This window comes from Bradyrhizobium sacchari (genome assembly GCF_002068095.1).
GTDB lineage: Bacteria > Pseudomonadota > Alphaproteobacteria > Rhizobiales > Xanthobacteraceae > Bradyrhizobium > Bradyrhizobium sacchari.
Genome location: NZ_LWIG01000015.1, coordinates 6,130 through 63,669, shown reverse-complemented (window position 1 = coordinate 63,669; position 57,540 = coordinate 6,130). Strand labels below are relative to the sequence as shown.

Genomic DNA, 57,540 nt, shown 5'->3' with positions numbered 1-57,540 from the left:
CGGCGCGTGAGGTCGATGCCGACCGCGTAACCAAAAACGCTGTCCAGCGCATTGTTGCGCGACAATTTGCAACCGCCGGCGCCGAGCGCGACCACGAGTTCGATCTCGAACTGAAAATCCTCCGTATCGGCCGGATAGGACATGACAGCTCCGTCTTCAACGAGTGCGTCAGCCGGCTTCTGAAAGAAGAAAGGCGGGTCGCGCTCGTCGCCTTCCTTCATTTCGCGGATATGCTCGACATAATTCCGGCCGACGCAATAGATCCGGCGCACCGGAAAGCGCTGTGACGACCCCGCGATTGGCAGCGAAGCCGCCGCGACGACCGGAACTGGAAGATCCGAAGCATACGCGGACGATGTCATCACGGATCCTAAGCAGCGCTTTTGGCGGCCGGGCCGAAGAGGCCAAGTCGCTGGATTTCACCGGTGTCGAGCACGAAACCAAACGCGGTCCGGATGCAGAGCAGGCCCGCCTCATGCAGCGCCGGACCATCCATGGTCTCGACGCAATCCTTCACGACGATCACGGCATAGTCGCGCACATTGGCTGCAGTCGTCGTCGCGAGCACGCAGGAATTGGTGTTGACCCCCGCGATCAGCAGCGTGTTGACGCCGTGCGCGCGCAGCGTGAAATCGAGATCAGTGCCGAGGAAGCAATCGTAGCGCTTCTTCGTGTCGACAACGAGGTCTCGTTCGCGGTCATAGAGGTCGGGGATGATCGCAACACCCGGCATCCCGGCGATATTGTGCCGCAGCACGTTCTTGCGCGTCGCCTCGGGATCCTCGGCGCGCGTTCGCCAGAACGGATTGGAGGCGATTTCGGCGACATCGCGATACTGCGTGAGCAGGTGAACCACCGGAATATTGGCGCTACGCGCCCAATCGAACAGGCGCTTGTTGGCCGCGATCACCCGCTGGGCAACCTCGGGCGACGTCGGCATTGTCGCGACGTCCATATCGAGATGACCGCGGTGCAAATCGATCGCGATAATCGCAGCCTTGGGTTGGTCGACGCCGAGATTCATGTGCCGCTTCCTTGGCATCCCTGTTGGGCAGGAGACGAACTCGCCTGCTTCCACTCTGCAATACATTTTGGCTATGAGTCAAAGATAATGTATACATTTTCTGCTGGGATTCTGTGCGAAGCACGATCAATCCATATTCAATTCGGCTCAGAAGTGCGCCAATATACGTAAGATCACCTTCGCACGTGACGAGAGGCGCCGCTTGAACGATACTGACGCTTCGCTAGATTGTGTACAAACAAGTCTCGGACCCTTTTCGTATGGCCGCGCTGCCAGCCCCAGAAACGTCATCCTCCACTCGGTTCGAATCCGTGCTCGAGGCAGTTCGTGCTGCCATCCTTGCCGGCGAATTCGAACCGGGCGAACGCCTGCACGAAGTCAAGCTGACGACGCTGCTGGGCGTCTCGCGCACGCCCGTCCGCGCGGCGCTTCAGAAGCTCGCATCGGAGGGACTGCTCGATTACACGCCCAACCGCGGCTACACCCTGCGGGAATTCTCAATCGACGAAGTGATCAGCGCCTATGAAGTGCGTGCCGTGCTGGAGGGCCTTGCGGCGCGACTCAGCGCCGAGCGCGGGCTGAACGTCAGCGAGATGGGTACCTTACAACAGGCGCTCCGGGACGGCGACGATTTGCTTCGCAACGGGCATATCACCGACGAGCACCGATCGGAGTACAGCCGGATCAATGCATGTTTCCACGTCACGATCCATGCGTCTGCCGGCTCAAGGCTCCTCAACGACATGGTGTATCTGTGTCAGCAGGTGCCGGTCTCGTCCCCGCGCAATGTCGTGGCGTTTGAAGAAGGCGACGTTCGCCGCCGGCACGAGGATCATCATCGTATCTTCGAGGCGATCGTCGGACGCGAGCCCTGGCGTGCCGAGATGCTGATGCGAGACCACGTCGCCAGCGTCAAGTCGTCTCTAATACGGTCCCTCCCCTCTCCGGCTGCAGTCCAATCAGCCACGAAGACGGCGCGGCGGCTACGGCGTTAGCATCAGCACGGCGCGATCAGGTTCCGATACATGGGACGGAACGCCAGACCGTTCTCGAGCTATTGCTTTCGCTGGACCAAAAGACACCCGCTCTTCGCCAACGACCGAAACGCGTTTGGCCGAATATTGTCTTAACGACTTTCACGAGATCCACACTCGCCCTTTAGATTCGAATCTTTGGTCACAACAAGGCACATGTTCCCGGCATCAAAAGGGCGACGACGTTTGGGAGGGCAGAATATTATCTTCCTTTCACCGCCTCGCGCGCGACCGAGCGTGGATCAAATTACGACGCATCGCACCTTTCCAATTGGGAAGCGCGACACGAAGAATTTCATGAAGCCCTAATCTCGGCCGAAGCCTCTCGTTTGTTGCTGCGCCTCCGAGCACAATTTTCGCGGCTCGTTCATCGATATCGCATCTTTGCGCTGCTCAATCCGGGCTCCAGTATCGCAATGGCGATCGCGCAGCTGAGCAGGCGGATCGGCTGAATCAGGAGGGCGGCGGCTGCGATCCATTCCATCGCCCCGATGAGTTTGCGAAGGCGATCCGAGTAACCCCACTCCTTGAATTCTTCGCGAATGAATTTTGGAGCTGCGAGGTTCAGGCTGCCTGCCCAGGCCAGAACGACGGCGAGCAGGATGGGTAGGACGTCCGCCGCGCCCATCAATCGGTTGTCCGGGGAAAAGCGGCGATCATGTCGAGTTCGACTCGTGCGCCGGGAGTTGACAGCTGATTGATGCAGATCGTCGTGCTTGCTGGTGTCCATGTGCCAAAATATTCCTTGAGCACAGCCACCATGCCGTCCTGATCGCGAATGTCAGTGAGATATTTCGTCACCTTCACGATGTCGGTCCAGGTCAACCCTTCGTGGTCGAGGATGGTCTTGATCGTCTCCATGGCACGACGGGTCTGATCGATGATCGAGTTGGGATGATCATGCTCCGCGAGTTGGTGCGGATGCTTGTGATAGAGCGGCGACGGCGTTGCGCCCGAGATGAACAGAAGTCCGCAGGGGCTCTCGACGCGGATCGCCGGGGCATAGGGCATGTCGGCCTTCCGCTCCGGAATCGTCTGAATTTCCTTGATGTCCGGGTTCGAGGGCGAGGTCGCGAAAGCAGATCGTCTCGTGGCGGGCGCGCTCATGGGCGTTTCTCTCCATCCTTGTCAATTGCCGATTGGCGCCCGAACCTCTCAGCTGTCGCGCGCCCTTCGGTAACCGCTAGCGCAAATCAGCGGCTTATGCAATCGCTTGCACGACCGAGCTGATTGTAACCGCATATAAAAATCGTTGTCTTGGTGGCAGAATGCCGGGGCGATTGCGCACGCAGCAGCCTATGGTACGCCTTGGGGTAGACAACCGGCGAATTTTTCGCACTTGATTGTGCAAACGTTTGCCTGTAAGGCATCTTCGGGAGCGCGACCACGCTCGGCGCACCGGGACGGAAGATGCTGGCGAACAGGGAAAGTCCCGATGGGGGACCCGAAACCATGGCAGTGAGGCCCGGGCGAGATCAAGGGACCGCGGAGCCGTTGCTGCGCCTGATCGACATCAGCAAATCGTTTCCGGGTGTTCATGCTCTCAGAGGGGTTTCTCTCGAGATTCATGCCGGAGAGGTGCATGTCATTCTCGGGCAGAACGGCGCGGGCAAGTCTTCGCTAATCAAGGTGCTCTGCGGCGCCTATCTCGCCGATGACGGCGTGATCGAACACAAGGGGCGGCGCATCGCGATCCAAGGTCCCGCCGATGCGAATGGGATTGGTGTCGGCGTCATCTTCCAGGAATTTTCGCTCGCGCCGTATCTGGACATCGCGCAGAACATATTTCTGGGCCGCGAGCGCGCCTTTGCGAAAGCCGGCATCATCGACAAGGCGGCGATGCACGCTGCCGCCCGCGACGTGCTGGCGCAGCTCGGTTTGAATTACGACACGTGGACGTTCGCTGCCGATCTCGGCGTCGCACAACAGCAGATGGTGGAGATCGCCAAGGCGCTCTCGCAAAATTCCAGCATCCTAGTGATGGATGAACCGACAGCCGCGATCTCCGAGCGGGAATCCGAGCGGCTGTTCGAGGTGATTGCCCGGCTGAAGCAGCGCGGCGTGGCGATCGTCTACATCTCGCATCGTATGAGGGAGGTGGTCGCGCTGGGTGACCGCATCACCGTGATGCGTGACGGCGCCGTGGTCGCATCTTATCGCCGGGACGAGGTGTCGCCTGACGAAATGGTAGGCGCAATGATCGGACGCTCCCTCGCGGGGCTAAAGCGTCGCGAGGCGCTGGCCGCAGGGGCGCCGGTCCTGACCGTAACCAATCTGCAGACCGCCAAGCTGACCGACATTTCGCTGGAAATCCGTGCCGGCGAAGTTGTGGGGCTGGCGGGCCTCGTCGGCTCGGGCCGCACCGAAGTGGTGCGTGCGATATTCGGCGCGGATCCGCTGCGCACCGGGGTCATAAGGCTGGACGGCGCCGACTTTGCTCAACGGCCAGACCGCAGCACCCGTGCCGGGCTCGCGCTGCTGCCCGAGGATCGCAAGCGCGAAGGCCTCGCGTTACCACTCGCCGTCGGCGAAAACGCTACGGCAGCGGCTCTATGGCGCTTGTTTCGCCGCGGCTGGTTCGCGCCCTCCGTAGCGGAGAAGGTCTGCCGCAATCTGATCACGCGGTTGAACATCGCAACACCAGGACCAGCGCAGTTCGTCCGCAATCTCAGCGGCGGCAATCAGCAGAAGGTCGTGCTCGGCAAATGGCTCGCCGCCGGGTCGCGGCTGTTCATGCTCGACGAGCCGACCCGCGGCGTCGACATCGGCGCCAAGACCGAGATCTACCGGCTGATCGACGATTTGGCGAAGGACGGCGCCGCCGTGTTGGTGATCAGCTCGGAGTTGCCCGAGCTCATTCATCTCTGCGATCGCGCCTACGTCATGCGCGACTACCGGATCGTCGGCCATCTCGGCCGCAACGAGCTCTCAGAGAAGGCTATTCTCGACCTGGCGGTGCATCAATGACTGATCAGATTGTCCATGCCGCATTGACCGCGCCAGCCGCCGCGCTACTGCGCCGGATCCCGGGCGTCACCTTCATCCTCGTCGGCATGATCGTGGTGTTCGCGATCGGCAATCCGCGCTTCCTGTCCGCCGTAAACTTCACCAATATTGGCCTTCAGTCTTCGCTGCTGCTGATGCTGGCGTTGCCGATGACCCTCATCATTCTCACTGCGGGCCTCGACCTCTCGGTCGGTGCGCTGCTCGGCCTATGCGGCGTTGTGATTGCTGAGTTGCTTGTCGCAGGATGGGGGCTACCCGCATCCGTGGCGGCCGCGATGCTGGTCGGGCTCGTCGCCGGCGCCGTGAACGGGGTCCTGGTCGGCTACCTCGGCTTGCCGGCCTTCGTGGTCACGCTCGGGACTATGGGACTGTGCGAGGGACTATCGCTGGTCATCACCAACGGCGATCCGATTGGCGGCTTCACGCCGGCCCTTGAAAATTTTTATCGATCCACGGTGTTCGCGGTGCCGACCCCGGTCCTGGTCGCGGCGCTAGTTTATGGGTTGCTGTCGCTGCTGCTATATCGGACCCGCTTCGGCAATTATGTTTTCGCGATCGGCGGCAACAAGGATGCACTGCATCTCGCCGGCATCAATGCCAACCTCGTCCACACGGGCGTCTACCTCCTCTGCAGCCTCACAGTGGCGCTGTCGGCGCTGCTGCTGCTCGGACGGACCAATTCGGCGCATCCGTCGGTCGCTGTCGGCATGGAGTTTGAAGCCATTGCCGCGGTAGTGCTCGGCGGAACGTCGTTCGAGAAAGGCCAGGGCTGGCTGTTCGGCACAGTTCTCGGCGTGCTGGCGATTTCCGTGCTCCGCAACGGCCTCAACGTTCTCTCGGTGGAACCATCGCTCCAGGTTGTCTGCGTTGGCCTGCTGCTGATCACGGCGCTGCTGATCGATCGCAATCGCAAGCAGGCATCACAGAACGGCGCATGACGACAATGGATAGCCCCGCCCCTGTAATTCGACGGCCGCAGCAACTTGCGCCGGGCACGGTCGCAGTCGTCGTACGGCTCGGTCTGATCGCCTGCATCGCCGTGCTGCTGTCGAGCCTCAGCCCAACCTTCGCCACGACGGACAATTTGCTCAATATCCTGCGCCAGGCCAGCCTGCTCTTCCTGGTGGCCTCCGGGCTGACACTCGTAATCATCGCCGGTGGGCTCGATTTATCGATTGGCGCGAACCTCACGCTTTGCGCCTGCCTCTCGGCTGCGGCGATCAAGGCCACTAGCCAGCCTACCGCAGGCATCGCTGTCGCCCTCGGCTGCGGCGTTCTGGTCGGGCTGACCAATGGCGTCCTAATCAACCGGGTGAAGATTCCGCCGTTCCTTGCGACATTCGGCATGCTTTGGGTGGCTCAGGGCATCGCCTATTGGTTCATGGCCGGCCAGGTCGTCTACGGCTTCTCGCCGGCGTTCCGCTTCTTCGGCAGCGGCTTTTGGCTCGGCGTCCCCGTTCCGATCTGGGTCATGCTGGTTACGGGCGCCTGCGGCGTGATCTTCCTGTCGCGCACGACCATTGGGCGCGAAGTCTATCTGATGGGCGCCAATGAAGCGGCGGCCGTACTGTCGGGCATTCCGGTCGCCCGGCGCAGAACCCTGCTCTATATGGTGAGCGGCCTGATGGCGGGCCTAGCGGCGCTGATCTATGTGGCTCGGCTCAATGCGGCCGAACCCGGCATCGGCGAGCCGCTGTTGCTCCCCGCGATCGCAGCGGTGTTGGTCGGAGGTACGTCCCTGTTCGGCGGTAGCGGCGGACTGTTCAGAACACTGCTCGGCGCGACTATTCTCACTCTGATCGTCAACGCGCTCAATCTGCTCAATGTTAGCGCCACCTGGCACCCGTTTGTGACCGGCGCGATCGTGGTTTTGGCCGTGCTTGCTGATGCCGCTGTTAATCGCGGGGCGCGAAGATGAGGGTTTCGCGTCCGACTATAACGACCCTCCTTGCGCCATTTGACCAGTCCATCGGGAGCTATCATGAAGACCAGACATGTGAAACATCTTAGATTGCTGTCCGCGGCCCTGATCTCTTGCGGGCTTTCCGCCGCGCCGGCGCTTGCGGCCGGCGAGGTCATCGCAGCCTTCACCAAGAACCAGGTCGATCCGCATTTTGAGGGCGTACGCGCCGGCGTCGAGCAAATGGCGAAGAAAATGAATGCGACGATTCGCCAATACGTGCCGACCAAACCCAACAATATCACCGAAGGCATGTCGCAGCTCGAGGATGTCGGCGTCACCAGGCCCAATCTCGTCCTGTTCATGCCGATCGACCCGAAGGCGCAATTGCCGACGATCAAGCGGCTCATCGAATCCGGCACGCCGGTTCTCAACTACAACGACAAGGCTGGCGATGCGCCTTATCTCGCCTTCGTCGGGCAGGACGACTACAAGCTCGGCTACGACATCGCCAAGATGCTGTTCGATCATCTCGGCGGTAAGGGCAATGTCGTGATCCTCGAGGGCATCAAGGGGTCCAACACCGGGGATGAGCGAAAGCGCGGTTTCGATGCGGCGCTGAAGGAGTACCCAAATATCAAGCTGCTGGCGTCCCAGCCTGCCAATTTCCAGCGCCTTCTCGGGCTGCAGGTCATGGAGAACTTGATCCAACAACACAGCGAGATTAACGGCGTAATCGCAGCCGCGGATGCATCGGCACTCGGCGCGGCCGAGGCGTTGAAGGCCGCGGGCCGCGGCAACGTTGCCGTGGTATCAATCAACGGCGTGCCGGAGGCCGTCGAAGCGGTCAAGAACGGCGGCCTGCTGGCGATTGCCGAGTTCAACGGCTTCAAGATCGGCTGCGTGGCGACCGAAATCGGCCTGAAGGCCATTCGCGGCGAGGCAATGCCGAAGCGGGTCGTAATCCCCGGCGCTATCATCACCAAGGCCAACCATTCCGAGTGGCTGGTGCCCTTCCAGCAGCGGACCTGCCCCGCCGCCGCGGACTATGCCGGACATTGACCGAATGCCCGATCGCTTGCGCAGCTCGCAGGAGGTTTGCCCAGCCGAGCTGCGTTTGCTATCTGCATGCAGATGGATCGCGCCGAAGGCGAACGCAAGGACTTTTGGCAATTGACGGGCCCGACGAAAGGTAAGCGTCCGACGCTGAAGGATGTGGCGGCGCATGTCGGCGTTCACTTCTCGACGGTCTCGCGCGCGCTGGACCCGGCAACCGCCCATCGCATCACCGATGAGGTGCGGGCGCGCATTCAGGCCGCCGTCGCCGAGCTCAACTACCGCCATAACGTCGCGGCCGCCACGCTGCGCACGCATTCAAGCAAGACGATCGGCATCATCGTTCCCGACATCACCAACAGCCTGTTCGGCCCCATCATCAAGGGCATCGACAGCATCTCGTCCGAGCATGGCTATGTCGCGCTGATCGGCGACACAGACAACAACCCGGAAAAGGAAGAAAAGCTGATTAGCACTTTCCTCGCGCGTGGTATTGAGGGGCTGATCGTTGCCAGCGCCTTGCGCGAGGACGAGGTGGTCTCGGCCGTCGCTCATGACGGCACGCCGATCGTAACCGTCAACAGCCATGTCGACGACGATTCCGTGTCCTCGGTCAGCTACAACGTGAGACCCAGCATCGGTGCCCTAGTGAAACATCTTGCCGAGCTGGGCCACCGGCGCATCGCATTCATTTCCGGCCCGTCGTCATGGTCGACGGCGGAAGAGCGGCTCGCCGCCTATCGCTACTGGATCGATCGGGTCAAGGCCGTGGTCTCGGACGACCTCATCGTCTACAGCAACGAATATCGCGAGGAGGAGGGAGCGCGTTGCGCGGAGGAGTTGCTGCGCTCTGGTGTTCCCTTCACTGCGGTCATGGCCGCCAACGACCTGCTTGCATTCGGAGCCTTAAACGTCCTGCAGCGCCATGGCCTTGAATGTCCGCGCGATGTTTCGGTGACCGGCTTCAACGATATTCCGATGGCGGAACGGTGGTCGCCGCCGTTGACGACTGTTAAGGTCGATCCGCTGCGGGCCGGCAAGGCCGCCGCCGAAATCCTGTTCGCCGACATTAAGCTCGCGCCGGAGGAGCGTCAGCCGAAGCACGTGCTGCTGCCGGCATCAATGGTGGTTCGTCACTCGACCGCGGCGCCGTCATCCGGCCAGCTGCGCGGGGCGCCGACAAATGGCTAGGCGCGTGCCGCGACGGCTCTGGGTGCGGTCGATTGGCGAACGACCAGTTCCGGTGACAACACGACGTGACGGAGCTCCGACGACCTGCTCTTGATCGTCTCGACCAGCATCCTGGCGGCGATCCGCCCCATCTCCCGATGTTCTATCCGTACCGTCGTGAGTGGCGGCGAGACCACGTCCATCAGCGGCATGTCATTGTGCCCGACCAGCGAGACGTCGCCCGGACAGCGTAGTCGGCGCGCCGCCAACGCATCGAGCACGCCGAGCGCAAGAAGATCGTTGGCGGCGACAACCGCCGTGATATCGCCCGCTGCATCGAGCAGATCCGTCGCCGCCAGCCTCCCAGCCTCGCGACTGTAACCCGCGGCTTCGCGGACCGCTCCGTTCAATCCGCGCCGAGCCATCGCATGCGCAAAACCGTCGCGCCGCTGCGCGCCTGTCGAAGTCGACAAAGGGCCAGCGACATGCGCGATCCGCCGGTGTCCAAGTGCGCCCAGGTGATCGACCGCAAGCCGCATCCCGAGATTGTCGTCCGAGACTACTGAGGATACGCGATCCTGCGCCTCGGATCGATTGACCAGCATCACCGGAAGCCCGCGCTGGATGCAAAAGCCGACCAATTCGTCGTCCTGCGAGACGGTCGCCAGGATCATGCCGTCGACGCGCTGGCTCAACAGCCGCTCGACAAAACCAACCTGTTGAGACGGCGCGTTGCCGGCATTTGCGACGATCGGTGCGTAACCTTCCGCAGAGAGCACCTCGGCGATGCCGCCAAGAATCGGTCCAAACACAGGGTTGGCGATATCAGGCAGCAGCACGCCAATCAGATCGGACCGCCCAAGGCGCAAGTTTGCCGCCAGCCGGTTGGGCTGATAGCCAAGGGCCTCCGCCTGAACCGCGATCCGTCCGGCGACTTCCTTGGCGACGAGATGGCGCTTTTTCGGGTTCAGCGCGCGCGACACGGTCGACGGATGCACGCCGGCAGCGTCCGCTATTTCCTTGATCGTGGGGACGGGCCTACTCACCCAAAGATTCCTGCTGCTTAGCTCACGTGCAGAATAAGCATAGCGATCGGCTTGACTTCATGCAATCGATTGCACTAACTATCTGCAATCGATTGTACGTTTCCGAGCAATCGTCGTGTAGAGAGGAGCAGCCGATGTCGAACGGCATCATAGAGAGGCTCGAGGACGTGACGCCGACCGTGTTGCGGGCAATGGCAGGTACCGGCAATGCGCGACTACGCACGGTGATGGAATCCTTCGTCAGGCACCTCCACGCCTTCGCGCACGAGGTGAAGCTCACCGAGGCAGAATACGATCTGGCGGTCGACTTCCTGAACCGTATCGGTCAGGCCACCAATGACAGCCATAACGAGGGTATCCTGTTCGCGGATGCAGTCGGTTTCTCTACGCTGGTTTGCCTGCTGAACAATGGCAACGCCGGTGCCACGGAGACCGCGGCCGCATTGTTGGGACCGTTCTGGCGGGCCAACTCTCCCCGGACAGAGAACGGTGCGACGATCGTTCGTTCGGCAACGCCCGGCCCCGAGCTCTTCGTCTCCGGCGAGATAGTTGATTCCAGGGGCAAACCGCTCGCTAATGTCGAGGTCGACGTCTGGCAGTCATCGCCGGTCGGCCTCTACGAGAACCAGGACGAGACGCAGACAGACATGAATCTGCGCGGCAAGTTCACGACCGATGCGGCGGGACGATTCTCCTTCCGCTCAGTCAAGCCAGCGGGCTACCCAGTGCCTACAGACGGCCCGACCGGCGACTTACTTCGCGCCCAGAATAGGCATCCATATCGTCCGGCGCACATCCACTTCCTCGGCTTTAAGCCCGGCTACAAGACGCTAATCACCCAGGTCTTCGTCGACGACGACGAGCATCTCGAGAGCGACGTGGTGTTCGGCGTAACGCGCAAGCTGGTCGGCGACTATCGCCGACACGACCACGGGGAGCCGCCGGCACCCGGCGTCAGCGCCCCCTGGTACACGCTGAACTACCGCTTCGCCATGGAAGACGGCGAAGCGATCCGTCCCAAGCCACCGATCAAGTGAGGTAGATCATGACGCAATCCATGACCGGCAAGGTCGCGCTCGTCGTCGGCGGAGCCGGCAGCATCGGCGCCGTGGCCGCCAGGCAGTTTGCCGAGCTCGGGGCGCGCATCGCGATCAGCCATCGCGACAGCGCGGAGGAATCAGCATCCGCAGCGTCAGTGATGCAGTCCCTGCCCGGAGAAGGACATGCCGCCTTCATTGCTGACGTCGCGCGCACCGACACCTTGGTGGCGTTGCGTGGCGAGATCGAGCGACAATTCGGCCGGCTAGACGTACTGGTGAACGCCGCGGGCTTCACCAAGCCGGTGCCGCACGCCGATCTCGACGCGCTGGATGACGATCTGATCGACCGGATGTTTGCGGTCAACTGGCGTGGACAGTTCGCCGCGATTCGCACCTTCGCTCCGATGCTGAAGGCATCCGGCGACGGCCTGATCGTTTCGATCTCGTCGATCGCCGGCAGCAACGGGATCGGTTCCTCGATTGCCTATTGCGCCGCAAAGGCCGGCATTGACGTCATGACGAAATCGCTGGCCCGCGTGCTTGCGCCTGAGGTTCGAGTGCTTGCTGTCGCGCCCGGCGTGGTCGACACCAGCTTCGTTCCCGGCCGCGGCGCGGACTTCAACACGAAGACTGCTAACACGACACCGCTGAAGCGGATTGCGACAGCCGAGGATATCGCCTCGGCGATTCTAGCCTGCGCAACCCAACTCGGCTTTGCCACCGGGACCACCTTCGTGGTCGATGGCGGCCGCTCGCTCTAAAGGAAGTTTCATGCGCCCCCCGCAAGACAAGGTTATTATAACCTGCGCCGTCACCGGCAATCTGACAACGCCGGAGCAGACGCCCCATCTGCCCATTACCCCGGCGCAGATTGCGGAAGCCTGCCTCGGCGCCGCTGATGCCGGCGCCGCCGTCGTCCACATCCACGTTCGCGACCCCTTGACCGGCCGTCCCTCGATGCTGCTCGACCATTACGTCGATGTTGTCGAGCGCATTCGCGCGAGTAATTCCGCCCTGATCCTCAACATCACGACCGGACCGGGCGGACGTTTCGTTCCGTCCCGAGACGATCCGAAGGTCGCAGCCGAGGGGACGACCCTGATGGTGCCAGAGAAGCGGGTAGAGCACATCGCCGTGCTGCGGCCGGATATCTGCACGCTCGATCTCAACACCATGAATTCCGGAAGTGAAGTTGTGATCAACACCCCGGCCAATGTCCGCCGGATGGCGAAAGTGATCGCCGACGCCGGAGTCAAGCCGGAGATCGAGCTGTTCGACTCCGGGGACATCGCGTTGATGAACGACCTGCTCGCCGACGGTACGCTGCAGGGCCCGGTACTGTGCTCGTTCGTGATGGGAGTCCGCTACGGTTTCCAGCCCTCGCCGGAAACCGTGATGTACGCGCGCGACATGCTGCCTGCGGGTGCAGAGTTTACTGCGGTCGGCATCGGCAAGACGGCCTTCACGATGGTGGCGCAGTCCTACCTTGCCGGCGGCCATGTGCGGATAGGCATCGAGGATGCGGTCTATCTATCCCGCGGTAAGCTCGCGATCTCCAACGCGGAGATGGTGACCAAAGCGCGCCGCATCGTCGAGGATCTGGGCGGCACGATCGCGACGACCGATGACGCCAGGCGAATCGTTGGCCTGTCTTCGTCGGCCGTCAGCAAGATCTAGGAGTACGCGATGAGTGCCTTTTTCAAATCCGGAACCGACGCCGCCATCGAGGTGACGTGCGTGCGGCTCAACGCCAAGGTCGCGGACGCGGCGGCGATCATCCCGGTCATCGAGAAACATCCACTCTCGCGGCAAGCCGACGAGGTCGTAGTTGCGATCGAGGCCGCCGGCGTTAATCCTTCCGACGTCAAGGCCGCGACTGGACTGATGCCCTATGCAGTATTCCCGCGTACCCCCGGCCGCGATTTCTCCGGACGCGTAGTCCGGGGACCCGATGCGCTTGTTGGAAAAGCCGTATTCGGCACCTCGGGCGATCTCGGAATTCGCCGCGACGGCACCCATGCCAGCCACGTGGTGGTCGAGGCTGCGGCCGTGGTCGAAAAGCCCGATGGCATCTCGATGGAGGAGGCAGCCGGCATCGGGGTCCCCTTTGTGACCGCGATCGAAGGTTTCAGAAGATCCGGCTTGCCGAAGCCGAACGAGTATGTCCTCATCTTGGGTGTAAACGGCAAGGTCGGCCAGGCCGCTGTTCAACTTGCGACTTGGCAGGGCGCCAAAGTGATTGGCGTGGTACGCAAGGACGAAGCTTACGAAGGCCACAGCAACGCACCGATCGAGATCGTCAACTCCGCGGCGACCGACGTCGCCGCGCGGGTGCGAGAGCTGACCGACGGCCACGGCGCCGATATCGTCTTCAACACTGTTGGCGACCCCTATTTCGAGGCCGCTCATCGATCGCTTGCCAAGGCCGGGCGGCAGATCCTGATCGCCACCACCAGCAAAACCGTTCCGTTCAACATCCTAGAGTTCTATCGCGGCCGGCATACCTATCTGGGCGTCGACACCCTCGCCTTCTCGACGTCGGAGAGCGCGGAACTGCTGCGCAGCGCGCTGCCCGGCTTTGCCGGCGGCTTCCTTCGTCCCTACCCTATAGCGCAGTCTTGCATCTATCCCCTCACCGAAGCCAAGCGCGCCTACGACGCCGTGATCGGATCGTCGCGCAACCGCATCGTGCTCCGACCGGGAGACTGAACATGCATGTTGTTCGCTTCACTGAGGCGCCTGCCTATACGGCGGCCGGTCACCACGACATGGCAATGGTCCGCCTGCAAGGACGGGAAGCTGGGCCGTCCTCGGATCTCTGGGCTGGCGTTTCGGTGATTGCGCCGGGCGGCGGAACGACACTATCGGCGTCTGCTCCAGAAAAAATCTATGTCGTCCTCGACGGCACGCTCAGCATCTCGAACGGCGAGCACGAGGTTGCGATCGGCCGGTGGGACTCATGCCGAATTGCGGGGGGCGAGGAACGCCGGCTGGTCAACCGAACTTCTTCACCTGTGACCGTTCTTCTCGTAATGCCACTGTCAGGTGACGAACGCGTGCCCCCTCAGGTCGGTTGACTTACCGCTAACCCGAAAGCGGCGACCTAGTTTATTCGCTTCACTTCTCATTGCGCAAAAAAGAGCTGCTCTGGGGAGCAGCTCAGTCAGGGAGGAACGCCTAATGTAGGAATACGGTCGGGTGCGGTGATCGTGGGTTCTCGCCGCCTATTAGCAGCGATCTATGCAGACGTTCATGTCGCGGCGCATGTACTCTTCGACGAATCCTGGCAGATAGCCGGCAGCGACCATCTCTTCGAACGGACGCTTGAAGCGGTCATCCTCGCGCACGGTCAGCACGACAATACGCCAGATGTTGATCGGATGCTCCTCCGAACCTGACGCTGCGTGCTCGACGTGAAACAGCGGCTGAAAGTTGCTTGCACGAAGGTTCTCGCCTCGGTCGTCAACGATCCATGGCAAACCAAGGAAAAGGATGCGGCGCTCCAAGTGGCTGATGAAGACATCTTCAATGACCTCACCACGGGACGGATCGATCCAAGCCGCCTGCTCCGAAGTCCGGAAGAAACGTTGGCACCCCTCTTCTAGCGCGTGACGCCCCCAAGAGTGGCCTCTCGAAACGACATAGGGGATGTAGGTTGCGGGATCCCACGCCTTACGCGTCTCCATGTCCCACAGCTGCGTCAGGGTCATCTTGGTAGCTGCAGGCTCGACTGTGTAGCGCTCGCGCAAAACGCGGTTTACGTCAACCGGCGGCAGCTCGAAACGAGTATGGTTCGGGTTGTTCCAGGCATTCTCGAATTCCTGCTTCGCGCGCTCGAAAGTCATCGGGTCCTGAGTACTCATGGTTGTCGTTCACCCTTGTTCGTCAGCTGTAGTGAAATCGAACGCAAGTAGTTGGACCTTGGAAGGTTGAGATTAGCCGTGCGGACGATCGTCCCTCGGCGCGCGAACCCATTTGAGTGGCAGATCACGCTCAATCCTTGTGATGAAATCAGCAACATGCACGGCGGGGGCACCTGCAATGCTGACGCGAAAACGCGGTTTCCAGGGCATGAGGCCCTTAGAATTTCACCGTAACGCCCGTGTAAACCGATGACTCAGTGCAGGCACCGGCGTTGGTGCCGACGCATTGTGGCGCCAAATTGTGATCGAGACCGAACTTGTTCTGCCAGTAGCGATAAGCCACCCAGACGTCGACCATGTGAGTGTATTGGGCGCCCGCAAAGGCCTTGCTGGCATCGAGCGTCAGACGGATCGGCTCGCTGTTCAGCTCGAGCTTGCGCGTAAGCGTCCCGGGCTGATTGGTGCCGGTCCCTTTCGGACCGATCCAAGCCGCGCGGCCACTCACCGACAGCGGCAGCCAGTCCGGCAAGAAGCCGAGGTCCATGTAGTAGTTGGTCTCGATCGTCCAGGTGCTGTCGAAATTCTGGTTGCTGTCGTATGGCGCAGGGATGAACGCGCTATGATTGATCTCCTTGTAATACATCGGCGCAACGTTGAAGAAGCCCTTGTAGGGCAAGTCGAAGGCGAACTGCAGGCCGACTACGCCGACCCGCTTGGCCGGCGACAGTGCGTTGTTCTCCACCTCTGCGTCCGCACCGACCTCCAGAGAGACATTGTGGAGCGGACCGACGGTGAGGGCCTTGGTGTTGAAGATCTGGTTGAAGCCGAATGTGCTGCGCACGAAACCGTAGAACTCGCTCGCGCCCGAGCATCCCGTGCGACCGATTGCGCATGGCTGCGCGGGATCGTTGTGATCCGATTTAAGTAGCGACAGGCTGATCAGATTGGTCCCGTAGGCCCAAGCATCGAAATGCGTAAAGGAATAGACCTGCTTGGCTGTCTTGGCGGTGACGCCCGGATCGGTGCCGTTGGGCAAATAGGAATAGGTGACGCGATTGTCGTTGACAAGGAAGGCGGGAAAGATCGTGACCGGCTTTTCCGCCTTGGCCGGAGGAGCGGAAACGTCGGCGGCATGAGCGGCACCGAAACCAACGAGGCCCATGATGGCAGTCGCGAGTGAGCGTATATGAAACGGCATTCCAAACCTCCTGTGACGAGACAAAGTTCCACCCTTTCTCCGCGGAAGCTCCTTGGAGACCGTCTTAAAATTCGCCTGATGTGAGCCTTCGCCGCGTTCAGGTTGCGACGATTGCCTCCTCGGCCGGCTCTCGCTCCGGCTCCTCCCCGAGCGAGGCAACGACAATGATCATCGCCAGCAAGGCCGCGCCCATCATCGCCAACACACCGCCGACGCCGTAGCTGCCGAAGATCGGCGCGACGAACAGCGGCACGATGATGCTGGCGGATCGGCCCGCGGCATTGCAGATGCCGACGCCGCGCAAGCGGAATTCTGTCGGAAACAGTTCGGGGACATAGACGGCAAAGAGAACGGCAACCAGAACGTAGATCGGGATCGTCAGGAGAAAGCCGAGCGCGGCCGTCAGCAAGGCGTTACTTGATAGCGAGAAGATCACGCTGAGAAGGATAGTCGTTGCCGCGGCTCCAACGATGGTCGACTTTCGCCCGAAAAAATCGGCGGAAATTGCGCCGAGAGCGGATCCAATTGGTCCACCGACTGCCATGAGCAGAGCGTATCCAGTGCTGCGCGCGATCGTTTCTCCCTGGCCAACGAAGAACGTCGGAAGCCACGTGATGAAGCCGTAGATCAGGGTGTTAACGACCATCAGCGAGACGCAGCCCACGACGAGACGTGCGATATAGGGAGCGCGAAACAGGCCGCTGGCGTCCGGCGCGACGCTTGCCGGCGCGGACATCGCCGTAGGCGGCGGACCGGCGCCGGCTGCGCGCTCGAAGCGCGATACCAACTCATCCGCTTCCGCCTCACGGCCAACAGCCGCCAGCCACCGCGGCGATTCCGGCAAACTGCGGCGGAGAGCAAAGGCAACGAAGGCGCCGACCGCGCCAAGCACGAACATCACCCGCCATCCGAAGGTCGGCACCAGCAGCCATGCCAGAAGGGCAGAGGCTGGCAGTCCCGCAGTCACCAGCGTGCAGATCAGGCCGGACCAGCGGCCGCGCACGCGCGCCGGAAAAAACTCCGCCATGATGGAATAGCCAACGACATTTTCAGCACCAAGGCCGAGCCCCATTAGGAAGCGCAATGCAATCAGCGTCGTCATGTCGGGCGCGAAGGACGACGCGAGCGAGGCGCCGCCGAACAGCATCAGATTGGCCTGGTAGGTAACCCGCCGGCCGTAGCGATCTCCCCAAAACCCCGTCATTAAGGCGCCGAGAGTCATGCCGACGAAGGTAGCGGAGATGAAGAGGCCGTTCTGCGCCAAAGTCGAGAAGCCGGATTTGTACGTCGCTCCGAGTACGCTGGCAGCGATATAGATGTCGAACCCCTCAAAGAACATGCCAACCGCGACCAGGCCAAACACCTTGCGATGCAGCCTCGTAATCGGAAGCCGGTCCAGCCGTGCGCCAATACTGCTCGATGACATGTGCTCATCTCCCCGTTTGAGTTGGCGCGATCTATTCGACGACCGCGATGCCCTGGATTTCGATCAGCATGTTCGGATCGGCAAAGCCCGTGACCGTGATCGCGGCGCTGGCGGGAAAATCGGATCCGAACAGCTCCGTTCTGATCTCCGTCATCCGGGTCGTGTTGCGCGCGTCGGTCAGGAACACCGTCATGGTGACGATGTCCTTGAGTGAGCCGCCGGCTTCCTTCAGGGTCGCCTCGATATTGCGGAAAGTCTGGTAGGTCTGGGCCTCGAAATTACCGGCTAGCGACTTGCCCTCGTCATCTTTCTGGCCCGTATGGCCGGCGATCCAGATGATCTTGCCACCTTCGGTCACGATGGCCGGCGAAAACGCCCGGTTCTTCTGCCATGTACCGCGAACGAATGTCTTCTTCATGGAAGCACCTCTCTCCGTTAATGTCGCGTTCCTGCTGTACAATCGATTGCAGATGTTTGTAGCCGGCGTCAAGCCTCATTTTCGGACGTATGATGCCAATCAAGGGGGCAATGACGGTTCAGCGTCTTGGGGGACTCGCCATTCGAATCGATCGGCGACCGGAAAAAATTCTTTAATTAAAACAATATTTTATTTCGAGAAAGGCTGCAGAGAAAAAGGCCCAGCGCAGGGCGAGCCTGAGCTGCATTCGCAAAAAACAAAACAAGTTCTGCGGGAGCCAACCAGCCTCTCTTGCCTCCGACCGCAGAGGAGAAGGTACATTGAGGTCATGATTTTTTACAAACGATTGTAGAGGTTTGCTTGCAATCTTTGGCGATCTTCTATTTGTTCGGTTGCTCTAAGAGTGATTGCCGTGAAAGCCAGATTCTCTCAATCCAAGGGCAGCCGCCGCACCGTTACCATGAAACAGGTGGCGGAGCTCGCTGGCGTCCATGTTTCAACGGTTTCGCGAGCCTTAAGTCCCGAGACACGGCCGATGGTCGATCCATCCGCCGTTGCGCGGGTACTTAAGGCTGCGCAGGAACTCGGCTACCGGCTGGACCCCGTCGCGGCAAGCCTACGCACCGGACGATCGAAGCTGGTCGGAATATTGGTGCCAGATATCGCGACAAGCGTGTTCACACCGATCCTGACCGGGGCGACCGAGCGGCTGTCGGCGCGCGGCTACTCCACGCTCGTCGCCTATGTCGGCGGCGCTCCAGAACAGCAGCTCGACATCGCAGGCGGCCTGATTGCGCGCCGCGTCGATGGGCTGATCATCGCAACGGCCAGCAGGCACGACCCGCTGGTTTCGTTTTGCGTGGAGCAGAAGCTGCCCGCCGTTCTCGTGAACCGGGCCGAGAAGGAAGCGCGCATTTCGGCCGTCGTATCCGACGACATACAGGGTATGCAACTCGCGGTGGACCATCTGGTCGATCTCGGACACACGGATATCGGTCACCTTGCCGGCCCCCCCGAGCACTCGACGGGATTCTTGCGACGTCAGGGTTTTGCGCAAGGCCTGGCTGCGCGCGGTCTCGATCCGCTGAAGGCACCTTGCGAGGTCGCCGGGAATTACACGCGCGAGCAAGGTGCCGAGTCGATGCGCCGCCTGATCGACGCGAGGCCTGACATCACCGGCATCGTCGCGGCGAACGACCTGCTCGCGCTCGGGGCGTACGATGCGCTCCAGGAAAGGCACATGAATTGCCCGCGCGATATTTCCATTGTCGGACACAACGACATGCCGCTCGTCGACCTCGTGCATCCCGCCCTGACGACGGTTCGCATCAGTCACCGGGAGATGGGGCTTCAAGCGGCGGATCTGCTCCAGCAAGCCATGGAAGACAATGATCAGCTGATCAGGAACATAGTGCTTCCGCCGAAGCTGATCGTCAGGGCTTCAACAGCAGCGCCCCGCACCACTCTTGCGAAGCGCGCAGCGTCCTCCTCACGCAAGGCCGATCGCCGCTGACGCAGCTTAAGCCAGGGCCGAACGCAGGAACGAATCGTCGATATAACGCTCGGGCCCACCGAGGTCGGTCCGCCGGGTGCCATAGATTTCACGCAGCTTGATCACACGGGCGGTGCCGTCGCGGTCAATGGTCAGGCTTTTCTCCAGTCCTCCCTCTAGCACCAGCATACGATGGGCGACGTCGACCACCCCGGCGAGCGCCGGCAGCCGCGCCGCCAGAATTGCGCAGGCCTCGGTCTGATTGCGCGGCTCGCTGAGCCATTGCAGGCTGCGGTGGAACGCCCGGATGAATGCCTGAACGCTGGCACGATTGGCCTCGGCCCAGCCGCGTCGCGCGGCGCCAACAATTCCCTGGTAGCGGCCGAGTACGTCCCGGGCGAGAATCAACCGCCTGTTCCCGGCGCGTTCGGCAGCCAGACACAGCGGCGCATTGAGCAGCGTCGCGCTGCATGCCCCCGCATTGAGTGCGGCAAGCCGCTCCGCGCCCGTACCGATCGCCGCGTAGGCAACATCGCCGTCGAAGAGTCCATTTTGCGCCAGAATTTCCTTCAGCACAAACACATAACCCGTCGTGAGCGCATCGACGGCAAGCGTCCGTCCGGCAAGATTACCAATCGAGGAAATCGATGGGCTCGCCATGACGCTCAAGAGGCCGTCGTCGACGCCCATGAAGGCAAAGAAATCCGCCGGACCAGCGAGGGGGACCTCGCCCTGCCCATTTGCGTACGCGATCACATTGTCGATAGACGTAAGCGCAATGAGCGCTGAGCCGGCATGCAGCGCCTGTGCCATTTGGATCGAGCTCGCGGTCAGCTCGAGCGAAAGGTCGATGCCTTCTCGGGCGAAAAATCCCAAACGCTGCCCGACCCATAGCGGCCAATTGGACGCTCCTGCAAATGCGATCACCCGCACTGGACATGCCTGACTTTTGACGGACGTTGCAGCCCCATCAACACGGTTTTTCACGTTCACCTCCCGGGCGGACTTCGCGATTGATATTCTCTGCAATCGATTGTATGGCAAGTCAAGCAAGTCCTCAATTAGGCTCGGCCAGCGACGACATCTGTGCTGTTCGCCACGCACCTCCTTGAGGATCTTAAACCGAGCGGCACGCACGAGACGGGCATGGCAACGGCATTTACCGTGAATGGCAAACGGGTGGAGGTGACAACCGATGCTGAGACGCCTCTCATCTATGCCTTGAGGAACGAACTTGGGTTACGGGGTACGCGTTTCGGTTGCGGCGGAGAGGACTGCTCCGCGTGCCTAGTCATCGTCGATCAGACGCGGCGCTGCTCATGCACTTATCTGGTCGCGGATGCCGCCGGCAAAAGCGTTCAGACGATCGAAGGGATTACCGGAAACATCGCGGACATTCTTCGCGAGGCCTTCGTCGAAGCTGGTGCAGGTCAATGCGGCTATTGCCTCAGCGGAATATTCGTCACGGCGCACGAACTCGTTGCGGGTAAGCAGCGACCATCGATCGAAGAAGTTAAGAAATCTCTCGGTCGGCATTTGTGCCGCTGCGGTGCTCACGCCGCAATTTTGCGTGGCATTGGCAAAGCGATTGACGCGGTGGACGAATTGGGGGGCTATCGGAATGACTAGGGCAGTCGACGCGCCCCCCAGCGTTCCGGAGTGTCTCGGCGCCTGGTTTGATCTCTCAAGCGAGGGAACCGCGGTTCTAAAAACCGGTAAGGTCGAGCTGGGGCAAGGCATCCTGCTCGCCTTAAGGCAGATCGCCGCCGAGGAGCTCGACTTGTCGCTAGCTAAGACTGCTACCGTGTCTGGCGACACAGCGGTCTCGCCATTTGAGGCTGGTACGGTCGGAAGCATGTCGATCGAGACCTCCGGCCCGCTCGTGCGACGCGCCGCAGCGGAGCTGCGGCATCGCCTATTCGACGCGGCGGCAATGCGATTGCAAGCTCGACGCACCGAGATAACTGCAATGGATGGCAATTTCCATCTCAACGGCGCTCCGACAGCCGAGACCTACTGGACTGCGGCGGACGACATAAATTTCGATGTTCCAATCACTGGGCAGGCGACTCCGAAGCCACGGCAGAGCTACGAAATCGTCGGAGCAAGTCCGCCGAGAACGGAGCTGCTGGAGCGCATTGGCGGCGGTGCTTTCATCCACGACTTTACCTTGGAGGGCATGTTACATGGAAAAATCATCCGCAAGCCATGCCTGATGGCCCATCTCGACTCCGTCGACGCCAAGGTCGTAGAGAGGCTTGCGGGCGTCGTGCAGGTGATCCGCCAGAATAATCTCGTCGGCGTCATCGCAGACAGCGAATATGGCCTTCAAGTTGCCGCGGCAAAGCTCGAGCGGCACTGCACCTGGCGCTTCCCGCCATCGCAGGAGACCAAGCTAACTGCGCAGGAGATCCTTTTGCGCGCATCGAGCATCGACAGTGTGATCCACTCGGACGAGGGCTCCGAGTTGGATCAGACTAGCGGCGGTGACGATGTGCTCACAGCGACGTATACCAAGCCGTTGATAGCCCACGGCTCGATCGGACCATCTTGCGGGGTCGCGGTCGTCACTGAGGGGCATGTCGAGGTATGGACCCACTCGCAGAACGTCTTTGCTCTTCGCGCGCAGATTGCCGAGGTGCTGGACGTACCGCCGGAAATCGTCCGGGTGCGGCACATGCTTGCAGCCGGATGTTACGGCCATAACGGTGCCGACGATGCAGCCATGGATGCGGTGCTTCTGGCCAGCCGTCTGCCGGGACGCCCCGTCAGGGTTCAGTGGAGCCGCAAGGACGAGTTGACATCAGAACCGCTCGGTTCGCCGATGCGTGTCGAAATCGCCGCCAAATTATCGGGTTCTCGGATTTCCGGGTGGCGGCTGTCGACACGGTCTGGCACCCACATCCAGCGGCCCGGCTGGAACGGCTCTGTCAATTTGCTTGCCCCCGCCGCGGCGGACGATGCGTTTGCACTTCGCGCGGATACCGATCTGCCATTTCACAACGGCGGCTCGAAGAACGCGGTCGCGCTCTATGATTTTCCCCAACACGTTACCTATCAATTTGTTCCCAACCTTCCGTTTCGGCTCTCCGCGCTCCGGTCCTTGGGTGCTTTCGCCAACGTGTTCGCGATCGAAAGCTTCATGGATGAATTGGCTCAAATCGCGAACGTTGACCCGGTAGAATTTCGGCTCGCTCACCTGTCCGATGAACGAGCCAGCGATGTAATTCGACGCGTGGCCGAGTTGGCAAACTGGTCATCGCCGTGCCAACACGGATTGGCGCGTGGGCTAGGGTTTGCTCGATTCAAAAATACGGGGACGTATTGCGCTGTCGCCGTCCTCGTTGCGGTCGAGGAAAACGTGGAGCTCCGCGGTATGTGGGCCGCGGTCGATGCGGGTCTTGCCATCAATCCGACTGGGATCGTTTCCCAGATCGAAGGTGGCATGGTGCAGGCGGCCAGCTGGACCCTCAAGGAAGAGGTTCCAACAGACGGTGCGCGCCTGACGGCCGAGAGCTGGAAGGATTATCCAATCTTGACCTTCACGGAGGTGCCTGAGATTACAGTTGAAGTCCTATCGAGGCCGGACTGCGCCCCGAGTGGGGTCGGCGAAGCGTCCCTGGGCCCCACCGCAGCTGCAATCGCCAATGCAGTCGCTGGAGCTCTGGGGATCCGCTTGCGGGACCTGCCCCTCACTCGCGATCGTATTATCGCCGCGCTGATGAGCACGGAAGTGTAACAATTGCTCCACCTCAGGAGCATTGGTTTGAGCGACCTTTGATTTTTGACACCATTAAATTTTGGCGCTGCGGTACGAGCTTGAGCCTGATCCGAGCAGCCCCCGGTATGACTCAGACCATATGCTTTGCGGCGTATGATTTTCGACACGCTGTCGAACAGCACTAGATCACCGCGTGAACGACGTTTGTGACCGATAAATCTTGCGGTTCGTTACATTCGTAGTCGATTCGAGATCTGCAGTGATGCGGGCGTAACGGACGAGGCTTAGAGTATCGTCCGTTCGTCACTGCGGAGGACTTCACTGCGGAGGACTTGGGATGCTCAAATCGATTCCAACACCGACGATGACTGGTCAGTGCGGCCATCGGAAGAGGAAAGTAGACGGAGTGCTGCTTAAGCGTGATCCGCCCGCTAATAACATTGCCGCTCGGCAGATCGTGGTCGACAGGTGGCTTAATTTGTCATCTGTTGGTCAGACGGCGCCCGTTCTTAGGCCAGATAACTCCGCCGGCTGGTGCTCAGCTATCATTACATCGTTGATAGAAGGATTCGCACTGTATGCCGCACTAAGCATGGGTGGCTTCACAGTGTGCGACATGGAACCAATTGGAAGCTGGCCTCGCAAAGCCGGCGTCCAGCCGCCCGGCAACAATTAGGTTTCAGCCGGAAATGGCGACAGCAGATACCCCGCGCATCCCGCGCTCTTGCGGCGCCGGTTCGGCGATCCTTCCGCTGACCATCCCGGCGGAGCGTTGGACCGTGGCGCCCTACTTTCATGGTGGTGGCGCGCCTACGCTCGATGATTGACTCTGTAAGATGGGCTAAGCACAGCCGGATACGGGCCGACCAACGAATAGGTCGAGGCCCCTTTTACTCTTCACAAATTGAGGCTGAATGTCTCGGACGGGAAATGCACTCCACTTTCGAAGGCCGCCGCCAAAGCCGCTGACGTGGAGTGGGGCCTCAGTCCATCCCAGCTGTCCCCGAGCTTGCGCCGGTTCAGATACATCCCTGTGCGGGCAGCATCCGATGATGCAATCGAGGGGGTTGGGTCGGTGCAAAAGGTTGAATCGGTCATTGAATAGGAGTGCGTGTGAAGTCGGATGTCGCTTTCGAATGCATCTTAAGGCGTGCTGGACTGAGGGGACACGGCGGAAATCTTGCGGATGTGACATGGTCAAACGCTAACGAGCAAGGCGTCGGCGCCAACACGGTGTGGGTTGGTCGAGACATCGGAGTATTTATCGTCAAACGCGCGACGTCGAGTGAGATCGGATTGGAGGCGGTGGCGAGCCGGGATGTCATCGTTTGCAGCGTCGTCCTTGATCCACATGAAGTCCAGACCGAATTTGCCATTCATGAAACACATGTCGGTGCAGATGGTGCCGATTTGACGATGGTCTTCGTTCCCAGACATGAGCGTTTCAAGTTCGCGGCTCGGGCGCCGAACGGCCTTCAAGCCGTGACGCTCGTCATCGATATTACCGCCCTGATCGAGAATCGTGGCCTTTCTTATGGCAACCTCCCCGTCTCCCTTCGCCGCGTGATCGGGGCACGCGAGCTTATGGTCGAAAAGTTGATACCTGGCCGATTCGGCACGGTCGCCTGTGAGATCGCTGCGCATCGGCCCGGGCTTGCAGAACTCCCCGAACTCTTCTACGAGGCCAAATCGCTCGACCTGACGTCTGCGCTGTTCAGCGAAATTGCTCGGCGCGACGCGCTCGACGCTGGCGGCGGCCGTGTTGGGTCGCAGGCTCTCGAGCGCCTCCGGAAAGTCAGGGAGAGCATCGACCGGGCGCCGCATCGCAGTTTAGATATCGATGCGCTCGCCCGCGCAGCGGGCATGAATCGAACCAAACTTCGGCTCGTCTTCAGGCAGGTTTACGGTACCACGCTGTCGGGCTATCGAAACGCGCTGCTGCTGCGGCGCGCTGATCTCGCCCTCAAGGAAGCGGGAGCCAGTGTCACGCAGGCCGCCCGGGAAGCAGGCTACGCAACCCCGTCCGGGTTCATCGCGGCGTATCGCCGCCAATACGGTTTCAGTCCGGGCAAAGTCCGGGCGATTGATGCCGCCATCGTGAGCAATAGCTGCGCAGGCCGCGATTGATGCTGCGATCTGCGATATCGAATTGTGAGATGTGGTGGTGGTCGGATGAATCAATAGCGGACAGCAAACATGACGCAGAATGAAATCGGCCGGTCTGGCGATGTCGTAAGAGCGCTGAGGGCGCAATTCCAGGTTCGTGTCATCTCCCGGGAGGACCCGGACTATGTGAGCGCAAGAAGAGTCTGGAACCGCGACGTCGATCACCATCCAACTGCGATCGTCTACTGCAGCGATGTCGATGACGTGCAGGCTGCGGTACGAGTTGCCCGCGCTCATCAAATGCCGCTTTCGGTTCGGGGCGCTGGCTTTGATGTGGTCGGACGCGCGGTCCGGCCGGATGGGCTTGTAATCGACCTGTCGAGAATGAACCAAGTTCGCATCGAACAGCAGACGGGGGTCGTCGGTGGCGGTGCGACAGCTGCAGACGTTGTCGCTGCGGCCGATGCGGCTGACCAGATGGCGGTGACGGGCTGGAATGGACGCCCGGGCATAACGGGGCTCGCGACAGTCGGAGGATACGGTCCCTTGCTCGCAAGCCGCGGGCTTGCGCTGGACAATCTAATCGGCGCAGACTTGGTGCTCGCGGACGGCCAGTGTGTGAGCGTCGATAAGGACCGGCACGCCGATCTGTTCTGGGCGCTACGCGGTGGCGGCGGCAACTTCGGCGTCGTCACGTCGCTGAAGATTCGCTTGCATCCCGCGCGGCGAGTTCTCGGTGGGATGATCCTGTTTGCCTGGACAGAAGCCGAAACTGTTCTAAGCCGCCATGCCGAGTTCATGCATTCGGCCAGCAATGATCTTGCGGTCGTGGTTGGGATCATAGCACTGCCCGACGGCAATCCAGCGCTTTTTTTTGCGCCAGCCTGGACCGGCCAATTGTCGGCGGGTGAAATCGCAATGGAGGTCCTTAAACGGTGCGGGACACCCATTCATGTCCAGCTCGGTTTGATGAGCTATCAGGAACTCGTTCAAGGCTTCGACGCACGCGTGGTGAATGATCGCCACTATGCGGTTGAGACAAGATGGATCCCGAAGCTCGACATCAATGCCATTGCCATCCTGATGGCGGGCGCTGCGCGGCGAACATCACCGCTCTCGACCGTCATCCTACAACACTTCCGTGGCCTTCCGACCCAATTGCCGCCCGACAGCACAGCGTTTGGGATGAGGCGCGAACATATCATGGTCGAGGCGATCGCGGCGTGGGACTCCTCTCTGGATGACCACGGAACCGCCCATCGGCGCTGGGCTCAGGATCTGTGCCGGGCGTTGGAGCCGGTGTCGTTGCCGGGCGGCTATCCAAATGCGCTAGGACCCAATGCTCATGACCAGATCGCGCGTGCCTATGGTGAAAATCTACCGCGACTCCAAACCGTGAAACGCCGTTACGATCCGAGCGGCATCTTTGCCGCGACACCACTTCCACTCTGATTTGCGAGACCGCGATCGATCACACCGATGCCGGCGATTCCCGAGGAAAGCATCAGAAGGTCGGCCGGCCGCGCAGGGGCGCGTGCCGGCCAGCACGCAGGCGACAAGTTGGGCACAGTTCCTATTTCGCGTAGCTTGCGACGATCTGCCGACAAGCTTTGCCCCTAGTATATCAAGTGCATCAACATCCCGGAATTTTACCAGGGTTACTGGGATCTGATCAGACCCCCACTGGCTTCACGCTTTGCTCGATCAGTCGGACCAGACTGCAGGTGATCCCATGCTCTTAGGCCCGCGAAAGCGACCTTAGGCTCGACAACGTTCCTTTGACCACAACCAGAGCCACCAAAGCCACCCAGATGAAGCAAGCGGCGACATGAATCCATTGACTGACGAAGCGGGGCGGATGCTCGTCGAGATTGCGCCAAGTTCCGCTCATGCCCGCTAGACCAATAGCGATGGCCGTATACGCGAGCGATACGTTGTCGATGGCGTCGGCCACTCGTCCAGAGAGTTTGCCGTTGGCGGGAAGCTCTGCCAACATCCCATTCATTGTTCATCTCCCCAAGTTTACGGTATTCGAGAGGCCGGCCTGTCCAGTCCGGCAACCCTTCTTTTCTTTGAGTTAGGTCCGGCTCAGACTTCGTCCGACGCCTTGAAAGCATCGAAGGTACGCGTCGAGTAGACGATCGCAGCACCAGCGTTGATCGAAACCGACCACGCCGAGAGCTTCGGCGAGCTCATCGGACATTACGCCAAGCTTCCTCGCGTTTGGGCATGGATCGCAATGCAGCCGTCGCAGCGGAGCGAGACAGCGACGGCCAGTGCGATCAGTTCGCGCGTCTTCGCGTCGAGGCGGCCGGTCTTTGAAGCGGCGCCAGCGACCGTAGTATAGCCACGAACGGCGTCCGGGCTCAGCATCGAGAGCTCTCCGACACCAGCGACAAGTTGATGTCGATAGTTATTCCAATCGTGCATGCTCATGACTCGCTTCTCACTTGAATATTCCCGGCGATCTGGTCCCGATCTGAGCTATTATTTGCGGTGCGCGGCGGCGACTTGGCCGACGAGGGTTGCCCAAGGCATGTCTAGCGCAGCGTAGACTGGGCCAGCCTCCCGCCGTCCGTTGTCTTTCAGTATCTCGACCATCATCGTGGCGTGGTCGGAGAGGATCACGCCAGCCTGCTGCATGCGGAACAGGTTCACTTGGTGTTTGGTGTCGCTGAATGTTCCGCAAGCATCGACGGCGACATAGGCATCCAGGCCACGGGCCACCGCGGTCATGGCGGGAAATCCTGCGCAGACTTCGAGTGAGATGCCCGCGAAAATGAGCTTCCTGCGCCCGGTCGCCTCGATGGCCTCCGCGACACGCGCATCGTCATAGGCGTTGACCGTCGAGCGATCGATGATGTTGACACCGGGGAGGGCCTCGACGAGTTCAGGAATTGTGGGCCCCCACATGCTCTCCGCCGCCGTTGTGGTGACTACGATCGGAAGATTCAACGCCTTCGCCGACTTGGCGAGTGCGACGATGTTGTGCTTGAGTTCGCCTATCGAATAGTCGCGCACGCCGGTCATAAGCCCGACCTGGTGATCAACAAGAATTACGGCGGCGTTGTCCGAGGTGAGTGGCTCATACTTCCGAATGTTCATAGCGTCCTCCTACGTTGGCGCCCGGATGGGTCCTGAGCATGGGTCACGACACTTCGCCGTGACAGCGCATAACCAGATACCGGCTAGACGAACGGGCCAAAAGTGGTCAATATCCGGACTTACCGTCCATCAGGCTGGACGATGGGGGAGCCGTGCTCGATCTCAATGACTTCTATCTATTCGTCCAGGTCGTGGACCGAGGCGGATTTACCGCCGCCAGCCGTACGTTGCGGACCCCGAAGTCGACGCTCAGTCACCGGATGCAGCAGCTGGAGGCGAGCCTGGGCGTACGGCTCCTTAACCGCACGTCACGCCGCTTCGGGATGACTGATGTAGGAGCGGAGTTTTACCGTCACGCAGTCGAGATGCTTCGCCAGGCCGAGACTGCGGAGGCGATCATCAAGGAACGGGTCGGCGAGCCGAGCGGGACGATCAGATGTACCGGAGGGGTGGCGACGATGCAGTTCGCGATGTCGGACGTCATCGCCGATTTTCTTGTTAACTACCCAAAGGTCAACGTGGTGGTGCATGCCGTCGACCGCACTGTCGACATCGTGGGCGAGAACTTCGACATCGCAATTCGTGCGCACACGAACCCGCTCCCGGACTCCAACCTGGTGCAGCGGACCCTGGCGCCAGCACCTTGGTTTCTATTTGCCGGCGAATCATATCTGAAGAAGAACGGCGAGCCAGAGAAGCCACAGGATCTTCGCAATCACCCATCCCTATTCATGATGCGAACCGGCGTCGATGCGGTCTGGCACCTTCGCCACGTGCGTCAGTCCAAGAACGAGGAAGTCGTGCCGCTGACTCCGCGCCTGCTAAGCGATGACATGGTGGGCCTCCAGCAGGCCGCGATCCGCGGGTTGGGGATTGTAGCATTGCCCGGCTACATTTGCCGGGCGGCCGTGAAGTCGGGCAAGCTGCGCCGTGTCCTTCCGAACTGGATCGCCGGCGATTCGACACTCACCGCACTGATCCCCTACCGTCAGGGCCTACTTCCATCCGTGCGCGTTTTTCTCGACCATCTCGCGGCCGAGCTTCCGAAAACCGTGTTGATGTAGATCGGCATCGTCCTCCCGTCGTCCAACGCAATGGACGCTAAGTCCTAATCATGCGGACTTCCCGGCACGATCGAACGCGACCTAGATTGACCTTCGAGGGCAACACCTGAGGAGGATCACGATGAACCAAGCCGCAATCGTCGAACGCATTGACCAAGCATCCGATCGCAGGGAGAGAGTCGGCGCCATCGTCTCGGCGAAGCCTCTCAGCATCGGACAGGGCTTCACCGCCCATCACTTCTCCGAAGAAATGTTTTGCGGCAGCATGGATCCCCTCCTGATGGCCGACGACTTCACGATGACAGCGCCGACCTTCGACCCGCACCTCCATGCAGGCATCTCAGCCGTCACGGCGGTTTTCGAGGATGCCCGCGGGGAATTCATCAATCGCGATACGCTGGGACACAACATTGCGTTGAAGGCCGGCGATCTGTACTGGCTTTCGGCCGCCCAGGGAGCAGCGCATGAGGAGCGGCCGGCCGATGGAGCCTGCATCCACGCCCTCCAGATCTTCGTCAACCTGCCGCGGCACTTGAAAAAGGAGCCCGCACGCTCGCTGCATGTGTCGGCCGACGAGGTGCCCGTGCTGGCAGGCCCGGGCCATCGAGTGCGTGTGCTTCTTGGCCGCAGCGGAACGGCGACCGGCGCCGAGGATACACCGGAAGAGATGACCATGCTCGACGGCTACCTGACGAGCGGCAGCTTTCAGCACCGGCTGCCCGAGGGGCGCCAAGCCTGGATTTATGCGGTCTCGGGGGCGCCCATCGTCCGCTGCGGCGACGCCGAACGCGCGCTGCGGCCGGCGACCGCCACGACAATCGAGGCTGGTCCACCCACGGACGTGCTCGTCGAAGCTACAGCATCGGCGCACTTCGTGCTGATGGCCGCGCGGCCGATCCGCGAGCCCTTCGTCAAGCACGGCCCGCTCGTCATGTCGACCGAAGTCGATGTTCACCGCACGCTCGCCTCCTACGCCGAAGGCAAGTTCGGGCGAATCCCAACCTAGCCGCAACCCGACACCGAATGCGACGTCGGACGCGCGTTTCGCGCGGTCGGTCAGTCATGTCTGTCAGCAAAAGGATTTTTTAACGATGAAAGCGGGTTTCGGCTCCAAGACGGAATTCATCCGGATCGCGCCTGGTGAACGGGAGCGCGAACGCGCGCTGCGCGAACGGTTCGCGACGTTCTGGAGCGCAGCAAAGGGCAGCCCCCGGACGATCTACGACGTGTTCATCTCGGGAAGTCCGATCGCCGCCGACGTAACCATTGACTCGGTCGACGACGAAGCCGTGCACGGTTTCTTCATCCGTCCGCCGCGGGCCCCTGCTGCCGACGAAGCGATCCTGTTTCTGCACGGCGGCGGCTACGTCCTCGGTTCTGCCATGGCTTATCGCGGCTTCGTCAGCCAGATCGTCAGCCGCGTCAACGTGCCCGCTCTCGTCATCGACTATCCGCTTGCTCCGGAAGCCTCGCTTCCCGCCGCCCCGAATACCGCGAGAAGCGCCTGGCAATATCTGATCCGCAAGGGCTTCGATCGAATTGCTATCGTTGGCGATTCCGCGGGCGGCGGACTTTCGCTGGTGACCCTCGCGAGCCTGACCAAGAATACCTCTGGACCGACGCCGGTCGGCGGCGCAGTGTTCTCTCCATGGACCGATCTGTCGTTCACCGGCGCGTCCATGACCGATCCCGCAGTAATCGATCCTTTGATTAGCTTCGACTATCTGCGCGACTGCGCAGCCAAATATGTCGGCCCTTACAGGCCCGACCATCCGTTGGCTTCGCCGCTGTTCAGTGATCTGAAGGGCCTTCCGCCGCTGCTTATCCAGGTCGGAACGGACGAGAAGTTGCTCGACGATTCGCGGCAATACGCCGCGCGGGCGTCGCAGGCTGGCGTACCCGTCGAACTTCAGATCTTCGAGGGCATGCATCACGTCTTCCAGCTCGACGTCTCCCATTTGGAGACCAGCCGGAACGCGCTCGATAGTGCCGCCCGCTTTCTCCGCACGGTCTTCGACGCCCGGTAACGCATAACGAAAGTCACTCATCATGGCCAACGAAAAGAAATTTGACATCGTCATCGGGGGAGGCGGCTCCGCCGGTGCCGTGCTCGCCAACCGCCTCAGTGAAAGAAGGACTCGTTCGGTTCTCCTGATCGAAGCTGGCCCAGCCTACGCATCCGGCGACTATCCGGACATCATCGCGAACGCTGACCGGGTCGGCGGCGATGATCACCACGATTGGGGCTACCACACCCAGGACCATCTCGGGCTTGGCCACGATATCAAAGCGATCCGCGGCAAGGTGCTCGGCGGAAGCTCCGGCGTCAACGCGGCAGTCGCGATGCGCGCGCGTCCCGTCGACTTCAGCAACTGGAGCAAGCATGGACTCGAAGGCTGGTCCTTTGAGGATGTCTTGCCGATCTATAAGGCGATGGAGAACACGCCGACCGGTGAGGACGCCTGGCATGGTCGCAGCGGCCCATTCCCGATCCGGCAGCGAACCATGGAAGAGAACACGCCGTCCATGCGTGCCTTCGTACTGGCCGCGGAAGCCTGCGGCCTGCCGCGCGTCAGCGACTTCAATGGCAGTGAACAGCATGGTGTATCGCCCTATCCGCTGAACGTCGTCGGCGGAAATCGCATCAACACGGGCATGGCCTATTTAACCGAAGATGTCCGCGCTCGCTCCAATCTGACGATCAGGGGCGGCGTCGAAGCGGATCGGGTGATCTTCGATAACCACCGTGCGGTCGGCGTGCGTCTAGCCAGCGGAGAGATCATCGAGGCCGCACAGGTCATTTTGTCGGCAGGCGCTTATGGCAGTCCCGCAATCTTGATGCGCTCGGGCGTCGGCCCCGCCTTCCACCTGAACGAGCTCGATATTCCAGTCATTGTCGATGCCGCGGTTGGGCAGCGATTGAAGGAGCACCCGTTCTACTACAACGTTTACGCCTTGAGGCCAGAGGTGAACTCCATGACACCTGCGGCCGGCGCAATCGTCTGGACGAGGTCCAGCGAGGCGGGCGACAACGAGCTCGACCTGCATATTTCTGGTACTCACATCTTCGATCCGGCGGACAGCCCTACCGGTGGCGCAATCGTTCTCGCCTGCTCAGTGACGCAGCCGAAATCGGTGGGCACGATCCGGCTGTCGAGCCGCGACCCGCGAGCCATGCCGCTCATCCGCTTCAACTTCTTCCAGGACAAGAGCGATCTGCGCCGAATGATCGAAGCCGTCAAGCTCTCGCGCAAGATCGCAGCTACCGCGCCGTTCTGCGACTTGCTTGCGTCCGAAATGCTTCCAGGCAGCGCTGTTCGCGACGATGCGGCCCTGGAGAAGGCAATTATCGCGCAGGTCGACGGCTATTCGCATCCGACATCCTCGGTGCCGATGGGCGGACCTGAGGATCCCGACGCGGTGGTCGACAGCCGTGGCAAGGTCCGCGGCGTCGACGGGCTGCACGTGGTGGATGCTTCCATCATGCCCGACATCGTCTCGGCTCCGACCAACGTCACGACCATCATGATGGCGGAAGCCATCGCGCGCAAACTTTGAATTACGTCGACCTTACCGGACGATAATCGAACGCTCCGTATAAATTCAAATGTCACCTCACAAAAGGGAGTCAAGCATGTCTCTGCTTCAGGGAAAGAGAGCCTTCGTCACTGGCGCGAGCCGCGGCATCGGGGCCGCCATCGCCCGCCGCTTCGCCGCAGAGGGCGCGGACGTTGCGGTCGGTTATGAGCGCTCTGCGCAAGCTGCCAGCGCCATCGTACAGGAAATCAAGGCGAGTGGTCGCCGCGCAGTGGCCGTTCAGATGGATGCCGCGAGTCCCTCCTCGATCCAACAGGCCGTCGATCGCGCCGCCGCCGAGCTCAACGGCCTCGATATCCTCGTCAACAACGCCGGCATTATCAGCTACGGCACCATCGAGGAAGTCACGCTCGAGCAGATCGACACGATGCTTGCGGTGAATGTCCGGGGAGTCATCCTGGCGACGCAGGCGGCTCTCCGACACATGTCGAAGGGCGGTCGCATCATCTCGACGGGCAGCAATCTCGCAGAACGCGTGCCTGATGCCGGTAAAGCGCTCTATTCGGCGAGCAAGTCAGCGCTCGTCGCCTGGACGAAGGGCACCGCTCGCGATCTCGGCCCGCGCGGAATCACGGTGAATCTGGTTCACCCTGGTTCAACCAACACCGATATGAATCCCGCTGATGGCCCTCATGCCGAAGCGCAGCGACAGCGGATGGCTATCAAGGAATATGGCCGACCTGAGGATATCGCGGCCCTTTACGCATTTCTCGCAAGCGACGCGGCACGCTCGGTGAACGGCACCGGCTTCACCGTCGATGGCGGAGCGAACGCGTGACACCCACCAGCGACCGCCCAGAAGAGACTCTGAGCCGAGCGCTGTTGCTCCTGGCGCCGACGGTGACGGTTGTCGTCGCCGCCGAGTTCATCGTGGTCGGACTACTTCCGCTGGTGGCGAGGGATCTCAATATTCCCCTGGTCCGCGCGGGCGAGTTGGCGGGCTGGTTCGCTTTTTCGGCCGCCGTCGCTGGCCCATTCGTTACATTGATGGCCCGTCACTTGATGCCACGGTTCATTCTGACCGCCACGCTCCTGCTTTACGGCGCCTGCAACACGCTGGTCGCCATCGGATCAGATGTCAACCAGATGCTGATCGCGAGAATAATGCAAGGCGCTGCGCTTCCCGCCTTCATCAGCGTTGGGGCTTCGCTTGTGACGGCACTCGCACCGGCGGCGGAGCGTGGCAACGCATTGGCCCGCGCCAATCTTGGGTTCGTACTGGGCGTTCTGCTTGCGCTGCCCGCCGGCATTGCGTTGGCACAAGGTGGTAACTGGCGGCTGCCGTTCCTCGTTCTTGCGGCGATTTCGCTGCTCCTCGCGCCGCTCGTGGCTCTCCGATTTCCACGCATTCCGGCGACAAGCTCGGGTGGGATCGGAGGGCAGCTCCGCCTACTGCGCCAGCCGGAGTTTCTAGCCCATCTCGCTCTGTCGGTCGTGCTCTTCGCCGCGATGTTCTCCGCCTATACATATCTCGGAGCTTGGATGGATCGGGCACTCGGCTTGACGGCATGGGGCGTTGCAGCCGCCATGTTCCTCTTCGGGCTTGCCGGGCTCTTCGGCAACGACCTTGCCGGACGCGTGGCAGACCGTGCGCCAATTCGCGCGACGATTGTTGCCATCCTTCTGTTGATCGCCTCGGTTAACCTGACCGCGTTCGCGGGTGACGCAATTCTCCTGGCGACGGCGCCGCTCGTGCTTTGGAGCGTCAGCCATGCTGCGTCAGTCACCCTTGGCCAGGTACGCGTCACGCTCGCGGGACAGATGGCCCCCTCTTTCGCGATGACATTGAACATCTCCGCCGCTAACCTGGGCATCGCAATCGGAACGGCCAGTGGCGNGGCGGTTGGATCATCGACGGCCACACCATCGCTGCGATCGGCATAGCGCCTCTCGGATTCGGGATGCTCGCCTTGCCCCTGTTCAGCCTTATCGGCCGCGCCGCATCGCGGGATACCTATACCAGGAAAGTGTCCGACGCATAGCTATGAAAGCATTTGGCAGACGATCAACCTGACGTTCGCAAGGCACTCGCATCCGCGTTGATCTGGGACATGTCCTTTGCCTTGAGCTCCCTGGGCAGTGCCGTCAGCAGCAAGGTCGCGCACGCGATACACAAGCAGCCAATGACGTAGAGCGCAGGTGTCGCGCTACCCACCATGTCTTTGATGGAACCAACCATAATCGGACTGACGATTCCGCCTACCTGCCCCATTGTATTGATGAGGGCTATACCACTCGCCGCTCCCGCACCAGAGAGTATCTTTGGGGGCAGCGTCCAGAAAGTCGGGATCGCCGCGACTACGCCCCCTCCGAGGATCGCAAGTGCCCCAATCAGTGTGACGACATTCCTGTCGAACAGACCTGAGGCGAAGAAGCCAAACGCGGCTGCCAAAACTAGACCTGCGATGAACTTCGGACGTTCGCCTGATGCGTCCGACAAACGCCCGACCACGATCATGCAAATTGCGCCGCAAATATAGGGTATGGCAGTCAGGAAGCCGACAGTGGCCGCACTGCCGCCGCCGGCCGCCTTGATTAGGTCAGGTGCCCAGAAATTGAGGCCGTAGGACGCGATCTGGATCAGGAAATAGATGAACCCGAGCAGGAGGACATTAGGCATCAGCAGCGATCGCCACGCCGAATGCTCGCCGATCTCGCTATTCTGGCGCTCAAGCTGCACCGTAATGAGCCGCCGCTCCTCCTCGCTCAACCATGCGGCTTGCGCGAGACCATCGTCGAATCGCGACAGCACGACCACTCCAAGGGCGACACATGGAACGCCGCCGGCCAGGAACAGCCACTGCCAGCCGGCCAATCCAAGCAATCCGTTGAAGTAATTGAGGATGAGCCCCGAGATCGGCGCGCCTATGATGCCTGAGAACGCAGTTGCCAGGAAGAACACCGAAGTCATGCGACCGCGATGGGACTTCGGAAACCAGAGCGTCAGATAGTAGAGAATGCCCGGAGCGAACCCGGCCTCCATAGCGCCGATCACGAAGCGCAGCGCGTAAAACTGCCATTCGCTGTGAACAAAGACCATGGCGGCCGTGGCAAACCCCCAGGAGATCATGATGCGGGCGATCCAGCGTCGCGCACCGAACCGGTAGAGCATCATGTTGCTCGGCACTTCCAGCAGGACGTATCCGACCACAAACAAGCTCGCGCCGAAACCATAGGCCGTGTTGCTGAGGCCAATATCTGCTTGGAGCGCCGTCTTGGCGAAGCTTATGTTGACTCGGTCGAAGAACGCGAAGAAGTAACAGACGATGATCAAAGGCATCAGCCGCCATGCGATCTTTTTAACAACAAGTTGTTCCGTGAGTCTGGAATCGAGATCGACTGTAGCAGCCGTAGTAATCGTCATGTTTTCCTCCGACTAGTTTTTATTTGGACAGCTGCCGTTCAGCTTACGGCTCGCAAGCGCTCCGGTAGGGGATGAAGATCGAGAGGGCGACCTGCCTTTGCGACCTGCCCCGGGACCCCGTGTCCGATCAGGACGGGCAATCGAAGCGAAAGATCAATCAGACGCTGTAGATCGAGACCAGTGCGCAAACCGGTTTCGTGACAAAGATTGACGAGGTCCTCCGTGCAAACGTTCCCGGTTGCACCCGGTGCGAACGGACATCCGCCAAGCCCACCGAGCGCAGCATCGAAACGGCGCGCGCCCGTCGCGTAGGCAGCGAGAACATTGACCAGCCCGAGACCGCGGGTGTTGTGGAAGTGAATGGTGAGCTTGTCCGCAGGGACCAGCAACAGGACCTTGGACAGCAACTGCGAAACTTGGCGCGGATTGGCCATGCCAGTTGTGTCGGCGAGCGTCACACCACCGACTCCGTGATCAAAGTACTGCTTGACGATGCGGCACACTTTCTCGAAAGGCTGCATGCCTTCAAATGGACAGCCAAAGGCGGTTGCGACGGTCGCATTGACGAGCTTGCCGACTGCGTGAGCCGACCTCACCACCTCGGAGAGCGCCTCGAACGATTGCGCGTGCGTCATATTGATGTTGGCGCGGTTGTGCGTCTCGCTCGCAGACATCACGAAGTTGAGCTCATCGGCGAGGGCCGCCAGGGCGCGCTCTGCGCCCCTTCGGTTCGGGACGAGCGCCGTGTAGATCGTGCTAGGCCGTCGGTCGATCCCGGCGAATACTTCGGCCGCGTCTCGCAACGCCGGAACGGCCTTCGCTGATACAAACGAGGAGACCTCGATGCGCTCGAACCCGATTGCCGATAGCGAGTTGATCAACCGTATCTTTTCTGCTGTATCAACCCACTTCATTTCGTTCTGCAGACCATCGCGCGGGGCGACTTCTTGGATCCTGATGTCTGGCGGTGATCCCGTCATTGCACCGCTCCGATTTGGCGCAACTGCGTGATCTCGCCCGGCTGAAAGCCAAGGCTCGTCAAGACCTCATCAGTGTGCTGGCCGAGGGTTGGTCCGGGCCATTTGACTGAACCAGGCGTTTGAGAGAGCTTCGGCACAATGCCCGGCATTTTCACTGTCACATCGCCCGGCAATTCAGTGGACAGGATCATCTCCCGTGCGGCGTAGTGGGGATCGTCGACGATATCGGCAACCGAGTAGATCCGTCCCGCGGGTACGTCCGCCGCATCCAGAGACGAGAGGATCTCGTCTGCACTCCGCTCCGACGTCCATGCCGCTATTGCGGCATCGAGCAGGGCATTGCTGCGCACACGTCCGTCGTTGGTTGCGAGGGCCGGATCCTGCACAAGGTCCGGACGGCCGACCACCGTCATCAAACGCCGGAAAATCGCGTCGCTATTGCCGGCGATCACCACGTGGCGACCGTCCGAGGTTGGATATGTGTTGGACGGACTGATGCCGGGCAGAGCGCCGCCACTGCGGGTTCTGACATGCCCCATAAGGTCGTATTCTGGGACCAAGCTCTCCATCAGATTGAATACGCTTTCGTAAAGGGAGACATCGATAACCTGCCCTCGTCCTTGGCCGGTCTTGACGCGGAGTAGCGACATAAGCGCTCCGATCACGCCATGAAGCGAGGCAAGGCTGTCTCCGATGCTGATTCCGACCCGCGCGGGCGGGCTGTCTGGATCCCCTGTCGTAAAGCGCAGACCGCCCATGGCTTCGCCGATCGCACCGAATCCCGAGCGATCGCGATAAGGCCCGGTCTGCCCGTAACCGGATATTCGAACAAGCGTGAGGTAAGGGTTGAGCTTTGACAGAACATCCCAACCGAGACCGAGCTTTTCGAGGCTGCCCGGCTTGAAGTTCTCGATCACGACATCGGCTTGTGCGGCCAGGCGCAGGACCACCTCCCGGCCATCCGCGGATTTTAGATCTACCGCGATCGATTTCTTGTTGCGGGATTGCAGATACCACCAAAGCGAGGTGCCTTGATGCAGCTTGCGCCATTTGCGCAAAGGGTCCCCGCTGCCGGGTTGCTCGATCTTGATGACTTCGGCGCCAAACTCGGCGAGCAACCGCGCGGCAAATGGCGCAGCGATCAATGTTCCGAGTTCGACGACCCGAATTCCGGCTAATGGCCCGTTCATGCCTCGCGCTCCTCGATCTTCTTTGATCGACGTTTCGCCGAGAGCAGGAGATGCTGTCCAATGGTGTTTGGTGAACGCGCGTTCGCGCTTCGCGAACGAGCCCTCTTTAGCTAGGACGACGCGGAGAGCTTACGCAGGTGGTCGAGCATTAACTGGCTGGTTGCAGACAATCCCGCCGGATCTCGGGCCACCAATACCAGCTCTCGATCCGCCCAATCATCTTTGAGATCGAGGGCGGCCAGATTCATGCCGTTACTGAGGACTTCGAAGGCGCGATCTGGGATCAACCCCACGCCCATCCCGGCCTGAACCATGCGGCAGACCGCATCGAAGCCCGGCACGTGAACCCTCAACCGCATGGATTTGCCTATCTGCTGCGCCGTGTATTGCGATCGAAGGTATATTGAGCTCGTAGCGAATAAGCCTACATGGTCGTAGTCCAACGTGTCGGCGAAGGAGACCTCCTTTGCATTCACCAAAGGATGGTCCGATTGCACCACTATGACCAGTCGGTCGCGGCGGTAGGAAAATCTAGTCAGCCCGCGGGTCGAAACGTCGGCCGAGCAGATACCGATTTCCGCCACCCCTTCTTCGACCCCGCGCACGACCTCAGCACTTGGCCGCTCCTGCAGATCGAGACGCACCATGCCATTCGAACGGAAGAAGCCGGGCAGGTCCTCCGGAAGGAACTCGACTATCGACGAAAGATTAGCCAGCATTCGCACATGTCCGCGAATGCCTCCTGCGTGCTCGGCCATGTCGACTGCGATCTTCTCGACGTTGAGCAAAGCAATCCGGGCGTGGTGCAGCAGCGATTGACCGGCCGGAGTCAGCGCCATTCCGGTGGATTGTCGTTCGAACAGCGCGACGTCGAGCACCTCCTCAAGGTCGTGTAGTCGCTTGCTCACCGCCGACGGCGCTATCGCCTCCCGTTGCGAAGCGCGCGTCAAGTTACCCTCGTCGCAGATCGCGACGAACAACCGCAGCGTTGTAAGGTCCATCCGTCGAGCTATTTCGCTCTTGCAGGATCTGGTCTCCGCGGGCGAGTTGCGCCTTTGTTTCATGCTCGATTCCTCGCCGACGTAGTATAGCAAGGGATCGGGCTCATTCTTCCCAAATGAAGCGTAAAACCGCCGCAAAATTGGAATCTGATCCCAATAATCGCTTGGTCCTTGGGATTTTGAGCCAACAATGACGGCTGTTGACGAACAGGATGAGGGGGTGGCGCGCCTTCCTCAACTCCAATCCCATCAACAGTTCAGCGGGAATAATGTCGGTATTAGACTGCAAGGTTTGAGCATTTTGTGCTGTTGATCAACGCGAAAGAGCTGTCCCAAAACATTGAGTGCTCGCCGCGGAGGGGCCTATTGCACGTTCGTCGCCTTGCCGGCGATCGCGCGTAGCACTCCCGAAAGAGCATCAACTACAGCCTTGACCCTCACGTCCAGGCCATGACGATGCGCGATATAGCCAGGATCGTTGTAGGACAAGAACGTCGCTCCCGCCTCGTCTTGCCAGACCAGGGCCTTCAGCGGAAGATCGATACCGATGGTCTGATCGGCCTGCATCAGCGGCGTGCCTCCCTTAGCGGCCCCAAATATCAGCAGATCGGTCGGGCGTAGCTGCATACCGATTTCCGAGGCCCCAGCGGCATGGTCAACATGTGCGAAGATTGTCAAACCTTTCGCGCGAACCTCGTCTTCAAGCCGCTTCATGGTCTCTCCCGGATCGAAGCTGCTGCGAATCGTGATCAATCCTTCGCGTGACATGGTCGCGTCTCCTGTTACCAGCGTTGCTATAAGGGCAAGGACGAGCCTCAACGGAACTCTCATCGTGACCTTTTCCTGAAAAGAGTGTCAGGGTTGAATGCCGGATCGGGCACAAACCCGTCTCGATTCGGCATCTTGATCTTCGGCAGGCTATTGCGATCAAGTTCGCCGTTCTCCGGAAGAATGCCGTTCAAGCTCAGTATGTAGGCGGCGACCGCATAGGTGTCGTCGACGCTGAGCGAACCCGGCGCCTGATAAGGCATCGCCCGATGAATGTAGTCGAACAGCGTTGTCGCGTAGGGCCAGTAGCTGCCGACCGTCTTGATGGGGGCGTCCGATTTCAGTGTTCCCTGGCCGCCAACGAGCCGGTCCTTGATGCCGCCCACGCCCTCGTCGCCATGACAGGCGGCACAGTTTTCGGCAAATACATCTTTGCCATGCGCGACCGTGCCTTTTCCTTCCGGCAATCCCGTGCCGTCAGGTCGAACGTCAATGTCCCACAACGCGATCTCGTCAGGGTTTGCTGGGCGACCGAAATCATAGGCGAACGTTCTCGAGACAAGTGCGAGAGCAATGGATCCGCCGAATAGTATCTTGCTAATCGAGGACATTGCTCACCTTTCCGGTCTCATCGATTGCCCAGGTCTGCTGGGCGTTGTAGTGAAATAGCGCATTTGTGCCGTGAACTCTGATGAATGATGGTCGGTCGGGTTGGACGTTGCCCTTGTCATCAGTCGAACGGCTGACAATTTTGGTCGGCTTACCGTCCCAAACCCATGTCATCTCGAATCGGCTCTGCGATTTCGGCAGAGCCGGCGAGATTAGCTCCGCAGCTTTCCAAGTCTTCGCGCCATCGGTCGAGATTTCGACTTTTGCAATCTTGCCGTGCCCGCTCCAAGCCAGCCCCGTGACCTTCTGGCGGCCCGGCTTTATCGTCATGGTTCCCGATGGCGAGGTGATCACCGAATTGGTGTCCATACGGAGCTGAAACTGGATTGCCTTGCCGTCGGCTTGCAGTTGAGTGTAGCGCGCAGTTTCCCAGCGGGTCATCCAGGGACGATCCCCGAACTTCAGGCGCCGCAGCCATTTGATATTGAGATTGCCCTCGAAGCCCGGCATGATAAGGCGCATTGGAAAACCATGCGCTGGCCGCAACGGCTCGCCGTTTTGCCCATACGCTACGAACGCTTCGTCCAGAATTTCTTCGGTGAGCGGAATACTCCGCGCGACGGCTGCGGCGTCCCCTCCTTCAGCCAGCATCCAAGTTGCATTTTGATTTTTAGCGGCAAGATCCACGATAAATCTGAGCGGAACGCCGGTCCATTCGTTCGTGCTGATAAGACCATGCGTATTTTGCACCGTAAGACTCGGGTCGGCCCTCTTCCAATTTTCCCAGCCATTGCCGGTGCATTCGATGAAGACCCTTCGAGAGATCGAAGGCATTTCCTGTAGGTCCTCGACACTGAACACCAATGGCTTCTCGACCATGCCATGGACGAGCAGCCGATGCTTGGCAGGGTCCAGATCAGGCACGCCGGAGTGGCTCCGCTCGTAATGCAGATCGCTGGGCGTAATCGTACCAAGAAGCTTGTCGAGGGGCGTCTTTGAATTGATTGCATCACTATGGTCGACATTCCGCCTGCCAGGCGTGGCCTCCGGAATGCGCGCGAGCTTTACGAACTTCGATCGCTCGCTGAGGCCCGCGAGGTCGGCGCCGACTTCGCGTTGGGGAACATCGGCAAGGCTTTCGGCCGCCGCTTTGCCGGCAATGAAGCTTCCCGCGATGCCGGTGGAAGCAGCCAGAAAGGAACGTCGTGAAACATTGTCTAGTTCGGATTGTTTTGTCGGATCGGTCATCTACTATCCTATGCTCTCTTAGCGAACCGCACGCGATCAATGCTCCGAGACGCCTCGAGGTATCGCTGGTTCGGACCTATTGACGTAGGCCCGGTTGCTTTTGCGCTGAACAGTTAACTGCAGAATGTGGAGTCTAGAAGCCGATGAAATTGAATTCAGCGTCCAACGTATTGGATTTGACCGGAGCTAGGCGTCGCAGTGCATCTGCCACCGTCGGGGAGCGGTCTCGCACGGCGCCAACGCTCTTCAAAATACGGCCATCACAAGCCGTTGACTGAGCACGTTGCTATTGGCAGCCGGATTTTGCGGGTGCGCGGATCGAGCCGCCCTGGTCGCAGCCGATGGCGAGGTCGACTTCGCCTGCCGCGACTGCGGCAGCGCATCCCGATGACGAGCCTCCGGCGCTATAACCGCGCCGGCGCGGATTGTGCGTCGGGGCGGTCGCATTGGTGTGACTGCCCGCCGAAAAGCAGAAGAATTCGCAATTGGATTTTTCCAGAATGGTGCCACCAGCGTCGAGGACGCGAGTCACCACCGTGGCGTCGCAATCGGGCACGTACCCTTCGAGCGTCGACGAACACTTCGCTTGAGCTCCTCTTCGGTGCGGCCCGAAAGCACGAATGCCATTTCGTTACTTTCGCAAATGCCCGGCTCGTGATGACCGGCTTGAACTCCCGTTCGGCATGTAGGTTCGGCAGCCGCATTTCACTCATGAGCCGGCTGGTGGCTCCGTATTTTCTATGTCCATGCGAACTCAGGGTCACATTGACTCCACAGCATGAGGCGTGCGTGAAAGAAATCAGCAGTCCGAACACAACGTCACGTTACTTATCGTCACAACATCGCCTTTGCGCGAGCTTCGGTAATCAATCGTAGGCGCCCGGGCTTGCCGATCCTGCGCGCTTGATCTTCGTTAATTCGCAGAGATTCAACTATGCCGACGCTCGGCGGCGCGATATCCAACGCTTTAGCGTCGCAGTGTCGCGGAAGGCAATTCGCCAAAGCGTCGACGATAGATCTGGGCGAACCGCCCCAAATGCGCGAAACCCCATTTGAGCGCGATGTCCGAGACGCACCCAGAAGCGCCCGCTGACTTGAGCTCGGTATGGACCCGCTCAAGGCGGACAGCCCTTAACATCGCAAAGGGCGTTGTACCGCGGAAGCGCTGAAACCCCTCAAAGAGTGTTCGCGTATGGACGCCGGCGACTTCGGCTAGTTGGCCTATTGTGATTGGGCGATCCGCGTGTGCTCGGATGTACTCCTCCGCGCGGATCACATGACGCGGCGCGGCCGGACTTACCCGCGCGGATAGCGCCGTGGAATAGTTGCTCGGCTGCATCATGAGCAGAGAGGTCAAAAGCATTTGTTCAAGCCCTGCGACGGCCAGCGGCGACGCCGTTAATGCGCTATCACAATCAAGCTCATTGGATATGAATTCGATCAATCGTCGGTAGCTCGCGCCATGTCCCGAGTCCAAAGGCAGCTCGGGTACAAACTCGACCGGACGCGCGACTGTACTGCCAAGCAAGTCGCTCAAGTGGCGTTCGAGTGCTCGACGATCTATCTTGAGTGCCAAATGCGCACAGTCGGCGCTCCAGCGCATGCTGAGTGGCAATGTCGCGGAACTAACAGACCCAATCCGAGAGTTGCAACGAAATTGATACTTTCCTACTCGTATCTCGGAGTTCCCACTTCGAACGTGACGCAAAAAATAACTATTCTCAATCTCTCCAGCGTCGATGATCATCTCTTCGCCATACGCGAGATAGCTAAGCGCCAGATGTCCGAGTTGCACGAAGTTCTGCCGAGCAAATAAGCCTCGTCCCCGTCCAGCATAGCGAAGCTGATGCTGGCAGAACACCTTACCGACCCGCTCGCGTGCCTCGTCAGGATCGCGCGTCTCAAACAAACGATGCCTTTCCAAGGGCAAACACGCCATAACCAGATCTTCCGGTTGCATCTTCAGTATTATCTGCTCAACAGCACATCGAGGCCCAAAAGCATTCGACACCCTAATCGAACTATCGATATTTGGGAATAGAAGGACATGATCGCGGCCGCCGCGCTTTGCATCGCTCACCACGACCTCCTAGTCCTTTGAGGATTCGCCTCACCCTGAAGCGCATTATCCACTGGCAGCGGCGCCTATCCGATTAGTGCGCGAAGAACATTCAAAGAGCGCCTATCGTGGGTTCGTTACCCCGAGCTCCGAGGACCTTTATTGACACGCAAAACCGACGCGTCGCGTTAGCACCGCCGTCGCCACGATCTGAACGAGACCGCGGCCGATCGCTCCCGCCAGTTCCACGCCTAGGGAAATGCGGGAGTATCGCACTTCGATCGGGAATTGAGCCGCAACCAATCCGGATTGAGGTCCAAATATGAACGGACGGCCGATCGAGACGCTCCTAATGTCGGACACAGCTCTGTGGTCGACGAAGCCTGACCAATCACCGCGCCGAATGAAGGATTACTCGGGGAAGCGTCACTTGATGTATTTGCAAATCAACCTAACGTACCGGACGCTCTGAACACTCGTCGGAGCGTCCTTTTCCAACCCCATCAAGGCAGCGCGACCATTGAGGCGCGAGCTGCAATGGGCGACGTTATTTTCGCAGCGATTCGAGAGCATATGCGCGAATGACGTGCCGGGATACCGAGGACACTCAAGCAAGTTGTTATCGGTGTGCGCGACGGGCGCGCTGTCCGCTCAGCACCTTGAGACCACGCTTGCTAGCAGTGCCACTAGCAACGGAGGGTCGTCATTTTCTCGCGCGATACGGATTGTGCACGCTCCAAATGGATAGACGGCACGATCTGTTGGCTCCCAAGGTAAAATCAGAGGTAAATGGGGTCCCGAGATGAATCTGGCGAAGACAATAGGACGGAGAACATTGATTGCCTCAGCGGTGGCAGCCGCGACTGGTGCTGCGGCCAGTTATGCGCGGGCTCAGACAGCACAAGGCCGAAGCGTCTGGCTCGATATGGATCAGGCCGCACTGGACAATGCTTACGATCAGGCGAAGTTCGCGCCAAATTGGGATCAAATCCTCAAACGCTACGCATCAACGAGCGAGACCACTCGACAACACATTGGCGCTCCCCACCGTTTGGAGTATGGCGCCACCCCAATCGAACGGATCGACTGCTACGCGACACATGCTGAGAACGCCCCTATACATGTCTTTATACACGGAGGCGCATGGATTCTCGAGGAAGCCAAGAACTTTGCATTTCCTGCGGAAATGTTTACCAAGGCAGGCGCCCATTTTCTTGCTGTCGACTTTACGAACGTGCGCGAGACGAACGGTGATCTTATGCCGCTCGCCAATCAAGTGCGTAGCGCGATCGGTTGGATCTACAAGAATGCTGCAAGCTTTGATGGAAATCCGAATAGGATTTACATCTCGGGCCATTCATCTGGTGCACATTTGGCAAGCGTTGCTCTTACTACCAACTGGATGAAAGACTTTGCCCTGCCTGCGGACATCATCAAGGGCGGATTGCTTGTCTCTGGCATGTATGATCTGAAGCCTGTCCGGCTATCCGCGCGATCGAATTATGTAGCATTCACCGATGCGATTGAAGAGGCTCTGTCTCCGCAGCGCCATCTTGAACAGATGGCTTCGCCAATAATTGTCGCCTACGGTACCCAAGAGACTCCAGAATTCCAACGCCAGGCTCGCGATTTCACTATCGCCGCACGAGGTGCAGGCAACGATGTCTCGCTCTTAGTCGGAAAGGAGCTCAATCACTTTGAAATTATCGAAACGTTGGCCAATCCCTACGGTCTTCTCGGCCGGGCCGCGCTCTCGCAAATGGGGCTTTCGCGCATGTGATTAGCTAGCTATGATCCTTGCGGCGCGAAGGTTCGGCAGCGGCGTAGGCCGCGATCACCTCGGCTTGGTTTGCCGTCGAATAGCGCTGACTGTCCCGGGACATGCGGACATACTGCGCCGCCCGCGTTGGCAGCATAGAACGACCGGACGCAATCGGTATCTGGTAGGACACGACCGCACCTCGCCATAGATCGGTGAGCGCCACCCCAGCCCCACGATAGGCCGCAAAACCGACCGAGCCGTTTGCGCGACCGCGGCGAGTTGAGCCTTAGATGACTCAAATGCGGCGGCAATTGCTACTCCTTGGGCTGTGCGCAAGTGAGCCAGCTCGCATTTCGGCGCCCGCAATCTATGATATTAACTTGCCTTTGGCGCACTTTTGGGGATGGTGTGCAATGCCGAAAAATATTGTCATCTTCTCCGACGGTACAGGCCGGGCCGGCGGCATCAATTTCGACGAAGCGCGGACGAACGTTTACAAGCTCTGCCGCGCCTGCCGCGTCGGCCCGGACACGAAGGTCGAACCATCCGAACAGGTCGCCTTCTACGATGCCGGTCTAGGTTAGGCGTCGGACGGCGGTCATTTCAAGATTGGCTGGATGTCGCCAGCATGGCGACGGGCCTCGGGATCACGCGGAATATCGTTGATTGCTACACTGCGGCATTGCCCTCCATGAGGAAGGCGATCGCGTCTTTCTGATCGGGTTCAGCCGCGGGGCCGACATAGAACAGAAGTGGGAAAATGCCGGCTATATCGGGCGACTCTGACCCGTTGAAAAGCGGTTCTGTCTGGCGGCCTTCGGTCGGCTTCGCCTCCGCCTGGGCGAGCAAAGTAGATCACAATGCCGAGGGTGGGCCCGCCGATCGGCCGCCAAAATCACCGTTTGAAAAACCGTTTTAATTCGGCCGTCTCAAACGGTCCGCGAGGGTAAGTCCTTGAAGAACTTGGTGGGCGCACCAGGGCTCGAACCTGGGACCCGCTGATTAAGAGTCAGCTGCTCTACCAACTGAGCTATGCGCCCGAAAGGCCGGTCAAAGCCTTGCGAGGCCGGTCGTTTAGCAAAGCGATCCGGGGATGGCAAGCGATGTGGCGCATGTTTTCCAAGGTTCTTCCACAGCCCCGAAAAAGCGAAAAGCCGCTGGATTCCAGCGGCTTCGCCAAAGTTAATTCCCGGGAAATCCCGTACCGGTTCAGAGCCGGCCCTCGCGGTCCCGGTCCGGGCCGCTATCGCGGTCGAAACGGTCACGGTGGAAGTGTTCCAGGCTCCGCTCCATCATCCGGTCCATGCCCCGTTCCATGAAGTGGCGGGGCGGGCCGTCCTCACCGCCGCCGAACGGGCCGCGGTGGCGGGTCAGCACGGCGAGGCGCCGCTTCTGGCCCTCGTCGAGCGTCTTGTAGAGCGGATCGGCGGCATCGGCGATCTTCTTCAGGGCGGCGGAACTGGCGCCCATGTCCTCGGCGCGCTGGCGCAGGCGGGCAATCGGATCGTCCGGCTTGTCGGCGCTAGCGGCATCACCCGGGCCGGCATTCATGCGCGCGTTGGCGCGGTCGATCCGCAGCTTGGCGAAATCGCGCACGGCGGCCTCGACCGGCGGCCACAGCTTCTCCTGATCGGCGGTGAGCTTCAGCCCGGCATGAACTGCGGCGATCCGCGCGTCGACGAAGGCGGCGCGGTCTTCCGGGTTCATGCGGATGTGGCGGAAGTGCTCCATCCACGGGTGATGATATTGGGCATAGACCGCGCCCGAGCCGGCAATGCTGAGCGCGGCGATGGCGGCGATGGTGAACTTCTTCATCCGAGCCTCCTCTGGAAGGATGCCCGTGAGGATGGGCGCGTGGAGGTTGACGCGCAACTTACAACTTGGACAGGAAGCCGTTCTTACCGAGATGTAACTGCCGTGAATGCCCGTTCAGATGCAGACTGAAGCGATTTGCAACAGAACGGGCTTCCGTGCGGTGCGCGGAAGCCCTCTGTTCATGCATTATTTATCCGCAACTGACGCGCGTCAGTTCGTCGTGCTCTTGGCTTCCTTCAGGAACTCGTCGATCAGCGGCTGCCCGACGCGGCTCGCAGCGTCCTTGTAGACCGGCTCCATCGCCTTGCGCATCGCCTCGTCCTGCTCGCCCGTCAGCTTGATGATCTCGCTCTTGCCGCTCTTCTTGATCTCGGCCAGTGCGTCGTCGTTCTCCTTCTGCGACTGCGCGTTGTTGAAGTCGGTGGCTTCTTTCATCGCCTTCGACAGCTGGTCGCGGATGTCGGCCGGCAGGTCGTCCCAGAACTTCTTGTTCACGATCACGACGTAGCCGATGTAGCCGTGGTTGGTCTCGGTGATGTACTTCTGCACCTCGTGCATCTTCTGGGTATAGATGTTCGACCAGGTGTTCTCCTGACCGTCGACCACGCCGGTCTGCAGCGCCTGGTAGACCTCCCCGAAAGCCATCACCTGCGGCAGCGAGCCGAGCGTCTTGAACTGGGCCTGCAGCACGCGCGAGGACTGGATGCGGAATTTGACGCCTTGATAGTCGGCGGGCGCGATCAGCTTCTTGTTCGCGCTCATCTGCTTGAACCCGTTGTCCCAATAGGCAAGGCCGGTGATGCCTTTGGGCTCGAGCTGCTTGAGCAGCCGCGCCCCGAGCGGGCCTTCCGTCACCTTCCGCAGCGTCTTCAGGTCGGGCAGGATGTAGGGCAGATCGAACACCTCGAACTCGCGGATGCCGAGCGGGCCGAACTTGGAGTTGGACGGCGCCAGCATCTGCACACTGCCGAGCTGAAGCGCCTCGAGCTCTTCCTTGTCCTTGTAGAGCGTCGAGTTCGGGTAGACCTCGACCTTGACCTTGCCGCCGGTGTACTTTTCGGCAAGCTCCTTGAACTTCTCCGACGCCTTGCCCTTCGGCGTGTCGGTGGCGACGACGTGGCTGAACTTGATGATGATCGGCGACTGCGCCGATGCCGGCCCGGTCAGCGCCAAAGCCGCAATCGATGCCGCAGCCCAAATGAGTTTCCGCATGCTTCCTCCAGTACGTTTTTGTGGGGCGCGGACCACCGGCCCCAGGCCTTAAATTCTTGGGAGGCAGGTTTATCGGGAAGCAGGGACAGGTGCTATTGGCCGTTAGCAGGGCAGCTATTCATCATGAACGCCTAAAGCGCCGGTGCGCGCCCTCTCCCGCTTGCGGGAGAGGGTTGGGGAGAGGGTGTCTCTACAACGGGACATTCCCTATGAGGAAAGACCCCCCACCCGCCGCGCGCTTCGCTCGCGTCGGCCTCTCCCGCAAGCGGGAGGGGCGAAGCCAACGCGCAGCAGCGTAAACGTCAGCCCGCCGCGGCGGTCGTCACCGTGTCGCGCTGGCGCTTCATGACGATCTTGTTCAGCGCGCCGAGATAGGCCTTGGCCGAAGCCACCAGCGTATCCGGGTCCGCCGCACGCGCCGTCATCGAACGGCCATCCTGCGACAGCCGCACCGAGACTTCCGCCTGCGCGTCGGTGCCTTCGGTCACGGCGTGGACCTGGTACAGCTCGAGCTTCGCCTCATGCGGCACCAGGCGCTTGATGCAGTTGAACACCGCATCGACCGGACCATTGCCCTCGGCTTCCTCGATCTTGATCTGGCCGTCGACGTCCAGCTTCATGGTCGCGCGCTGCGGACCATGGGTGCCGGCGATCACGGTCAGCGAGGTCAGCTTGATGCGGTCGTGCGAAGCTGCCATCTCCTCGTCAACCAGCGCCTCGATGTCCTCGTCGTAGATGTCCTTCTTGCGGTCGGCCAGCGCTTTCATCCGCGTGAACGCATCTTCCAGTTGGTTCGGGCCGAGCTTGTAGCCCATCTCCTCCAGCTTGTGCACGAAGGCGTGGCGGCCGGAATGCTTGCCGAGCACCAGCGAGGACTGCTTCAGGCCGACCATCTCGGGCCGCATGATCTCGTAGGTGGAAGCATCCTTCAGCACGCCGTCCTGGTGGATGCCGCTTTCATGCGCGAAGGCGTTCCGCCCGACGATGGCCTTGTTGTACTGGACGGGAAACGAGGTCGCCGCCGACACCACCTTCGAGGCGCGGGTCAGCTGCGTGGTGTCGATCTTGTTCCAGTACGGGAATTTGTCGTTGCGCACGTTGATCGCCATCACGATCTCTTCGAGCGCAGCGTTGCCGGCCCGCTCGCCGATGCCGTTGATCGTGCACTCGACCTGGCGCGCGCCGCCGACGATGCCGGCCAGCGAGTTCGCAACCGCCATGCCGAGGTCGTTATGGCAATGGACCGAGAACACGGCCTTATCTGAATTGGGCACGCGCTCGATCAGCGTCTTCATGAAGTGGGTGTATTCCTCCGGCACCGTGTAGCCGACGGTGTCGGGGATGTTCACCGTGGTGGCGCCGGCCTTGATGACGGCTTCGACGATGCGGCAGAGAAAATCCATCTCGCTGCGGGTGCCGTCCTCGGCCGACCATTCGACGTCGTCGATCTGGTTGCGGGCGCGCGCAACCATGGCGACGGAGGTCTCGATCACCTGCTCCGGCGTCTTGTTCAGCTTCACCCGCATGTGCAGCGGCGAGGTCGCGATCACTGTATGAACGCGGCCGCGCTTGGCGAACTTCACGGCCTCGGCGCAGCGGTCGATGTCGGCGGGATGGGCGCGCGACAGGCCGGCGATCACCGAGTTCTTGGAGCGGCGGGCGATCTCGCTCACCGCCTGGAAGTCGCCTTCGGAGGTGATGGGGAAGCCGGCTTCGATGACGTCCACGCCCATATCATCCAGCAGCTCGGCGACCTCGAGCTTCTCCTCGAAGGTCATGGTGGCGCCGGGGCACTGCTCGCCGTCGCGCAGCGTGGTGTCGAAAATGATGACGCGGTCCTTCTCGGACTTGTTCACGGTGGCCATTTCAAATTCCTTTTGAGCTTTTTGCGCCGTTCAGACCGTTTTGGTCCGTTGGCGCCTGAGGTGTCCGGTGATCTCGACCAGCCCCTGAGCGCCCAGGCGCGTTGCGCCCAGCCGGCCCTCAGGGGCAGCTAAGAAGAAGCCCGCCAAGAAGGAGGGTGGGCAGCGCAGCCGGGATCGTGGCGGCGGCCAGAGCCACCTCCTGCGAAATCCCATCGATTTGGCCGCGAATCAGCATTGCCAGACCCTTTTGAGCCCTGAAATTCTCGGTCAAAACCGTTGAAGGTTGGTTGCCGGGTGGCCCGATGGGCCTGTTTCTAGACGAGAAACGGGCGCAACTGCAACGCCAAAAGATGGTCAGGAAGGCTGACCTGATTGGACGTTGATCGCGCGCATCAACAACTGCCCTTGTCGGTCCATCACCTCAAGGTGGCGGTGATGTCGTAGAGTTCGCGGCAATCGCCGCGTCCTTGCGACCCGCAAGCCCGGAGTTTACTTCGCTTTATCCGAACTGAGGGGCAACGTCGAGCTATCCCGCGCGGCGGGCACGCGCCCGGCTCTCCCAGCGATCCAGCATCTGGCCGAGTTCGCCGGTGGCCACGGGCGCAGCCTTGTTCGTGACCTCATTGGTGTTGGCGGGCGCATTGGCGCTGAGCCAATCCGGCTCGGCATATTCGCGCCAGCGGCGCGCCTCCGCGCGTCGTTTGCGGGAGGCATATTCGCGCGTGAAATAGCCGGCCGCAAATGCAATCGCGAGCAGCATGATCAGGACGACGATAGCTAGCGCCATGAGTTCCGGCCTCTTCTCCCCCGAGCAACGTTCTGCCAGCATCGCGCACGAGGTCAAGGCTTGACAGGTCTCAAAACCGGTCGCGATTAACTGCTGGCGGGCGAGGCGAATTGTCGCCTTGCTCCTCGTGCAGCTGCAATGCGGCGATGTCGCGGCGGTCTTGCGGCATCGCGCAGAGGCTGCGAACCTGCCCCTCGCAACTGGACGCGGACCGGACTAACCTTCGCCTCGCTCGGCCGGATCAACCGGCCAGCCGAACATGACCGGGAGGACGCGATGACACGCCAGGAAGCTCCTGAACAGGAGCAGCGTGACCAGGATGCTGCGCTTTCACGACGAACACTTGTCCGGGGACTTGCGTTCGGCGCCGCGGCCAGTTTGGCCGGCCCCGCTCTGGCCCAGACCGGGCCTGCCGCACCGCCGACGACGATCACGACGCCGCCGCGCGATTTTGGCCCAGGCGGCGCGCCGACCACTTATTTCTGGGACCCCGACATCATCGCGGTCGATCCGTCCTTCAACGATCTCGCGCAGCCCAACACCGCGATCAAGCGTCTCTATACCGGCCTGTTGTGGGCCGAGGGCCCGGCCTGGAGCGCACAGGGCCGCTATCTGCTCTGGAGCGACATCCCCAACAACCGGCAGATGCGCTGGACCGAGGACGACGGCCGCGTCAGCGTTTTCCGCTCGCCCTCCAACAACTCCAACGGCAACTCCTTCGACTTCCAGGGCCGCCAGCTCTCCTGCGAGCACCTGACGCGCCGGGTAACGCGCTACGAGCATGACGGCACCGCCACGGTGCTGGCGGACTCCTACCAGGGCAAGCGGCTGAACTCGCCGAATGACGTCGTCGCGCATCCCGACGGCAGCTACTGGTTCACCGATCCGCCCTATGGCGGCCAGCTCTATGAAGGCGAGCCTGACGTCGCGGGCGGCCCGAGCAACGCAGGTGGCAAGCTCAATCCGCGGATCGGGCAGCCGGCCGGCTTCGTGCCGGGCAAGCGCGAGCTGCCGACCAACTGCTACCGCATCGACCCCTCCGGCCGCATCGACCTCGTCGTCACCGAGGATCAGGTGCCCGACCCGAACGGCCTGTGCTTCTCGCCCGACTACAAGAAGCTCTACATCGCCTCGACCGGCAAGGGACCGGGCGACACCGGCCCCGGCGGCAAGGGCGAGATTTTTGTCTTCGACGTCGGCAGCGATAACAAGCTCTCCAACCTCAAGAAGTTCAGCGATTGCGTGATCGACGGCGTGAAGTGCGGACCCGACGGCCTGCGCTGCGACGTCAACGGCAATGTCTGGTCCTCCAGCAATGCCGGCCGCGCGGTCGGCTATAACGGCGTCACCGTGTGGTCCCCGGAGGGCAAGCTGCTCGGCCGCATCCGCCTGCCGGAAGTCTGCGGCAACATCTGCTTCGGCGGCCCCAAGCGCAACCGCCTGTTCATGGCCGCGAGCCAGTCGCTCTATGCGGTGTATACGGCGACGCAGGGCGCGGGGCCGGGCTGAAGCGCAACGAGGCCTGTCACGACACGGCGCCGGCGTGCCTCGCCGGCGCCGAACTGTTTTGATCGACGCGCCAACCGGCGTGACTTTCGGGCAGAGCACGTCATAATCGAGCCATGACAGAGAAAATATTGGCAGACAAAATTCGCGTCGTTGTTCTCTATGGCGGCAGGTCCGGTGAGCATGAGGTCTCGCTGAAATCGGCGGCCTCCGCATTCAGGCATCTCGACCGGACCCGCTTCGAGGTGATCCCGGTCTCCATCGACAAGGAAGGTCGGTGGCAATTAAACGATCTTGGTGCGCTCAATCTGGCGCAGACGACGTCCTTGCCGATCCTGCCCGACGCACCGGAGATACGGCTCGCCAGAGAACCCGACGGACGCGTCGCGCTCATGCCGATTTCCGCGGGGACGATGGCTCCGCTCGAGATCGACGTCGTCTTTCCGGTGATCCACGGACCACTTTGCGAGGACGGCACCGTACAAGGCCTGCTGGAATTGGCTGACGTCGCCTATGTCGGATCCGGCGTTCTCGCCTCCGCCGTCAGCATGGACAAGGACGTCGCCAAGCGGCTCGCCGAATTCGCCGGCATTCCGGTCGCGCCCTATCGCGTGCTCACCCGCAGGTCCTTCGCGCAGGACCGCGCCTCATCGCTTGCGAAGGCGGTGGAGGGCCTGAGCCTGCCGGTCTTCGTCAAGCCGTGCAACATGGGCTCCAGCGTCGGCATTCACAAGGTGAAGACTTTGGATGCGCTCGGACCGGCGCTCGACGATGCGTTTCGTTACGACATCAAGGTGCTGGTCGAACAGGGCATCGACGCGCGCGAGATCGAGGTCGCGGTGCTTGAGGGCGAGACGCTGTTCGCGAGCCTTGCCAGCGAATTGAACCCCAATGCCCATCACGAGTTCTATTCGTACGAGGCAAAATATCTCGATCCCGACGGCGCCCGGGTCGACCTGCCGGCCAGGCTCGATACGGCACAGATGGAGCGCGTCCGGTCGCTGGCGACGCAGGTTTTCGCGGCGCTCGAATGCAGCGGCTTCGCGCGTGTCGATTTTTTCCTCGACCGGCAGAGCGGAGAGTTCTACTTCAACGAGATCAACACCCTGCCCGGCTTCACCTCGATCAGCATGTATCCGAAGATGATGGAAGCCTCGGGCGTCCCCTATGGCGAACTGCTGACCCGCCTCGTTGGTCTGGCGCTGGACCGGCACCGGCAGCGGCAAGCCTTGGAACGGGGCTACGCGAGCTAGTCTTGTTGCATCCGTGCGCCGCGAGCCCTCTCGCTGCACCACCACTCGTCATCCGCCGCCAGCATCGCGAGAGCCTTCGCTTTGTGAGGTGTGGCTGCTGGCATCAAAGGACCCATCCTGCGATCTTGCCGTTAGTGCCCGGATGTAGCCGGAGGAGCCAGATGGACGACCGACCGAAACAATCCGAGAGCCTGATGCAGGACGATGGCTTCGTCCGGGTCCGGGGCGCCCGCGAGCACAATCTCAAGAACGTCGACGTCAAGATTCCGCGCAACGCCCTGGTCGTGTTCACAGGCGTCTCGGGTTCCGGCAAATCTTCGCTCGCCTTCGGGACGATCTACGCGGAAGCACAGCGGCGCTATCTGGAATCGGTGTCCCCCTATGCGCGGCGCCTCTTCCACCAGATGCAGATCCCTGAAGTCGACGATATCGAGGGCCTGCCGCCCGCCATCGCGCTCCAGCAGCAGCGCGGCGCGCCGACGGCGAGGTCGTCCGTGGGCAGCGTCACGACCATCTCGAACCTGCTCAGGATGCTCTATTCCCGCGCCGGCGATTACCCGCGGGGACAACCGATGCTCTATGCCGAGGCGTTCTCGCCGAACACGCCGGAGGGCGCCTGCCCGACCTGCCATGGCATCGGCAGGATGCTCGACGTCACCGAGAAGTCCATGGTGCCTGACGATACCAAGACGATCCGCGAGCGCGCCGTCGCAGCGTGGCCGAGCGCCTGGCAGGGACAGAACCTCCGGGACATCCTGACGACGCTGGGCTACGACGTGGACAAGCCCTGGCGCGAGCTGTCGAAGAAGGACCGCGAGTGGATCCTGTTCACCGAGGAGCAGCCGACCGTCCCGGTCTATGCCGGTTACGACGCCACCGAGGTCAAGCGGGCGCTGCGCCGCAAGGAGGAGCCGAGCTATCAAGGCACGTTCACCGGCGCGAAGCGCTACGTGATGCAAACCTACGCCAAGTCCGAGAGCGCAATGATGAAGCGCCGCGTTGCGCAGTTCATGGTCACGCAGGACTGTCCGACCTGTCATGGCACGAGGCTGAAGCCGGAGGCGCTCAAGGTGAAGTTCGCCGGGCTCAATATCGCAGAGATCTCGCACCTGCCGCTGAAGCAATTGCAGGAGCTGATCAAGCCGTTCGCGAAAGCTTCGCCGGACAGGTCGGAGAAGGCCGTCGTCGCCCGGCGCGTCTGCGAGGACCTGTCGGCGCGCCTCGCCGTCCTGCTCGACCTCGGCCTCGGCTATCTCGCCTGCGAGCGCAGCACGCCGACGCTGTCCCCGGGCGAGTTGCAGCGCTTGCGTCTGGCGACGCAGGTCCGCTCCAACCTGTTCGGCGTCGTCTACGTGCTCGACGAACCATCCGCAGGACTGCACCCCGTCGATACCGAGGCGCTGCTGCGTGCGCTCGACCGGCTGAAGCACGCGGGCAACTCGATCTTCGTGGTCGAGCACGAGATCGAGGTGATCAGTCATGCCGACTGGCTGGTGGATGTCGGGCCCGACGCCGGCGACGGCGGCGGACGGATCCTCTATAGCGGGCCGCCGGCCGGGCTCGGCGACATCGCGCAATCGCGAACCGCGACCTATCTGGCGCACCCGCGAAAGAAGCTGCCGACGACCCGTCGCGAGCCGAACGGGCATCTGAAGATCAGAGGTGTGGTCCGCAACAATCTCCGCGGCCTGGACGTCGATATCCCGCTCGGTGTCCTCGCCAGTGTCACTGGCGTGTCGGGCTCCGGCAAATCGAGCCTGATCAGCCAGTTTCTGGTCGAGGCCGTGGCGGGGCATCTCGGCCACACGCTTGCCACTGATGCCGACGAGGACAGCCTGGTACCAACGGTCGAAACCCTGGGCGGCAAGATCGTTGCCGGTCTCGGCAAGCTCGATCGTCTCGTCGTCGTCGACCAGAAGCCGATCGGCCGCACGCCGCGATCCAACCTTGCGACCTACACCGGCTTGTTCGACCATGTGCGAAAACTCTTCGCGGCAACGCCGCAGGCCAAGGCTCGCCGCTACGATGCTGGACGCTTCTCGTTCAATGTCGCCAAAGGCCGATGCGCCACCTGTGAGGGCGAAGGCTTCGTCTGCGTCGAGCTCTTGTTTCTGCCCAGCGTCTACGCACCCTGCCCGACCTGCAAGGGTGCGCGCTACAACGACAAGACGCTCGAGGTGAAGATCCGCGGCAAATCCATCGCGGACGTGCTGGCGATGCGCGTCGACGAGGCCTTCGACTTCTTTCGCGACGATGCCACCTTGAACCGTTCGCTATCCGTCGTGCGCGAGGTCGGTCTCGGCTATATCCGCCTCGGTCAGTCCGCCACCGAGCTGTCCGGGGGTGAAGCTCAGCGCATCAAGCTGGCGACCGAGCTCATGCGTCCCCAACGCGGGCACACGCTCTATGTCCTGGACGAGCCTACCACCGGCCTTCATCCCCGGGATGTCGAGCGGCTGATTGCCCAGCTCGATCGGATCGTGGACGCCGGCAACAGCGTGGTCGTGGTCGAGCATGACATGGATGTCGTGGCGCACAGCGACTGGATCACCGATCTCGGCCCCGGCGCCGGCGACGAGGGTGGCCTTATCGTCGCAGCGGGGACACCGCATCAGGTCGCCAAGGCGGGCGGGAAGACCGCGCGCTATCTGGCGCGCCGCCTGGAGCACTGATTGCGCGATTTCGCGGCATCATTTCGCAATTGCGTTCGGGCCGCGGAGGACGGACCCAGACTTTCGCGATGTTGACTTTCCGCCGCCCCCCTCCCCATACTTCGCAAAAAATAACAACCAACGGTTTTGAGGGAGGATAGGATGCCGACTTCACGCAGGCAGCTGCTGAAGGGTACGGCGGCT

General features: G+C 61.0%; 51 protein-coding genes, 1 tRNA gene and 2 pseudogenes (1 of these 54 only partly in view). 27 read left to right on the top strand and 27 right to left on the bottom strand.

Going from position 1 to position 57,540, the window contains the following annotated elements; all coding sequences use genetic code 11:
• Positions 1-362, bottom strand: the 5' portion of a protein-coding gene (locus tag A5906_RS21785) for a fumarylacetoacetate hydrolase family protein (RefSeq protein ID WP_080137378.1). 358 nt of this gene lie to the left of the window's left edge; 362 of the gene's 720 nt are visible here — the first part of the coding sequence; its start codon is at positions 360-362; the stop codon falls past the left edge of the window.
• A gap of 8 nt (positions 363-370) precedes the next feature.
• Complete coding sequence (locus tag A5906_RS21780) at positions 371-1,024, bottom strand: cysteine hydrolase family protein (protein WP_161495417.1); 654 nt, start codon at positions 1,022-1,024, stop codon at positions 371-373.
• 260 nt (positions 1,025-1,284) lie between these two features.
• On the opposite strand from A5906_RS21780, the gene A5906_RS21775 reads away from it, so the two are divergent.
• Positions 1,285-2,019 carry a GntR family transcriptional regulator gene (locus A5906_RS21775; RefSeq protein ID WP_080137376.1) on the top strand — a complete coding sequence of 245 codons (735 nt, stop codon included), beginning with the start codon at positions 1,285-1,287 and terminating at the stop codon, positions 2,017-2,019.
• A gap of 406 nt (positions 2,020-2,425) precedes the next feature.
• On the opposite strand, the gene A5906_RS21770 is transcribed toward A5906_RS21775, so the two are convergent.
• Together A5906_RS21770 and A5906_RS21765 are read right to left on the bottom strand one after the other, a co-directional pair.
• A complete protein-coding gene (locus A5906_RS21770) occupies positions 2,426-2,686 on the bottom strand; it encodes a DoxX family protein (RefSeq protein ID WP_161495416.1) in 261 nt (86 codons plus the stop codon).
• Positions 2,686-3,165, bottom strand: coding sequence for a RidA family protein (locus A5906_RS21765; protein ID WP_080137375.1), 480 nt, complete (start codon positions 3,163-3,165; stop codon positions 2,686-2,688). Before A5906_RS21765 ends, A5906_RS21770 begins: the two co-directional genes overlap by 1 nt.
• A gap of 303 nt (positions 3,166-3,468) precedes the next feature.
• On the opposite strand from A5906_RS21765, the gene A5906_RS21760 reads away from it, so the two are divergent.
• The 5 genes from A5906_RS21760 to A5906_RS21740 all read left to right on the top strand — a co-directional run bounded on the left by A5906_RS21760 (position 3,469) and on the right by A5906_RS21740 (position 9,211).
• Positions 3,469-5,025, top strand: a complete 1,557-nt coding sequence (locus A5906_RS21760) for a sugar ABC transporter ATP-binding protein (RefSeq protein WP_347337609.1) — start codon at positions 3,469-3,471, stop codon at positions 5,023-5,025.
• Entirely contained in the window at positions 5,022-6,002 is a 981-nt protein-coding gene (locus A5906_RS21755) for an ABC transporter permease (RefSeq protein WP_080137373.1), read from the top strand. The genes A5906_RS21760 and A5906_RS21755 overlap by 4 nt, the downstream gene beginning before the upstream one ends.
• Before the next feature lie 5 nt (positions 6,003-6,007).
• Positions 6,008-6,982 carry an ABC transporter permease gene (locus tag A5906_RS21750; protein ID WP_245326843.1) on the top strand — a complete coding sequence of 325 codons (975 nt, stop codon included), beginning with the start codon at positions 6,008-6,010 and terminating at the stop codon, positions 6,980-6,982.
• 63 nt (positions 6,983-7,045) lie between these two features.
• Positions 7,046-8,026, top strand: coding sequence for a sugar ABC transporter substrate-binding protein (locus tag A5906_RS21745; RefSeq protein ID WP_080137371.1), 981 nt, complete (start codon positions 7,046-7,048; stop codon positions 8,024-8,026).
• 66 nt (positions 8,027-8,092) lie between these two features.
• Positions 8,093-9,211 (top strand): LacI family DNA-binding transcriptional regulator, encoded by a 1,119-nt coding sequence (locus A5906_RS21740; protein ID WP_080137370.1) that lies wholly within the window; start codon positions 8,093-8,095, stop codon positions 9,209-9,211.
• Here A5906_RS21740 and A5906_RS21735 read toward each other — a convergent pair.
• Entirely contained in the window at positions 9,208-10,236 is a 1,029-nt protein-coding gene (locus A5906_RS21735; protein ID WP_080137369.1) for a LacI family DNA-binding transcriptional regulator, read from the bottom strand. The two genes, A5906_RS21740 and A5906_RS21735, sit on opposite strands and share 4 nt — an antisense overlap.
• A 134-nt stretch (positions 10,237-10,370) precedes the next feature.
• Between A5906_RS21735 and A5906_RS21730 the strand changes: the two genes are divergently transcribed.
• The 5 genes from A5906_RS21730 to A5906_RS21710 are packed head-to-tail and all read left to right on the top strand — an operon-like array spanning position 10,371 to position 14,353.
• Positions 10,371-11,273 carry a dioxygenase family protein gene (locus tag A5906_RS21730; protein WP_080137368.1) on the top strand — a complete coding sequence of 301 codons (903 nt, stop codon included), beginning with the start codon at positions 10,371-10,373 and terminating at the stop codon, positions 11,271-11,273.
• An 8-nt stretch (positions 11,274-11,281) separates the two neighbouring features.
• Entirely contained in the window at positions 11,282-12,037 is a 756-nt protein-coding gene (locus tag A5906_RS21725; RefSeq protein ID WP_080137367.1) for an SDR family NAD(P)-dependent oxidoreductase, read from the top strand.
• Positions 12,018-12,953 (top strand): beta-keto acid cleavage family enzyme, encoded by a 936-nt coding sequence (locus A5906_RS21720; RefSeq protein ID WP_245326842.1) that lies wholly within the window; start codon positions 12,018-12,020, stop codon positions 12,951-12,953. Before A5906_RS21725 ends, A5906_RS21720 begins: the two co-directional genes overlap by 20 nt.
• Before the next feature lie 9 nt (positions 12,954-12,962).
• Positions 12,963-13,985 carry a quinone oxidoreductase family protein gene (locus A5906_RS21715; protein WP_080137365.1) on the top strand — a complete coding sequence of 341 codons (1,023 nt, stop codon included), beginning with the start codon at positions 12,963-12,965 and terminating at the stop codon, positions 13,983-13,985.
• Positions 13,986-13,987: 2 nt separating this feature from the next.
• Positions 13,988-14,353 (top strand): cupin domain-containing protein, encoded by a 366-nt coding sequence (locus A5906_RS21710; RefSeq protein WP_080137364.1) that lies wholly within the window; start codon positions 13,988-13,990, stop codon positions 14,351-14,353.
• A gap of 150 nt (positions 14,354-14,503) precedes the next feature.
• On the opposite strand, the gene A5906_RS21705 is transcribed toward A5906_RS21710, so the two are convergent.
• From A5906_RS21705 to A5906_RS21690, 4 genes are all read right to left on the bottom strand, one after another.
• The gene (locus A5906_RS21705) at positions 14,504-15,139 is read right to left on the bottom strand and encodes a hypothetical protein (RefSeq protein WP_080137363.1); all 636 of its coding nucleotides are present in this window, start codon (positions 15,137-15,139) and stop codon (positions 14,504-14,506) included.
• Positions 15,140-15,356: 217 nt separating this feature from the next.
• Positions 15,357-16,337, bottom strand: coding sequence for a hypothetical protein (locus A5906_RS21700; protein WP_080137362.1), 981 nt, complete (start codon positions 16,335-16,337; stop codon positions 15,357-15,359).
• A 97-nt stretch (positions 16,338-16,434) separates the two neighbouring features.
• Positions 16,435-17,763: an MFS transporter gene (locus A5906_RS21695; protein WP_080137361.1), complete on the bottom strand. Its 1,329-nt coding sequence runs from the start codon at positions 17,761-17,763 to the stop codon at positions 16,435-16,437.
• Between the two features lie 31 nt (positions 17,764-17,794).
• Positions 17,795-18,181 (bottom strand): RidA family protein, encoded by a 387-nt coding sequence (locus tag A5906_RS21690; protein ID WP_080137360.1) that lies wholly within the window; start codon positions 18,179-18,181, stop codon positions 17,795-17,797.
• A gap of 403 nt (positions 18,182-18,584) precedes the next feature.
• On the opposite strand from A5906_RS21690, the gene A5906_RS21685 reads away from it, so the two are divergent.
• Positions 18,585-19,694 (top strand): LacI family DNA-binding transcriptional regulator, encoded by a 1,110-nt coding sequence (locus A5906_RS21685; protein ID WP_245326841.1) that lies wholly within the window; start codon positions 18,585-18,587, stop codon positions 19,692-19,694.
• Positions 19,695-19,700: 6 nt separating this feature from the next.
• Here the strand turns inward: A5906_RS21685 and A5906_RS21680 are convergent, their stop codons facing one another.
• Positions 19,701-20,660, bottom strand: a complete 960-nt coding sequence (locus A5906_RS21680) for an ABC transporter substrate-binding protein (RefSeq protein WP_161495415.1) — start codon at positions 20,658-20,660, stop codon at positions 19,701-19,703.
• Positions 20,661-20,819: 159 nt separating this feature from the next.
• Between A5906_RS21680 and A5906_RS21675 the strand changes: the two genes are divergently transcribed.
• From A5906_RS21675 to A5906_RS21655, 4 genes are all read left to right on the top strand, one after another.
• The gene (locus A5906_RS21675; RefSeq protein ID WP_080137357.1) at positions 20,820-21,302 is read left to right on the top strand and encodes a (2Fe-2S)-binding protein; all 483 of its coding nucleotides are present in this window, start codon (positions 20,820-20,822) and stop codon (positions 21,300-21,302) included.
• A complete protein-coding gene (locus tag A5906_RS21670) occupies positions 21,295-23,412 on the top strand; it encodes a xanthine dehydrogenase family protein molybdopterin-binding subunit (RefSeq protein ID WP_080137356.1) in 2,118 nt (705 codons plus the stop codon). The genes A5906_RS21675 and A5906_RS21670 overlap by 8 nt, the downstream gene beginning before the upstream one ends.
• A gap of 1,095 nt (positions 23,413-24,507) precedes the next feature.
• Positions 24,508-25,521, top strand: coding sequence for a helix-turn-helix transcriptional regulator (locus A5906_RS21660; RefSeq protein WP_136615396.1), 1,014 nt, complete (start codon positions 24,508-24,510; stop codon positions 25,519-25,521).
• Between the two features lie 69 nt (positions 25,522-25,590).
• The gene (locus tag A5906_RS21655; RefSeq protein WP_080137398.1) at positions 25,591-26,952 is read left to right on the top strand and encodes an FAD-binding oxidoreductase; all 1,362 of its coding nucleotides are present in this window, start codon (positions 25,591-25,593) and stop codon (positions 26,950-26,952) included.
• Positions 26,953-27,238: 286 nt separating this feature from the next.
• Here A5906_RS21655 and A5906_RS21650 read toward each other — a convergent pair whose 3' ends face one another.
• The 3 genes from A5906_RS21650 to A5906_RS21640 all read right to left on the bottom strand — a co-directional run bounded on the left by A5906_RS21650 (position 27,239) and on the right by A5906_RS21640 (position 28,605).
• Positions 27,239-27,505 (bottom strand): hypothetical protein, encoded by a 267-nt coding sequence (locus tag A5906_RS21650; protein ID WP_136615395.1) that lies wholly within the window; start codon positions 27,503-27,505, stop codon positions 27,239-27,241.
• Between the two features lie 197 nt (positions 27,506-27,702).
• Complete coding sequence (locus A5906_RS21645) at positions 27,703-27,936, bottom strand: carboxymuconolactone decarboxylase family protein (RefSeq protein WP_347337608.1); 234 nt, start codon at positions 27,934-27,936, stop codon at positions 27,703-27,705.
• Between the two features lie 51 nt (positions 27,937-27,987).
• Positions 27,988-28,605, bottom strand: coding sequence for an isochorismatase family protein (locus A5906_RS21640; protein WP_080137352.1), 618 nt, complete (start codon positions 28,603-28,605; stop codon positions 27,988-27,990).
• Positions 28,606-28,757: 152 nt separating this feature from the next.
• Here A5906_RS21640 and A5906_RS21635 point away from each other — a divergent pair, with 152 nt between their 5' ends.
• The 6 genes and pseudogenes from A5906_RS21635 to A5906_RS46405 all read left to right on the top strand — a co-directional run.
• Positions 28,758-29,669, top strand: coding sequence for a LysR substrate-binding domain-containing protein (locus tag A5906_RS21635; RefSeq protein ID WP_080137351.1), 912 nt, complete (start codon positions 28,758-28,760; stop codon positions 29,667-29,669).
• Positions 29,670-29,790: 121 nt separating this feature from the next.
• Positions 29,791-30,675, top strand: coding sequence for a pirin family protein (locus tag A5906_RS21630; RefSeq protein WP_080137350.1), 885 nt, complete (start codon positions 29,791-29,793; stop codon positions 30,673-30,675).
• Positions 30,617-31,696, top strand: coding sequence for an alpha/beta hydrolase (locus A5906_RS21625; protein ID WP_245326840.1), 1,080 nt, complete (start codon positions 30,617-30,619; stop codon positions 31,694-31,696). Before A5906_RS21630 ends, A5906_RS21625 begins: the two co-directional genes overlap by 59 nt.
• Positions 31,697-31,718: 22 nt before the next feature.
• Positions 31,719-33,227, top strand: coding sequence for a GMC family oxidoreductase (locus tag A5906_RS21620; protein ID WP_080137348.1), 1,509 nt, complete (start codon positions 31,719-31,721; stop codon positions 33,225-33,227).
• A 76-nt stretch (positions 33,228-33,303) separates the two neighbouring features.
• Positions 33,304-34,044 carry an SDR family NAD(P)-dependent oxidoreductase gene (locus A5906_RS21615; RefSeq protein WP_080137347.1) on the top strand — a complete coding sequence of 247 codons (741 nt, stop codon included), beginning with the start codon at positions 33,304-33,306 and terminating at the stop codon, positions 34,042-34,044.
• Positions 34,041-35,103, top strand: a pseudogene (locus tag A5906_RS46405) (MFS transporter); the annotation flags it as partial. The gene A5906_RS21615 and the pseudogene A5906_RS46405, both read left to right, overlap by 4 nt.
• Before the next feature lie 168 nt (positions 35,104-35,271).
• Here the strand turns inward: A5906_RS46405 and A5906_RS21605 are convergent.
• The 9 genes and pseudogenes from A5906_RS21605 to A5906_RS21565 form a co-directional block, all read right to left on the bottom strand.
• Entirely contained in the window at positions 35,272-36,630 is a 1,359-nt protein-coding gene (locus tag A5906_RS21605) for an MFS transporter (RefSeq protein ID WP_080137345.1), read from the bottom strand.
• Between the two features lie 38 nt (positions 36,631-36,668).
• On the bottom strand, positions 36,669-37,610 hold the full coding sequence (locus tag A5906_RS21600; protein WP_080137344.1) for a hydroxymethylglutaryl-CoA lyase: 942 nt from the start codon (positions 37,608-37,610) through the stop codon (positions 36,669-36,671).
• The gene (locus tag A5906_RS21595) at positions 37,607-38,800 is read right to left on the bottom strand and encodes a CaiB/BaiF CoA transferase family protein (RefSeq protein ID WP_080137343.1); all 1,194 of its coding nucleotides are present in this window, start codon (positions 38,798-38,800) and stop codon (positions 37,607-37,609) included. Before A5906_RS21595 ends, A5906_RS21600 begins: the two co-directional genes overlap by 4 nt.
• Positions 38,801-38,910: 110 nt before the next feature.
• Positions 38,911-39,864 carry a LysR family transcriptional regulator gene (locus A5906_RS21590; RefSeq protein ID WP_080137397.1) on the bottom strand — a complete coding sequence of 318 codons (954 nt, stop codon included), beginning with the start codon at positions 39,862-39,864 and terminating at the stop codon, positions 38,911-38,913.
• A 300-nt stretch (positions 39,865-40,164) separates the two neighbouring features.
• A complete protein-coding gene (locus A5906_RS21585; RefSeq protein WP_245326839.1) occupies positions 40,165-40,569 on the bottom strand; it encodes a DUF302 domain-containing protein in 405 nt (134 codons plus the stop codon).
• 59 nt (positions 40,570-40,628) lie between these two features.
• On the bottom strand, positions 40,629-41,180 hold the full coding sequence (locus A5906_RS21580; RefSeq protein WP_080137341.1) for a c-type cytochrome: 552 nt from the start codon (positions 41,178-41,180) through the stop codon (positions 40,629-40,631).
• Positions 41,167-42,426, bottom strand: coding sequence for a sulfite dehydrogenase (soxC, locus tag A5906_RS21575; protein ID WP_080137340.1), 1,260 nt, complete (start codon positions 42,424-42,426; stop codon positions 41,167-41,169). Before soxC ends, A5906_RS21580 begins: the two co-directional genes overlap by 14 nt.
• Before the next feature lie 304 nt (positions 42,427-42,730).
• Positions 42,731-43,003, bottom strand: a pseudogene (locus A5906_RS21570) (amidase family protein); the annotation flags it as partial.
• Positions 43,004-43,393: 390 nt separating this feature from the next.
• Positions 43,394-44,506 carry an AraC family transcriptional regulator gene (locus A5906_RS21565; RefSeq protein WP_136615393.1) on the bottom strand — a complete coding sequence of 371 codons (1,113 nt, stop codon included), beginning with the start codon at positions 44,504-44,506 and terminating at the stop codon, positions 43,394-43,396.
• 781 nt (positions 44,507-45,287) lie between these two features.
• On the opposite strand from A5906_RS21565, the gene A5906_RS21560 reads away from it, so the two are divergent.
• Together A5906_RS21560 and A5906_RS44790 are read left to right on the top strand one after the other, a co-directional pair.
• Positions 45,288-46,265, top strand: a complete 978-nt coding sequence (locus tag A5906_RS21560) for an alpha/beta hydrolase (RefSeq protein ID WP_080137337.1) — start codon at positions 45,288-45,290, stop codon at positions 46,263-46,265.
• Between the two features lie 395 nt (positions 46,266-46,660).
• The gene (locus A5906_RS44790) at positions 46,661-46,831 is read left to right on the top strand and encodes a phospholipase effector Tle1 domain-containing protein (RefSeq protein WP_245326838.1); all 171 of its coding nucleotides are present in this window, start codon (positions 46,661-46,663) and stop codon (positions 46,829-46,831) included.
• A 380-nt stretch (positions 46,832-47,211) separates the two neighbouring features.
• Here A5906_RS44790 and A5906_RS21550 read toward each other — a convergent pair.
• The 5 genes from A5906_RS21550 to A5906_RS21530 all read right to left on the bottom strand — a co-directional run bounded on the left by A5906_RS21550 (position 47,212) and on the right by A5906_RS21530 (position 51,926).
• A tRNA-Lys gene (locus A5906_RS21550) sits at positions 47,212-47,287 on the bottom strand.
• A 169-nt stretch (positions 47,288-47,456) separates the two neighbouring features.
• Positions 47,457-48,062, bottom strand: a complete 606-nt coding sequence (locus tag A5906_RS21545; protein WP_186465167.1) for a Spy/CpxP family protein refolding chaperone — start codon at positions 48,060-48,062, stop codon at positions 47,457-47,459.
• A gap of 210 nt (positions 48,063-48,272) precedes the next feature.
• Positions 48,273-49,274, bottom strand: a complete 1,002-nt coding sequence (locus tag A5906_RS21540) for a TRAP transporter substrate-binding protein (protein WP_080137335.1) — start codon at positions 49,272-49,274, stop codon at positions 48,273-48,275.
• Positions 49,275-49,576: 302 nt separating this feature from the next.
• Positions 49,577-51,139, bottom strand: a complete 1,563-nt coding sequence (locus A5906_RS21535; protein WP_080137334.1) for a 2-isopropylmalate synthase — start codon at positions 51,137-51,139, stop codon at positions 49,577-49,579.
• Between the two features lie 526 nt (positions 51,140-51,665).
• Positions 51,666-51,926, bottom strand: coding sequence for a hypothetical protein (locus tag A5906_RS21530; protein ID WP_080137333.1), 261 nt, complete (start codon positions 51,924-51,926; stop codon positions 51,666-51,668).
• 276 nt (positions 51,927-52,202) lie between these two features.
• Between A5906_RS21530 and A5906_RS21525 the strand changes: the two genes are divergently transcribed.
• From A5906_RS21525 to uvrA, 3 genes are all read left to right on the top strand, one after another.
• The gene (locus tag A5906_RS21525; RefSeq protein ID WP_080137332.1) at positions 52,203-53,435 is read left to right on the top strand and encodes an SMP-30/gluconolactonase/LRE family protein; all 1,233 of its coding nucleotides are present in this window, start codon (positions 52,203-52,205) and stop codon (positions 53,433-53,435) included.
• 128 nt (positions 53,436-53,563) lie between these two features.
• Positions 53,564-54,685 carry a D-alanine--D-alanine ligase family protein gene (locus tag A5906_RS21520; RefSeq protein ID WP_080137331.1) on the top strand — a complete coding sequence of 374 codons (1,122 nt, stop codon included), beginning with the start codon at positions 53,564-53,566 and terminating at the stop codon, positions 54,683-54,685.
• Between the two features lie 161 nt (positions 54,686-54,846).
• Entirely contained in the window at positions 54,847-57,357 is a 2,511-nt protein-coding gene (gene uvrA, locus A5906_RS21515) for an excinuclease ABC subunit UvrA (protein ID WP_080137330.1), read from the top strand.
• The last annotated feature ends 183 nt before the right edge of the window (positions 57,358-57,540 follow it).

Excerpts from the sequence above, each read along its gene's own strand:
- A5906_RS21780 (WP_161495417.1), bottom strand. The coding sequence starts at position 1,024 with ATGAATCTCGGCGTCGACCAACCCAAGGCTGCGATTATCGCGATCGAT.
- A5906_RS21775 (WP_080137376.1), top strand. The coding sequence starts at position 1,285 with ATGGCCGCGCTGCCAGCCCCAGAAACGTCATCCTCCACTCGGTTCGAA.
- A5906_RS21770 (WP_161495416.1), bottom strand. The coding sequence starts at position 2,686 with ATGGGCGCGGCGGACGTCCTACCCATCCTGCTCGCCGTCGTTCTGGCC.
- A5906_RS21765 (WP_080137375.1), bottom strand. The coding sequence starts at position 3,165 with ATGAGCGCGCCCGCCACGAGACGATCTGCTTTCGCGACCTCGCCCTCG.
- A5906_RS21760 (WP_347337609.1), top strand. The coding sequence starts at position 3,469 with ATGCTGGCGAACAGGGAAAGTCCCGATGGGGGACCCGAAACCATGGCA.
- A5906_RS21755 (WP_080137373.1), top strand. The coding sequence starts at position 5,022 with ATGACTGATCAGATTGTCCATGCCGCATTGACCGCGCCAGCCGCCGCG.
- A5906_RS21750 (WP_245326843.1), top strand. The coding sequence starts at position 6,008 with ATGGATAGCCCCGCCCCTGTAATTCGACGGCCGCAGCAACTTGCGCCG.
- A5906_RS21745 (WP_080137371.1), top strand. The coding sequence starts at position 7,046 with ATGAAGACCAGACATGTGAAACATCTTAGATTGCTGTCCGCGGCCCTG.
- A5906_RS21740 (WP_080137370.1), top strand. The coding sequence starts at position 8,093 with ATGCAGATGGATCGCGCCGAAGGCGAACGCAAGGACTTTTGGCAATTG.
- A5906_RS21730 (WP_080137368.1), top strand. The coding sequence starts at position 10,371 with ATGTCGAACGGCATCATAGAGAGGCTCGAGGACGTGACGCCGACCGTG.
- A5906_RS21725 (WP_080137367.1), top strand. The coding sequence starts at position 11,282 with ATGACGCAATCCATGACCGGCAAGGTCGCGCTCGTCGTCGGCGGAGCC.
- A5906_RS21720 (WP_245326842.1), top strand. The coding sequence starts at position 12,018 with ATGGCGGCCGCTCGCTCTAAAGGAAGTTTCATGCGCCCCCCGCAAGAC.
- A5906_RS21715 (WP_080137365.1), top strand. The coding sequence starts at position 12,963 with ATGAGTGCCTTTTTCAAATCCGGAACCGACGCCGCCATCGAGGTGACG.
- A5906_RS21710 (WP_080137364.1), top strand. The coding sequence starts at position 13,988 with ATGCATGTTGTTCGCTTCACTGAGGCGCCTGCCTATACGGCGGCCGGT.
- A5906_RS21705 (WP_080137363.1), bottom strand. The coding sequence starts at position 15,139 with ATGAGTACTCAGGACCCGATGACTTTCGAGCGCGCGAAGCAGGAATTC.
- A5906_RS21700 (WP_080137362.1), bottom strand. The coding sequence starts at position 16,337 with ATGCCGTTTCATATACGCTCACTCGCGACTGCCATCATGGGCCTCGTT.
- A5906_RS21695 (WP_080137361.1), bottom strand. The coding sequence starts at position 17,763 with ATGTCATCGAGCAGTATTGGCGCACGGCTGGACCGGCTTCCGATTACG.
- A5906_RS21690 (WP_080137360.1), bottom strand. The coding sequence starts at position 18,181 with ATGAAGAAGACATTCGTTCGCGGTACATGGCAGAAGAACCGGGCGTTT.
- A5906_RS21675 (WP_080137357.1), top strand. The coding sequence starts at position 20,820 with ATGGCAACGGCATTTACCGTGAATGGCAAACGGGTGGAGGTGACAACC.
- A5906_RS21670 (WP_080137356.1), top strand. The coding sequence starts at position 21,295 with ATGACTAGGGCAGTCGACGCGCCCCCCAGCGTTCCGGAGTGTCTCGGC.
- A5906_RS21655 (WP_080137398.1), top strand. The coding sequence starts at position 25,591 with ATGACGCAGAATGAAATCGGCCGGTCTGGCGATGTCGTAAGAGCGCTG.
- A5906_RS21650 (WP_136615395.1), bottom strand. The coding sequence starts at position 27,505 with ATGAATGGGATGTTGGCAGAGCTTCCCGCCAACGGCAAACTCTCTGGA.
- A5906_RS21645 (WP_347337608.1), bottom strand. The coding sequence starts at position 27,936 with ATGAGCATGCACGATTGGAATAACTATCGACATCAACTTGTCGCTGGT.
- A5906_RS21640 (WP_080137352.1), bottom strand. The coding sequence starts at position 28,605 with ATGAACATTCGGAAGTATGAGCCACTCACCTCGGACAACGCCGCCGTA.
- A5906_RS21630 (WP_080137350.1), top strand. The coding sequence starts at position 29,791 with ATGAACCAAGCCGCAATCGTCGAACGCATTGACCAAGCATCCGATCGC.
- A5906_RS21625 (WP_245326840.1), top strand. The coding sequence starts at position 30,617 with ATGTTCACCGCACGCTCGCCTCCTACGCCGAAGGCAAGTTCGGGCGAA.
- A5906_RS21620 (WP_080137348.1), top strand. The coding sequence starts at position 31,719 with ATGGCCAACGAAAAGAAATTTGACATCGTCATCGGGGGAGGCGGCTCC.
- A5906_RS21615 (WP_080137347.1), top strand. The coding sequence starts at position 33,304 with ATGTCTCTGCTTCAGGGAAAGAGAGCCTTCGTCACTGGCGCGAGCCGC.
- A5906_RS21605 (WP_080137345.1), bottom strand. The coding sequence starts at position 36,630 with ATGACGATTACTACGGCTGCTACAGTCGATCTCGATTCCAGACTCACG.
- A5906_RS21600 (WP_080137344.1), bottom strand. The coding sequence starts at position 37,610 with ATGACGGGATCACCGCCAGACATCAGGATCCAAGAAGTCGCCCCGCGC.
- A5906_RS21595 (WP_080137343.1), bottom strand. The coding sequence starts at position 38,800 with ATGAACGGGCCATTAGCCGGAATTCGGGTCGTCGAACTCGGAACATTG.
- A5906_RS21590 (WP_080137397.1), bottom strand. The coding sequence starts at position 39,864 with ATGAAACAAAGGCGCAACTCGCCCGCGGAGACCAGATCCTGCAAGAGC.
- A5906_RS21585 (WP_245326839.1), bottom strand. The coding sequence starts at position 40,569 with ATGTCACGCGAAGGATTGATCACGATTCGCAGCAGCTTCGATCCGGGA.
- A5906_RS21580 (WP_080137341.1), bottom strand. The coding sequence starts at position 41,180 with ATGTCCTCGATTAGCAAGATACTATTCGGCGGATCCATTGCTCTCGCA.
- soxC (WP_080137340.1), bottom strand. The coding sequence starts at position 42,426 with ATGACCGATCCGACAAAACAATCCGAACTAGACAATGTTTCACGACGT.
- A5906_RS21560 (WP_080137337.1), top strand. The coding sequence starts at position 45,288 with ATGAATCTGGCGAAGACAATAGGACGGAGAACATTGATTGCCTCAGCG.
- A5906_RS44790 (WP_245326838.1), top strand. The coding sequence starts at position 46,661 with ATGCCGAAAAATATTGTCATCTTCTCCGACGGTACAGGCCGGGCCGGC.
- A5906_RS21545 (WP_186465167.1), bottom strand. The coding sequence starts at position 48,062 with ATGAAGAAGTTCACCATCGCCGCCATCGCCGCGCTCAGCATTGCCGGC.
- A5906_RS21540 (WP_080137335.1), bottom strand. The coding sequence starts at position 49,274 with ATGCGGAAACTCATTTGGGCTGCGGCATCGATTGCGGCTTTGGCGCTG.
- A5906_RS21535 (WP_080137334.1), bottom strand. The coding sequence starts at position 51,139 with ATGGCCACCGTGAACAAGTCCGAGAAGGACCGCGTCATCATTTTCGAC.
- A5906_RS21530 (WP_080137333.1), bottom strand. The coding sequence starts at position 51,926 with ATGGCGCTAGCTATCGTCGTCCTGATCATGCTGCTCGCGATTGCATTT.
- A5906_RS21525 (WP_080137332.1), top strand. The coding sequence starts at position 52,203 with ATGACACGCCAGGAAGCTCCTGAACAGGAGCAGCGTGACCAGGATGCT.
- uvrA (WP_080137330.1), top strand. The coding sequence starts at position 54,847 with ATGGACGACCGACCGAAACAATCCGAGAGCCTGATGCAGGACGATGGC.